We start from the raw sequence: 55,474 nt of genomic DNA, 5'->3' as shown, positions 1-55,474 counted from the left end.
GCCGCACGCCCGCGCTGGCCGCCGCCGTCTCCGGATCGAGTCGGTACTGGGCGGCGGCGTAGCGGCCCGGGTGTTCGCGGGCGTAGTCGCGGTAGACGTTGCCGAGGGCGGTGAGCGCGTCCTTGCCGGACCGCCCCGCGAGGGCGTCGGCGGCCCGGTCGGCGAGCTCTTGCAGGCCGATCAGGGCGATCCGCGTCTTGAGGTCGTGCGAGCTCTTGACGTGCGAGTACAGGCTCGCGACCTTGACGTCGAACCGGCGGGCGAGGGCCGAGACGGTGACCTGCTCGAAGCCGACCTCGTCCGCGAGCTCGGCACCGGCCCGGGCCAGCCGCTCCGTGGTCAGTCCGGCACGTGCCATGACCGTACGTCCTCTCCCTCGGCCCCCGTCTCTCTTACCGAAAATGATTCTGCACCTACCTAATACCTTTAGGCAAATGTACGTCGCCCTTCGGTTACCGGGCCACGGCCCCGCCGCCCGCGCCCGCCCCGGCCGTGAGCATCCGCAGCGAGATCGAGTCGGCGATCGCCTGCTGCCCGGCGATGTTCGCGTGGATGCCGTCCCCGTTGTCGTACGAGGGCAGGATGCTGTTGGGGTGCAGCGGGTCCTTCAGGACCTCGTCGAAGTCCATGACGCCGTCACAGGTTCCGTCGCACGAACTCGCCTTCTTCGTAAAGAGGTTGACCGTGTGGCGGTCGAGGTTGTTGCGGTCGCTGTAGCCGGGGCGCGGCGTGATCGGCGTGACGTAGATCTTGATGCCGGCGTCGCGGAGTTCCTTGAAGACCTTCTGGTAGCCGGCCAGGATCCGCTTGCCGTCGCAGCCGAAGGCGAGGTCGTTGGTGCCGTAGTAGTACAGGACCGAGGTGACGCCGTGCAGGGCGAGGACGTCCCTCTTGAGGCGGGTTGCGGCATCGAGGCCCTGGACGTTCGACGGGGTGCCGGGGCAGTCGGCCGCGCTCGTCGTGCCGCTGATCCCCGCGTTGGCGACCGCGACCTGCTCCGTGCGCGGCAGTTCGGTGTGCACGCGGCGTGCCAGCTCGTCCGTCCAGCGGCGGTTGGTGCCTGTCTCGGTGCAGCCGGGGCCGCAGTTGGTGCTGCCGACGCCGTCCACGACCGAGCTGCCGTAGGCGACCGAGGTGCCCTTGAGGCGCGGGTTGCGCACGTCGACCGCGCTGACCAGGTAGGTGGCGTCGACGGTCTTGCTGTACGCGGCGTCGCTCGTGTCCGCCGTGTGGTCGCCGGTGCCCTCGGGCGTGAGGTAGTTGGTGCGCAGCGCGGTGCGGTGCTGACCGGGGGTGGCCGTACCCTTGAGCGCGAGCGAGACGGCCACGTCGTCCTGGGCCGCCGTGGCGAGCTTGGCGGGATCGCTCCACACCTCGCCGCCCGCGGGGACGGTGACGTGGGTCTTCCCGTCAAAGCGGACGGGGTGGGTGTCTCCCTCGATGGCTGCCCCGTCGCCGCTCAGGCCCACGGAGGCGCCGCCGATCTCCAGGGGCGTTTTGCCGAAGGTGTTCTGGATGCGGACGCGGACGCCGTCCCCGCCCTGGCTGAGGTGGGTGACGGTGCGCACGGACTGGTCGCGCAGGGGCTGTGTCGCCGCGTCCTGCTGCGAGGCGACCCAGGAGGTGAACCAGGCCTGGCCGCCGCCCTGTTGGGCTCTCGCCTCGGCGGGATGCGGGGCCCCGGCGAGGCCGCCTCCGGCAAGGGCGAGGACGGCTGCCGCCGCTGTCGTGATCGTACGGATTCGAGGCATGTGCACGACCTTTGCTTCCGGTGAACGGGAGTGCGGATGGTGCGGTGCTACGAACGCGGAAGGGGCCCGGTGCGGGCCCCTTCCCTGTGTCTGTCAGCCGCCGACGAGCGCCCGCAGCGACACGTAGAACACTGAGGGGCCGAGGAGGCAGCCGACCCCCGTGTAGAAGGTCGCCGTCATCGCCCCGTACGGGACCAGACGCTTGTCGGTGGCCGCGAGGCCGCCCGCGACGCCGGAGGTGGTGCCGAGCAGACCGCCGAAGGCCATCGCCGACTTGGCGTTGTTCAGGCCGATCAGGCGCGCGGCGAACGGCGTACCCACCATCACCACCACGGACTTGACCAGACCCGCGGCGACCGACAGCGCGATCACGTCCGAACTCGCGCCCACCGCCGTGCCCGTGACGGGACCCACGATGTACGTGGCGGCGCCCGCGCCGATGGTCGCGAGCGAGGCCGCGTCCCGGTAGCCGAACAGCGCGGCTATGAGCGCGCCCGCGACGAAGGAGACGACGACGCCCAGCAGGATCGACAGGGCCCCGGCGGGGCCCGCCCCCTTGATCTCCTTCAGGTCCACGCCGTACGCGGTGGAGACGATCGCGAAGTCACGGAGCATCGCCCCGCCCATCAGGCTCATCCCGGACAGTGCGGCGACGTCGGCGATCCCCGCCTCTCCCCCGGTCGCCGAGCCGCCCCAGTAGGCGAGCGCGAGACCGAGCACGATGGCGATGGCGGAGCCCTGCAGCCGCCCCCGGGTCAGCTTCTTGGACACCCAGGCCGAGACCAGCATCAGCGTGCCGACGAGGGCGAAGGCGACTATGAGGCCGTTGTCCTTGCAGACGGAGAGGAAGGTATCCACGTCAGACCCCCTGCTCGGCGGTGGCCGACTCGGCTTCGGACGTCCCCTCGGTCAACGGAGGCAGCGGCTCCCCGCGCCCTCCGATCCGCCCGATCACCGGCACCAGGGCGAGGCCCGCGACGAGCGCGAGCAGACCGGCGAGCAGGGCCATCGGCCCGCCCGTGACGGCCTTGTACACGTTCTGCGTCGATGCCATCGCGATGACGATGGGGATGTACATCGCGCTCCAGAAGAGCACGCCCTGTTCGCTCGCCTGGGGGAACTTCCCCTTCTGGCGCAGCCAGTGGGTCGCGAACACAAGCATGATCATGGCGAAGCCGACGCCGCCGACATTGGCGTCGACGCCGAGCGCCTCGCCCAGGTATTCACCGACGAGCGTGCCCGTGAGCATGCACACCGCCAGCGCTGCCACTCCATAGAGGACCATCGTCTTCTCCACATTGAGAGACCGGTTGATTGGTAAGCAAGAACGTGGGGGGTGGAACGAAAGAGCAGGGACGGACAGCGGGTACGGGTAAGGGGTCAGGCCGTCGCGAACAAGTCCGCGTAGGTCTTGCGCAGTTCGGCCTTCTGGACCTTTCCCATGACGTTGCGGGGCAGCGAGTCCACGACGCGCACGGCGCGCGGGTGCTTGAAGCGTGCGAGGTCGGCGAAGATGGAGTCGATGAGCTCGCGCTCCTTGGGCTCCTGGCCCGGTGCGGCGACCACCACGGCGACGACCGTCTCGCCGAAGTCCGGGTGCGGGACGCCGATCACGGCGGACTCGAGGACCGTGGGGTGGGCGTCGAGGAGCGTCTCGATCTCCTTCGGGTAGACGTTGTAGCCGCCCGAGATGATCAGGTCCTTGCCGCGCCCGGAGATGCAGAGGTAGCCGTCCCCGTCGATGAGGCCGAGGTCACCGGTGATGAAGAAGCCGTCCTCGCGGAACTCGGCGGCGGTCTTCTCGGGCATCCGCCAGTAGCCGGCGAAGACGTTGGGGCCGCGGACCTCGACGCTGCCGACCTCGCCGTCGGGCAGCGGCTTGCCGGTCTCGGCGTCCACCACGCGGATCTCCGTGCCGGGCAGCGCCTTGCCGACGGTGCCGGGCTTGCGGGGGCCGCCCTCGTACGGGTTGGTGGTGTTCATCCCCGTCTCGGTCATGCCGTAGCGCTCGAGGATGGCGTGTCCGGTGCGGGCCTCGAACGCCTCGTGGTCGCTGGCGAGCAGCGGCGCGGAGCCGGAGACGAACAGGCGCATCGAGCCGCAGGTCTCCGGGGTGACCTTCTCGTGCTTGAGCAGGCGTGTGTAGAAGGTGGGCACGCCCATGAGCACGGTGGCCCGCGGCAGCAGCTCCGCGATGGCGTCGGCGTCGAACTTCGGCAGGTAGAACATGGAGGCACCCGAGGCGAGCACCATGTTCGCGGCGACGAAGAGGCCGTGCACGTGGAAGATCGGCAGGGCGTGGATCAGCCGGTCGTCGGACGTGAACCGCCAACTGTCGATGAGCGCCGCACAGTTGGACGCGAGGTTCTCGTGCGTGAGGATCGCGCCCTTGGAGCGGCCGGTGGTGCCGGAGGTGTAGAGGATGGCGGCCGGGTCGCCCGCCGCGGCCTCGTACACGTCGTCGTGGTGGGCGTCGCCTTCGAGGAGGCTGCCGTCGCCCGCGGTGCCGAGAGTCTCGACGACGAGGTCCGGGCCCTCGCGGTGGGCGTGGTCGGCGCGGCGCTCGGGCGGGCAGACCAGGACGCGGGGCTCGGCGTCGCCGACGAAGTAGTCGATCTCGGCGCCGGTGTAGGCGGTGTTGAGCGGCAGGAACACGCCGCCGATCCGCAGCGTCGCCAGGTACAGGGCGATGGCCTCCACGGACTTGTCGACCTGCATGGCGACGCGGTCGCCCGGGGTCACACCGTCGGCGACGAGGCGCGCGGCGATGCGCCGCACGAGGTCCTCGGTCTCGCGGTAGGTCACGGACCGCCCGTCGGGCAGCCCGAAGAGCACCTTGTCCGGGCGGAGTTCGGCCTGCTCGACGAAGGACCGGTGAATGGTCCTGAAGGGCTCCGCCGGGGTGGTTCCCATGGGGGTGGTTCCTTTCTTGTTCTTGAGCGGCCCGCCGATCGCGACGGTCCTGCGGCGCACGAACTCCTCGTGGCGGCGCTCCAACTGCTCTGGTTCGTAGCGGTAGTTGATCATCGCCCCGTAGGACTGCTCCCAGGCTTCGCGCGACTGGTTGGCGGGCCAGTCGAGTTGCCATGCCGCGGCCCCGTTGCCCAGATGGAATCGGGCGACCGGGTCGAGGGGGCGGCCGTCGGGGCGCCGTTCGACGGTGACGTAGCGGGTGAGGGCGTCCAGGAGACGAGGCTGGATGCGCTCGATGTCCGCCGTCCCGGGGTGTGCACCCAACTCCCCCAACTCCGCTACCAGGGCGCCCAGTTGGGGTTCGCTCGCGGCCCGCCCGTCCAGCCACGCCCGGAAGCCGGGGATCGGCGACAGCGTCGCGAACTGCGTCAGGTGCGGGAGCTGTTCGCCGACCTGCTCGATGACCTGCTTGATGAGGAAGCTGCCGAAGGAGACTCCGGCGAGTCCGTCGAGCGCGTTGTTGATGGAGTAGAGCGCCGCCGTGTCCGCGTGCGCGGGGCTCAGCGCGGGACCCGGGTCGAGCAGCGGGGCGATGCTGTCGGGCAGCCCGCGGACGAGGGCGACCTCGACGAAGATCAGGGGTACGTCGCCGGTGGCCGGGTGGAAGAAGGCGTAGACGCGGCGGTCCTCGGGCTCGATGCGGCGCCGCAGTTCGGCCTCGGACGCCATCGGGTGCACCCGCTCGCCGCGCAGCAGATGGTGGTGCAGCTCGGGCGGCGAGTCCACGGTGACCTCCTGCATGCGCAGGAAGCCGCGGTTGAACCAGGACGTGAGCAGGTGGTGGAAGTCGTGGTCCAGGGGCCGCAGTTCGGGGTGGGCGGGCAGCAGGCGGCGCAGGTCGGCGCGCATGTGGACCAGGGCGAGGGTGGCGTCCGGCGCGTGGTTCATGCGGCGCAGGAGCTGCTGGCGGGCCGGTTCGACGACGTCGAAGAGGCCGACGAGTTCCGCCTCTCCCTGGGAGCCGGTGGCGCGGGCCTCCTCCCAGCGGCGGTATGCGGCGCGGACCTGGTCGGCGTCGGCGTCGTAGGTCTTGGTGATGTGGGCGAAGAACGCGGTCCGGCCCGCGTCGTCGAGCGCGTCGTACGCGGTGAGGGCACGGGCGGCGACGGCGCGCATGGAGGCCTCGCCGACGTCGCTCATCAGGACTTCGCAGGCCGCGAGCAGCTGGTCGAGCGGGGTCTCGGGCTCCGGGCGGCCGGTGCGCCGCGCCCCGAGGGCCCGGTACAGGTCGGAAAGCAGCCAGCCGTCGTGCCGTTCCATCTCCGCTCCTCTCCACGTTCCACCCCGACGCTTGATATGCATCGTGGGTCGTGATGTATATAACAAGCGCACCGTAGATGAACGGAAGCACCCGCGCCACCCCCTGGAGCGGGCCGATAATCTGGGCAATCGGAGGTGGAGATGGCTCGAGTCCCTGAGGCCAGGCGCGTGCGTGATGCCCTGGAGAACGCGGTCGTGGACGGCCGGTACCGGCCGGGCGAGCGCCTCGACCCGGCGGAGCTGGAGCGCGAGTTCGGCTGCTCGCGCACGCCGGTGCGCGAGGCGCTGCAGGCTCTCGAGCGGTCCGGTCTCGTGCAGATCCGGCCGAAGCAGGGCACGTACGTCACCGAGCTGAGCGTGTCCGAGCTGGCTGAGCGCTTCGAGGTCATGGCCGAGCTGGAGGGGATGGCGGCACGGCTGTCCGCGCGCCGCATCGAGCGCGAGGCACTCGGGGAGCTGGAGGGCGCGCTGCGGGAGTGCGAGCAGCACGCGCACGCGGGCGACGCGGACCCCTACTACTACGCCAACGCCCGCTTCCACGCGATCGTCTACGACTCGTGCGGCAACGAATACCTGCGCCAGCAGGCCCACGCCCTCAAGCGGGCCCTCCAGCCGTACCGGCGGCTGCAGTTGCGGGTGCCGGACCGGATGCGGCGCTCCCTGGCCGAACACCGGGCGATCGCCGACGCGATAGCCGCGGGGGCGGCCGACCGGGCGGAGGACGCCGCGCGCGAGCATGTCCTCGTCCAGGTCAAGGAGTTCAGTCAGCTGGTGCGGACGTGGCGGCATCTGACGGAGCCGGCGGCGGGCTGACCCGCCGGGGGCCTCAGCCCCCGGATCCCGCCGCTCAACCGTCACAAGGGCTCGATGTACCGGAGGATTGGGCACGTGACGGAGACGACGGACACGGCGGGCATGAAGGCGTTCCACGAGGCGGTCACCGAGTGGGCCGCGGGTGGCCCCGGCGAGCCGGTGCGCGAGCTGGCCGGGCGGCTGCGCGTGCGCGGCGCGGTGCTCCTCGAAGGGCTGAGCGATGCCGCCGCGGTGGACACGCTCGCCGAGCGGCGCGGACGCGACCTCGCGGCCGAGGGCGTGTGCGTGGTGTCCATGGGCGGCGCGATGAACGTCGGCCGGTACGCCCGCCTGCTCGGGCCGACCGGCCTCGGGCTGCGGCTGACCGGGCTGTGCGACGAGCGCGAGCGGCGGTACTACGACCGGGCGCTGGACCCGGGCGACGGCGGCACCGTCTCCGTGTGTGTCGCGGACCTGGAGGACGAGTTCATCCGCGCGCTCGGCGTCGCCCGGGTCGAGGAGCTGATCCGGGAGGCCGGCGAGTGGCACCCCTGGCAGACCTTCGCCCGCCAGCCCGCCCAACAGGACAGAACCACGCACCGCCGCCTACGGCGCTTCCTCGGCACCAAGGCGGGCCGCAAGATCCGATATGGGCGCCTGCTGACCGGGGCGGCGTGCGACGCCGGGTGCGTGCCCGCGCCGCTTGAGGAGCTGTTCGGGCGGCTGTAGGCGACGGCGCATCACGGCGTCCCCGATGGCCGGAAGTTAAGCTTTGGCGCATGCAGTCCTACACAATCGGCCAGGCCGCACGGCTGCTCGGCGTCAGTCCCGACACCGCGCGGCGGTGGGCGGACGCCGGGCGCATCGTCACGCAGCGGGACGCGAGCGGGCGCCGGGTCGTCCAGGGCAAGGACCTCGCCGCGTTCTCCGTGGAACTGGCGGCGGGCGACGACGCCGACGACCACCCCTCGTACACCTCCGTGCGCAACGCGTTTCCCGGCATCGTCACCGCCGTGAAGCTCGGCGACGTCGCCGCCCAGGTGGAGATCCAGGCCGGTCCGCACCGGCTGGTCTCGCTGCTCACGCGGGAGGCGGTGGAGGAGCTGGGGCTCGAGGTCGGCATGGAGGCCACGGCCCGCGTGAAGTCGACGAATGTCCATATCGACCGTGCGTGACCGTTCCCTCGCCGGGTCCGTGCGAACGCACATGCGTACCCCCACTGTCCGCCTGCCGGGATCATGCGAACCCACAGGGGACTTCTGCCTGGCAGATGCGGCAGTATGGTCGCCGTAAGCGTTCCAGGACACAGCAGGGGAGCTGAACCGTGACAACCCGTTCCGCGCGCAGGACCACGACTCGCCGCATGCTTCAGGTGACCGGCATCGGGGCCGCGGCCGTGCTGGCACTGAGCGCCTGCGGATCGTCCGACTCGGACTCCTCCGGCTCGTCGTCCAGCTCCTCGTCCAAGGCGTCCAGCTCCTCGTCCAAGGCGTCCAGCGGCAAGAAGGTGTCGGGGACGGTGAACGTGTTCGCCGCCGCCTCCCTCAAGGAGAGCTTCACGACGCTGGGCAAGCAGTTCGAGAAGGAGCACCCCGGCACCAAGGTCACCTTCAACTTCGGCGGCAGCGACAGCCTCGCCGCGGGCATCACCGGCGGCGCCCCCGCCGATGTGTTCGCGGCGGCGAGCCCCAAGACGATGAAGACGGTGACCGACGCAGGTGGCGCCGAGGGCAAGCCGAGCACGTTCGTGCGCAACCAGCTGGAGATCGCCACCCTCCCCGGCAACCCGCACAAGGTGTCGTCCCTGAAGGACCTCACGAAGCCCGGCCAGAAGGTCGTGCTGTGTGCGAAGGAGGTGCCGTGCGGCGCCGCCGCGCAGACGGCGCTGACCGTGAGCAAGCTGAAGCTCACCCCGGTCTCCTACGAGCAGGACGTCAAGAGCGCCCTGACGAAGGTGGAGCTGAAGGAGGCCGACGCGGCGGTCGTCTACAAGACCGATGTGCACGCGGCGGGTGACAAGGTCGAGGGCGTGGAGTTCCCCGAGTCGGAGGACGCCATCAACGACTACCCGATCGCCCCGCTGAAGAAGGCACCGAACGCCGCGGGGGCCAAGGCGTTCATCGAGCTGGTCAAGTCCGCCGACGGGCAGAAGGCGCTGACCGATGCCGGGTTCCTGAAGCCGTGACCGTGGCGGCGCGGGACACCGTGGAGGGAGGGGCGCGGCGGCGCCGTGGCCGCGTCCCTCCGCTGCCCCTGCTCGTACCCGCGCTCGTGGGGCTCGCGTTCCTGGTGGTGCCGCTGGTGGCACTGCTCGTACGGGCCCCGTGGGCGCAGCTGCCCGAGCAGCTGACCAGCCCCGAGGTGTGGCAGGCGCTCCAACTGTCGCTGGTGTGCGCCACGTTGGCGACGCTGGTGAGCCTGGTGCTCGGGGTGCCGCTGGCGTGGCTGCTCGCGCGCACGGAGTTTCCGGGGCGCGGCCTCGTACGAGCCCTGGTCACGCTGCCGCTGGTGCTGCCGCCCGTGGTCGGCGGCGTCGCGCTGCTCACCGCGCTCGGCAGGAACGGGGTCGTCGGGCAGTACCTGGACCAGTGGTTCGGGATCACGCTGCCGTTCACCACGACGGGGGTCGTGATCGCGGAGGCGTTCGTGGCGATGCCGTTCCTCGTGATCAGCGTCGAGGGCACGCTGCGCGCGGCCGATCCGCGCTACGAGGAGGCGGCGACGACGCTCGGCGCCTCCCGGTTCACCGCGTTCCGGCGGGTGACGCTGCCGCTGATCGCGCCCGGGATCGCGGCCGGGGCGGTCCTCGCGTGGGCGCGCGCGCTCGGCGAGTTCGGCGCGACGATCACCTTCGCCGGCAACTTCCCCGGCCGCACCCAGACCATGCCGCTCGCCGTCTACCTCGCCATGCAGAGCGATCCGGCGGCGGCGATCTCCCTCAGCCTGGTGCTGCTGGCCGTGTCCATCACGGTCCTCGCGGGGCTGCGCGACCGCTGGATGACCGCCTCATGACCGACCTGCAGAAAACGGTGGCGCCCGAGGACGTGGCGGGGGGCGGTCTCGACGCGCGACTCGTCGTGGACCGGGGCGACTTCCGGCTCGATGTCGCGCTGGCCGCGAACCCGGGCGACGTCGTCGCGCTGCTCGGCCCGAACGGGGCCGGGAAGACGACGGCGCTGCGCGCGCTCGCCGGGCTGACGCCGCTGGACGCCGGACACCTCCGGCTCGACGGCGCGACGCTCGACGGCACGCCGCCCGAGTCCCGCCCGGTGGGCGTGGTCTTCCAGGACTACCTCCTCTTTCCGCACCTGACCGCGCTCGACAACGTGGCGTTCGGGCCGCGCTGCCAGGGCGCCACGAAGGCCGAGTCCCGTACGCGGGCGCTGGCCTGGCTCGACCGGATGGGGCTCGCCGAGCACGCCGGGGCGAAGCCGCGGCGGCTGTCCGGCGGACAGGCCCAGCGCGTCGCGCTCGCCCGCGCGCTCGCCACCCGGCCCCGGCTGCTGCTCCTCGACGAGCCGCTCGCCGCGCTCGACGCTCGTACGCGCCTGGACGTACGGGCCCAACTCCGACGCCACCTCGCCGAGTTCGAGGCGGTGGCGGTGCTGGTGACCCACGACCCGCTGGACGCGATGGTGCTCGCCGACCGGCTCGTCGTCATCGAACACGGCCGCGTCGTCCAGGAGGGCGCACCGTCGGAGGTCGCACGCCGTCCGCGCACGGACTACATGTCCCAGCTCGTCGGCCTGAATCTGTACCGGGGCGACGCCGATGGACACACCGTCCACATCGCGGACGACGGTCCCACGATCACGACCACGGAGGACCTGACCGGCCCGGTCTTCGTGGCATTCCCACCGAGCGCGGTGACACTCCACCGCGAACGCCCCACGGGATCCAGCGCCCGCAACCTGTGGCGCTGCGAGGTCGGCGGCATGGAGACACACGGTGACCAGATCCGCGCGGCCCTCTCCGGCGAGCTCCCCCTCGCCGCGGACCTCACGACCGTGGCGGCGGCGGAGCTTGGGCTGCACCTGGGGGCGGAGGTCTGGGCGACGGTGAAGGCGACGCAAACGCATGCGTATCCGGCGTAGCCGGGGAGCGGGCGGCGTGTGTGCTGCTCCGCCGGGGCCGAGCTCTCGGGGCTCTGCCCCGGACCCCGCTGCTCAATCGCCGCAGGGGCTTGATGTGCCGAAGCCGCAAGGGGCCTGATTCGCCTGGAACATGGGCGATCGGGACGCTTTCAAGCCCCTCTGGCGATTGAGGCGTGGGGTCCGGGGCAACGTCCCGCAACCTCGGTCACGGGCCACCACCCGAGATCGCCCGACCAAAATATGAGACATCCTCCACCGACACCCCCGGCGGAGCCTAAAGTGGCGCACATGTTCGGACCCGCTCGTCACCTGGCTCTCGCGCTCTTCGCGGCCACGACGTGGAGTGTCGACGACGCGCTCTGTCGTCGCTGACCTTCCTCCACCGCGCCCGAACGTTCCCACTCCAGCTGCCGGAGATCTGCCGTGACCACCGCTCCCCCCGCCGGGGCGCCGCCGCGCGCCGCCCTGCTCGCCCCGTCCCCGACCTCCTCGCCCGCCCCGGTCGCCGAGGCCGCGCCGCCCACCCGCTGGGGGCCGCTCGCCGGCGCCGGGGTGATCGGCGCGGCGCTCGCCGTCTACGTGTTCGCGCAGCACGGCGCCAAGCCGGGCGTCCTGTTGCTACTCGGCCTCGGGCTCGGATTCGCCCTGTTCCACTCGCGGTTCGGGTTCACCTCCGCCTGGCGGCAGCTCGTGGCCGTCGGCAACGGCACCGGGCTGCGGGCGCACGCTCTGCTGCTCGGCTCCACCGCGACGCTCTTCGCCCTGATCATCGGCACCGGCACCGGGCTTTTCGGTTCCGTGCCGGCGCCGAGCGCCGGACCGATCGGCATCGGGCTGATCGTCGGCTCGTTCCTGTTCGCGATCGGCATGCAGCTCGGTGGCGCCTGCGCCTCCGGAACCCTGTTCGCCGTCGGCTCGGGGCAGACCTCGATCGTGCTGACGCTCTTCGGGTTCATCGTCGGTTCCACCCTCGCCGCCTGGCAGTTCGGGCTCTGGGGCGATCTGCCCGCGCTCGACCCGTACCTGCTGTCCGACCACGTCGGCTGGTTCGGCTCCTGGGCGATCACCATCGTCGTGCTCGCCGTCATCTGGTTCGTCGCGCGCACCGTGCAGGCCCGCCGCAATCCCCCGCCGGTCGGCGCCCCGCCGTCGGCGAAGGGCGCGCTGCTGCGTACGGTCCGCGGCTCCTGGCCGCTGGCGGTCGGCGCCGTCGTGCTCGCGGTGCTCGGCGCGGGCGTGCTGCTCGTGTCCGGTGGCGCGTGGGGCGTGACGAGCGCGTTCTCGCTGTGGGGCTCGAAGGTGGTGGGCGCGCTCGGCGGGTCCCCCGAGACGTGGGCGTTCTGGCAGCAGCCCGGCAGCGCCGAGCAGTTGGCGGGCCCGGTGCTCGCCGACAAGACGAGCCTGACCGACATCGGCATCATGGTCGGCGCGGCGGTCGCCGCCGCGGCGGGCGGCGTGTGGAAGCTGCACCGCGGCATCCCCGCGCGTACGGCCGTCGCCGCGGTCCTCGGCGGCATCCTGATGGGCATCGGCGCGCGCCTCGCGGGCGGCTGCAACATCGGCGCGTACCTCGCGGGCATCGTCTCCGGTTCGCTGCACGGCTGGATCTGGGGCGCGGTCGCCATCCTCGGCACGTGGGCCGGTCTGCGGCTGCGCCCGCTGTTCGGCCTCGGCAACCCGAAGCCGTCGGACAGCGTCTGCTGATCCCGTAGGACATCAAGGACATCACAGAGATGAGCGAGCGGGCCCGGGGAACACGTTCCCCGGGCCCGCTCGCGTCACGCAGGGGCGTCAGCGCGCCATCAGCGCGAAGACTCCCCAGCCGAGATATTCGCGCTGGTAGCGCGCGTAGCGGGCGGGCTCGGTGGTGAGCTCGGCCCGTACCTCGGCGGCCAGCTCGTCATCCGGGTTCTCGTCGAGCCAGCGGCGCATGGTGAGCCACTGCGCCGCTTGGTAGCGGTCCCAGCTGTCCTGGTCGGCCAGCACCATTTCCACGACGTCGTACCCGAGGTCGCCGAAGCTCTCGATCAGCTCAGGCAGCAGCAGGAAGTCGCTCTTTCCGGTGGCGTGGCAGGCCTTCGCCGTCTCCTCGTCCGGCACCTCACGGCGCCAGTACGGCTCCCCGATGAGCATCAGGCCGCCGGGGCGCAGGCTCCTGGCGAGAAGGTCGACGGTGCCGGGCACGCCGCTGCCGATCCAGGTCGCGCCGACGCACGCGGCGACATCGACCGGCTCGTCCGCGACGTACCCGCAGGCGTCGCCGTGGACGAACGAGACCCGCTCGGCGACACCGAGTTCGGCGGCGCGGGCGCGGGCCTGCTTGGTGAAGACCGTGCTGATGTCCACTCCCGTCCCGGTGACCCGATGGTCGCGGGCCCAGGTGCACAGCATCTCGCCCGAACCACTGGCGAGGTCGAGCACACGGGCGCCGGGCGTCAGGCGCAGCGCCCCTCCCAGGGCGGCGAGCTTGCCCGGGGTGAACGGGTTGTGGATGCGGTGGCTACTTTCCCGGACGGTGAAGATGCGTGGCAGATCCACGAGGGGTGTTCCTTACGTTCGATGAGGTCATGTCCTTGACGCGGGACAGCCGACCGGAGTCGGCCGTCGTGGTACGGACCGTCATCGAGCACACCTCATTGGATCGTCTGGAACACCTGGAACGCATCGCGAACCCGGCCACCGTAGGCGCTCCGGGTTCACGCCTCCACCGAATTACGCGCCCGGCCCCTCGCCGAGCAGCCCCTCCAGCGCGGCCACCGCATGCTCCCGGTGCCCGTCGAGCAGCCGCACCGCGTCCTCGGTGCGCCCCTCGCGCAGCGCGTCGAGCACCGCCCGGTGTTCGACGAGGACGTGCTCGCGGCTCATCGAGTCCGCGTAGTAGAGGGAGCGGTAGGCGTCCGTGGCGTCCCACAGGGTCGCGATGAGGCGCACCAGGCGCTGCATGCCGGAGGCCTCGAAGAGGACGAAGTGAAATCTGCGGTTGGCCGCCGCCATCGCCGCGACATCGGCCGCCGCGGCCTGCGCCTCCACGTCCTCCTGGGCCTCCTCCAGGGCGTCGAGGACGGCGCTACCGGCGCGCATCGCCTCGCGTACGGCCTCGGCCTCCAGGATCTCCCGGATGCGGTACACCTCGCGCAGTTCGGCCAGGGACAGCTCGGCCACGAAGTAGCCCCGGTGCGCGTGGTGCACGACGAGGGACTGGCCCTCCAGCGTCTTGAGGGCCTCGCGCAGCGGCACCCGGCTCACCCCGAGCTGCTCGGCGAGCGCGTCCTGCCGGATCGGCATGCCCGGCCTGATCTCCCCGCTGGTGATGGCGCGGCGCAGCTCCTCGAGGACGAACTGCTGCGCCGTGGGGGGCCGCCGCCTGCTCGCGGGCGTGGTCATGGCGGCTCCTTGTCCTCTCTGCCGGGCGTCGGCAGCTCGTGATGAACGCCGCCCATCCTACGGAGCGTCACTGACATCACCCGCCCCACCTGCGGCGGAAATCCCCGAGAGCCCCAGCTCGGCGAGGATCTGCTCGGTGTGCTCGCCGAGCCGCGGCGGCGCCGTGACGTACGCGGCGGGGGCGGCGCTCAGCCGGATCGGGTTGGCGACCTGCGCGGCGGGGGCCTCGCGGTTCGGGTCGTCGATGTGCACGCGCGGGTCGAGGCCGAGCCGCGCGGCGAAGGCGAAGGCTTCTCCGAGGTCGTTGATCGGTCCGCAGGGCACGCCGACGGCGGTCAGCGTCTCGAACCACTCGTCGGCGCCACGCTCGCGAAGGCGTTCGGTGAGTTCGGCGAGGAGGTCCTCGCGGTGGGCCACGCGCGCGGTGTTGCTCGCGAAGCGCGGGTCGTCGGCGAGGCCGGGCACCCCCAATTCGGCGCACAGTGCGCCGAATTGCCGGTCGTTGCCGACGGCGAGCGCCAGCGGCCGGTCCTTGGCGTCCAGCACCTCGTACGGGGCGATGCTGGGGTGCTTGTTGCCCATCGCGCGGGGTACCACTCCCCCGGCCACATGGGCGGAGGCCTGATTGGTGAGCGCGGAGAGCAGCGAGGTGAGCAGGGAGACCTCGACCTTCTGCCCCTCCCCGGTGTGCTCGCGGTGGCGCAGCGCCGCCATGACACCGAGCCCTGCGTGCATCCCGGTGATGACGTCGACGAGCGCGACACCGGCCTTGGTGCCCTGGCCGCCGGGTTCCCCGGTAACGCTCATGAGTCCGCCCATGGCCTGCACCAGCAGGTCGTAGCCGGGCAGCGCGGCGCCCTCGGCGGTGCCGAACCCGGTGACCGAGCAGTACACGAGGCCCGGGTTGAGCGCGCTCAACTCCTCGTAGCCGAGGCCGAGCCGGTCCATGGTGCCGGGCCGGAAGTTCTCGACGAGGACGTCGGCGCGCGCGGCGATGGCACGGGCGGCCTCGCGCCCGGAATCCGCGGTCAGGTCGAGGGCGACGGAGCGCTTGTTGCGGTTGACGCCGAGGAAGTAGGTGGCCTCGCCGTCGGCGAACGGCGGCCCCCAGGAACGGGTCTCGTCACCGGCCCCCGGGCGCTCGACCTTGATGACATCGGCGCCGAGGTCGGCGAGGAGCATCGTCAGGTACGGGGCCGCGAGGACCCGGCCGAAGTCGGCGACGACGAGCCCCGAAAGGGCTCCCTGGGCGACGGGCCTTGTGGCCGGCATACGGCTCTCCTTGTGGAACCTTGGCAAGCGGTGGGCGTGCGGCTACGATCCGAGGGACCCGAAGAAGTTGGATCCAAAATCCGATATCCGCACCCTAGCGTCACCCGGTGCATCTGTCAGCAGTCAGTGGCCCGCCACCATTAGTCCGCCGTCAGTAGCCCGCCGTCAGCAATCCGCAATCCGCAATCCGCAATCCGCCGCAGTCAAGGAGCCCGCGATGCCGTCGTCCTCAACTCCCCTCCACCCCTTCGACCTTGTCGACATCGACGGCATGCTGAGCGACGAGGAGCGCGCCATCCGCGACACCGTGCGCACCATGGGCGAGCGCGAACTACGCCCCAAGGTGGCCGAGTGGTTCGAGAACGGCGCCATCCCGGCCCGCGAGCTCGCCCGTGAACTGGGCGGCCTGGGCGTCCTCGGCATGCACCTGGAGGGCTACGGCTGCGCGGGCACCAGCGCCGTCGCGTACGGGCTCGCCTGCATGGAGCTGGAGGCGGTCGATTCCGGGCTGCGCAGCCTCGTCTCCGTGCAGGGCTCGCTCGCGATGTACGCGATCTGGAAGTACGGGTCCGAGGAACAGAAGCAGCAGTGGCTGCCGGGCATGGCGGCGGGCGAGAAGATCGGCTGCTTCGGCCTCACCGAGCCGGACGCGGGCTCCGACCCCGGCTCGATGCGCACGAACGCCAAGCGCGACGGCTCGGACTGGGTCCTCAACGGCACCAAGATGTGGATCACGAACGGTTCGGTGGCGGACGTCGCCGTCGTCTGGGCCCGCACCGAGGACGCCGTGCGCGGCTTCGTCGTGCCGACCGACACCCCCGGCTTCTCCGCGCCGGAGATCAAGCGCAAGCTGTCCCTGCGCGCCAGCGTCACCAGCGAGCTGGTCCTGGAGGACGTACGCCTGCCCGCCGACGCCATGCTGCCGGACGCGCGCGGCCTGTCGGGACCGCTCGGCTGCCTCAACGAGGCCCGCTTCGGCATCGTGTTCGGCGCGCTCGGCGCCGCCCGCGACTGCCTGGAAGCGGCCATCTCGTACGCCGGTGACCGTACGGTCTTCGAGCGCCCCCTGGCCTCGTACCAGCTCACGCAGCAGAAGCTCGCCGACATGACCCTGGAGCTGGACAAGGGCATGCTGCTCGCGCTGCGCCTCGGCCGGCTCAAGGACGAGGGCCGCGGCACACCGGAGCAGGTCAGCGTCGGCAAGCTCAACAACGTGCGCGAGGCCATCAAGATCGCCCGCGAGTGCCGCACGATCCTCGGCGCGAACGGCATCACCCTCGAATACCCGGTGCTGCGGCACGCCAACAACCTGGAGTCGGTGCTGACCTACGAGGGCACGAGCGAGGTCCACTCGCTGGTCATCGGCAAGGCCCTGACGGGGCTTCCGGCCTTCCGCTGAGTTCCCACTTCACCTCGCCGTCGTGCCACTCGTCCGTGGGCGCAAGACCGCAGGCGGTGGCGACGGCGACGGAGGCGTGGTGCTCGGGGTGGATGTGCGCGACGAACACCTCGACGCCCTGCTCCCCGAGCCACGCGACGAGCGCCCGCGCGGCCTCGGTGGCGATCCCCCGCCCCTGCCACGGCGTACCCACGACCCACGCGACCTCCGCGACGCGATCCCCGCCGACGGTCGCCTGCACGGTGCCCACCAGTCGCTCCTCGCCCCGGAGTCGGACCACCCAGTTGAGCCACACGACGGTCGGGTCGGGCGAGCCCGCGAGCATCCGCCGATAGCGCGCCCGCAGCTCCTCGACCGTGTCCGGGGCGCCACCGATGAAGGTGTGCAGCGCCGGGTCGCCCAGCACCCGGGCCATCTCCTCGGCGTGCTCCACCCGTAGCGGCAGCACGTCAAGGCGGGCGGTGGTGAAGGTGCTGGGCGAAGGCGGCGGCGTCGTCGTCACGCGCGAGACGGTACCGCCCCCGGGCCGGGCCTAGACCAGCTGTTCCGCCAACAGAAAACCGCCGATCGCGATCATCATCACCCCGGAGACCCGTGTCACGGCACGGGCCGCCGTGGGCCGCGTCTTCAGGACGGTGCGCGCCAGCACACCGACGCCGAGGTAGACGACGGCGCAGGCGGTCATGTGGAGGGTGCCGAGCACGCCGGTCTGCACGGCCACCGGCCAGCCCGTCGCCGGGTGAATGAACTGGGGGAAGAGGGACAGGTACAGCAGCAGCGCCTTGGGGTTGAGGCCGCTGATCCCGATCCCCTTCAGCATGACCTGCCGCCGCGAGGCGCCGACGGGCTCCTCGTCGGCGGTCAGCACGGCGGGTTGGCGCAGCACGGTGCAGCCGAGCCACACCAGGTAGCCGGCCCCGGCGACGGTCAGCGCCGTGAGCAGGGTCGTCGAACTCGCCACGAGCACCGCCAGGCCCGCGACGGCGAGCAGTGTGTATCCCACGTAGCCGGTTATCAGCCCGGCCACCGCCGGGACGACCGAGCGATCCCGCAGCCCGGCCGAGATCGCGTAGGCCCAGTCCGCGCCCGGTGTGAACACCAGCAGAAGGTCCACGGCCAGAAAAGCCGCCAGCGTGGTCGTGTCCATGTGTCGTCGATCCCTCTCACGTGCAGTTGTACGCGAGGAAGGCTAGGCGGGATCCGCCCGCAAGTGTTCCCTTCTTTTCTCCGCTACAGGCCGATCCGAGGGAGAATCTTTCCCATGGATGCCATGGACCGGAAAATTCTTACCGAGCTGCAGCTGGACGGCCGCCTCACCATCACCGAGCTGGCCGCGCGCGTGAAGCTGAGCGTCTCCCCCTGCCACCGCCGCCTGCGTGACCTCGAACGTTCCGGGGCGATCCGCGGCTACCGCGCCGTCGTCGACCCGTCCGCCCTCGGCCTGGACTTCGAGGCGCTGGTCTTCGTCACCCTGGGCTGGGAGGACCGGGACACCGTCGCCTCGTTCGAGGAAGCGGTGACTGCCGTGCCCCATGTGCTGCAGGCCCAGCGCCTGTTCGGCGATCCGGACTATCTGCTGCGGGTGGCCGCCGCCGACCTGACCGCCTTTCAGCAGCTCTACGACCAGCAGCTCGCGCGCCTTCCGGGGGTGCAGCGCCTGAACTCGACGCTGGTGATGAAGAACGTCGTGACGAACCGCCCGCTGCCGGACTGACGCACGTACTCATCAGCTCACCCGCTTCCGATGTTGTGCACTTTATTGACCGCAGTAACCAACACGCATATTTTCACGGGCACCCTTCCCCTGCCCCAGGGAGCCCGCAATGTCCCAACGCACCAAGCGACTAAGGCGAGTTGCCCTTTCCGGGCTGCTCGGGACCGCCGTTGAGTTCTACGACTTCCTCGTCTACGGCACCGTCGCCGCCGTCGCCTTCGGTGAGCTGTTCTTCCCCGGAGCCGACCCGGCCGTCGGCACCATCGCCGCGTTCGGCACCTTCGCCGCCGGATACGTCGCCCGACCGCTCGGCGGCATCGTCTTCGGGCACTTCGGCGACCGGCTGGGCCGCAAATCGATGCTGCTGCTCACGATGGGCCTGATGGGCGGCGCCAGCTTCCTCATCGGGCTGCTGCCCACCTACGACACCGTGGGCGTCTGGGCGCCGCTGCTGCTGATCGCCCTGCGCGTCGTGCAGGGCGTCGCGATCGGCGGCGAGTGGGGCGGCGCCACGCTGATGGTGGTCGAGCACGCGGGGGCCCGGCGGCGCGGACTGTGGTCCAGTTTCACGCAGTTGGGGGCGCCGCTCGGCTCCCTGCTGTCCGCCGCCGTGGTCGCCCTCGTCGTCACGCTTCCGAAGGACGCGTTTATGTCGTGGGGCTGGCGGGTGCCGTTCCTGCTGAGCGTGGTGCTGCTGGGCGTCGGTCTGTTCGTACGGCTGAAGGTCGTCGAGAGCCCGCTGTTCGCCGAGGTGAAGCAGGAGCGCGGCACGGCGCGGCTGCCGATCCTCGATGTGCTGCGCCGCCCGCGCCCCGTCCTGCTGGCGTGCTGCGTCGGCATCGGGGCGTTCACCACGCAGTCCCTGCTGACCAGTTACCTGATCTCGTACGCCACCGACATCGGCTACGCGCGCCCGCAGGCGCTCACCGCGCTCACGGTGTCCTCGTCGGTCGCACTGGTCGTGCTGCCCTGCGCCACGGTGCTCTCCGACCGGATCGGCCGCCGCCCGGTCGTCCTCGCCGGAGCACTGCTCTCGGCAGCGCTCGCCTTCCCCGTCCTCGCGCTCGTCGACTCCCGCTCGCCCGGCCTGCTGATCCTGGCCGTGGTGCTGGGGCACGGGTTCGCGCAGTCCATGATGTACGGCCCCCTGGGCGCCCTGTTCAGCGAAATGTTCGGCACGCGCGTGCGCTACACCGGCGCCTCGCTCGGCTACCAGGGCGCCACCCTGATCGGCGCCGGTTTCTCCCCGATGATCGCCGGGGCCCTCGTGGCGGGCAGCGGCGACGGCACGCCCATCGCCGTACTGCTGTGCGGCGGTTCGCTGATCACCGCGTTCTCGTTGTGGTTCGTCCGCGAGACCGGCAAGGACACGCTCGCGCACACCACCGGCCGACCCGTCACCCCCGCCAAGGAGACCTCCGCATGAGGACACCCGGTTCCCGGACACGTATCGCCTGCGCCGCCGCGCTCACGCTGGCCGCCACCGCCCTGCCCGCCCCGGCCCTCGCCGCCGCGCCGGACAGCGGGCACGTGGAGGGCGCCCTGCCCAACGGCGCCGCGTACGTGATGGACGTACCCGCCGCGTGGAACGGCACGGTGCTGCTGTTCAGCCACGGATACAACGACGTCGGCACGCCCAACCCGGCCGAGAACGCGCCGGACGACGCGACCAAGTCCCTCCTCCTGAAGCAGGGTTACGCCCTCATCGGCTCGTCCTACGCCACCACGGGGTGGGCGATGCCGGACGCGGTCGACGACCAGCTCGCCACCTTGTCGACGTTCACGGAGCGGTTCGGCGCGGCCCAGCGCACCGTCGCCTGGGGCCGCAGTTACGGCGGGATGGTCACCACCGCGATCGCCGAGCGGCACCCCGGGCGCATCGACGGCTCGCTGTCCCTGTGCGGTCTCGTCCACGGAGGCGTCGCCAACTGGAACAACACACTCGACCCCGTCTTCGCCCTCAAGACCCTCCTCGCACCGGGCTCCGACGTCCCCCTGGTCGACCTGCCGGACCAGAAGACGGCCACGCGCGCGGCGGACACCATGGTCGCCGCCGTCGACAAGGCGCAGGCCTCCCCCGCCGGGCGGGCCCGTATCGCGCTCGCCGCCGCCCTGCACAACATCCCCGGCTGGAACCAGGAGTCGCAGGCACGCCCCGCGCCGGACGACTGGAACGCCCAACAGGCCAACCAGTACGCGGCCGTCAAGGGCCTGTTGAAGGTGGCCGCCTTCAACAGACGCCAGGACTCCGAGGCACGCTCCGGCGGCAACGCCTCCTGGAACACCGGCGTCGACTACGCCCGGCTGCTCGCCCGGTCCTCCGTGCGCAAGGAGATCGGCGAGCTGTACCGCGAGGCGGGCCTCTCCCTGCGCGGCGACCTTGCCACACTGGGTCGCGCGCCGCGCATCAGCGCCGACCCGGAGGCGGTGGGCCGGCTGCGCCGCACCAGCACGTTCACCGGCAAACTCGCCAAGCCCCAGTTCGACGTGCACACCACGGGCGACCCGCTCGTCCCCGTACAGACCGAGAGCGCACTGCGCCGCGCCGTCACCGCCGCCGGCTCCTCCTCCCGGCTGCGGCAGGCCTACACCGACAACGCCGGGCACTGCACGTTCAGCGCGGCGGAACAGCTCGCGGCGCTGCACACCTTGGAGGACCGCATCGCGACGGGGACGTGGCACGGCACGGACCCGGACGCCCTCAACTCGCGCGCCGCGCAGGCAGACCCGTCCGGACCCGCACGCTATGTCGCCTACCGCCCCACCGAGTACCTCCGGCCGTACGACCGTGCGCATCCCGCCGATGGCCGGTGAGCCGGGACGGGCGCCCGCCGCATTGTCGGTGGGCGCCCGTAGTCTTGGCCCCGTGGAGCACATCGGCATCGACGGCGACCCGACCAGCGACGCGGCGGACATCTCACAGCCCCGTCCGCAGTCGCTCCTGCTCGCCTTCTTCGGCAACCACGTGCTGGAGGAAGGGGACTTGTATGTGTACTCGGGCAGCATCATCGACGTGCTCGGCCGGGTCGGCGTGGGCGAACAGGCCGTGCGGTCCACGCTGACGCGGATGGTCAACCGGGGGCTGCTGCACCGCCGGCGCGAGGGCCGCCGCATGCACTTCGGGCTCACCGAGCAGGCCGAGCACGTACTGGACGACGGCCGGGCCCGCATCTGGAAACAGGGCTCGGTCAACGACGAGTGGGACGGCAGTTGGACGCTGCTCGCCTTCTCGCTGCCGGACGCCTGGAAACGCCGCCGGCACGAGTTGCGCTCCCGGCTCGTGTGGTCCGGATTCGGCACGCTCTACAGCGGTTTGTGGATCGCGCCCGGGCACGTCGACGTGTCACAGGTGATCGCTGAGCTCGGGCTCACCGCGTACGTGAAGGTGTTCCACGGGGCGGCCGGGGTGGCCACGGACATCGAGGAGATGATCCGCGACACCTGGGACCTGGAGAGCATCGCGGCCCGCTACCGGGCCTTCGACGAGCGGTGGAGCGAGGGCCCGGGCGGGCGTGCCGGGGCCGACGACCCGCTCGGCGCCCGCCTCCGACTCGTCAGCGAGTGGCTGGACACCATCCGCGCCGACCCCCGGCTGCCGTCCTGCCACCTCCCGCACGACTGGCCGGCCCGCCGCGCCCAGGAGACGTTCCACCGCATCGCCGAACAAACCGAGGCGCCCGCGCGGGAAATGGCCCGCGAACTGCTCCAGACGACGACGGTGCGATGACAGGATCCCCCTGAGGAGGTGCGGTGCCGGTGTTCGGACGGGGCAGACGGTGGACGGCAGTTGCCGTGGCGGCGATCTGCGTGGCACTCATCGGCCCGAGCACGCCCAGCGGCGCACTCGTCTCGGAACCCCTCCCCCTCCCTGTCGGCGCCGCGAAGGAGATCGTTCCGAACCGCGTCATGACGTGGAACATCTGCAACCCCTGCGGCAGCACCCAGAACCTCGGCAGGGCGGCGGACATCGCGACGTACGCGCCACAGGTCATCGGCCTGCAAGAAGCCTGCGTCCGCGACGTCGAGGAAATCCGCGCCTACCTGAAGACCTTCTACGGCCTGACCTACCACGTCGAGTACGGCTCGGTGCTGCGCAACTGGAGCCGCTGCGGAGGCCTCCCGTGGCGACCGGGCGGCTACGGCCAGGCCATCCTCTCGGCGACGCCGATGGCCCACGCCGACACGGTGGAGTACCCGAACGGCGGCTCCGAGGACCGCGGCTACTTGGCGGTGACGACCACGGTGGGCGGCCGACCGGTCCGCGTCTTCAACACCCACCTCGCGCAACGCCAACAAGCACCGTTCCGCGAGAAACAGATCGCCTACTTCGCCAAGGCGCTGGCCCGCCACGAACGCACCATCGCCCTGGGCGACTTCAACGCGACCCCGGACGCCCCCGAGCTCGCCCCTATGTGGTTCCTGTCGAAGGACGCATCCCCAGAGTGCCACCCAAACGCCGGCGCGGCCTGCGAGACAACCACGGACTGGCACAGCAAGTTCGACTACATCTTCCTGCGCGGCTTCGAGTCGCGACGCCATGCGGTCCACCCGAGCGAGTACTCGGACCACCATTCGTTCCGGGCGGATCTGGAACCGGTACGGGGCGATCGCATTGCGAGTTCGAAGCCCCCTACGATGTGAAGAAGTCGGCAAGCGCGCGGCCGATCCGGTCGGGGGCGTTCTCCGTGGGGATGTGATCCGCGTTCGGGATGCGCAGGAGCGTGGTGCGCGGCATCTCGGCGGCGAACCTTTCGGCGTACTCCACCTTCTCGTGGAGGTCGTCCTCGCCCCAGATCAACAGTTTGGGCGTCGCGGACCGCCGTAGCGCGGGAACGAGGTCAAGGGTGTAGCGATTGTCGGCCGCGCCCGCCAGGGCGATCCAGGAGCGGCGCACCCGCTCATCGGTCCACGGATCCGCGTATTCCGCAACCAATGACTCAGTGGCGACACCGGACAGCACCCTCATGATCGCCTGCCGACGGGCGGCGAGCACGCCCTCGCCCGTGTCCGAGTCCCGGAATTGGGCCACGTGGGGCGCGGGCCAGGAGTCGTAGAGGACCGAGTTGACCAAGGCGAATCGGGACACGTCGAGCCGGTTGCGGGCAAGGAGGTGCTGGGCGACGGCGCCGCCGATGTCGTGGCCTGCCAAGGCGAGAGGGCCGGGGAGGTTCAACGAGGAGACGAATCGAGTCACCCAGTCGGCGAGGGCCGGCACCGTGGCCGTTTCCGGGGTGAGTCGGCCTCCTGAGCGTCCCAGTCCGGGCAGGTCGACCGCGACGGGCCGCAACCCCGCGTCAGCGAGGGGCGCGAGCACGGGGAGCCAGACCCTGCTCCAGTACGTACCGTGCAGCATCAGCACGGGTGGGGCGTCCTGCCGCCCTGCGGTCACGTAGCTGGTCGGCTCGCCGTCAACCTGGACCACGGTCCTCAGCACTGTCGTTTCGGTGGTTCCACTCATGTGCCCACTATGTCCTGTGCGGACCGTCCGGCCGAGAGTCCAGAAAGACATCTGGGGGTACAATCCTGCCATGCACCCTCATCGGGTGGTGGCCCTGCTCAACCCGCCGCAGTCGCCCTTCGAGCTTTCCTGCGCCACCGAGGTCTTCGGCACCGTCCTGCAGGACGAGCCGCCCCGGTACAGCTTCCGGATCTGCGCCGAGCACCCCGGCCCCGTGCAGACCACCGCCGGTTACCAGATGCTCGTCGACGCCGGCCTTGCGGCCCTGAGGCAAGCGGACACCGTGATCGTCCCCGGCTGGCAGCCGCCCGGCGCACCCGCGTCATCAGCCGTCACCGGGGCGCTGCGGGCCGCCCACCGGCGCGGGGCGCGGATCGTCGCTGTCTGTACAGGGGCCTTCGTCCTCGCCCAGGCCGGACTGCTGGACGGCCGCCGTGCCACCACCCACTGGCGCGACACCGCCCATCTCGCCGCCGCCTTCCCCCAGGTGCAGTTGGACCAGGACGTGCTCTTCGTGGACCACGGCGACGTGGCGACCAGCGCCGGAACCGGCGCGGGCATCGACCTGTGTCTGCACCTCGTGCGTTCCGACCACGGCGCGGCCTACGCCAGCCAGATCGCCCGGAACATGGTCCTGCCGCCGTACCGGGAGGGCAGCCAACTCCAGTACGCAGCACAGCCCCCAGCAGCCAAGGCGGACGAGTCACTGGCGCCGCTGCTGGAGTGGGCCATCTCCCGGCTCGACACCCGACTCACCCTGGACCGCCTGGCCGAACACGCCGGGCTCTCCAGCCGGACCCTCGCCCGGCGCTTCACCGAACAACTCGGCGCCAGCCCCGGACACTGGCTGCTCGGCCAACGCGTCGACGCAGCACGGGTGCTGCTGGAGCAGACCGACCTGCCGGTCGAAGCCATCGCCACCCGCGTCGGACTCACCTCGGCAGTGAACCTGCGCCGCCGCTTCCGGACATACATGGGCACCACGCCCGGGGCCTACCGACGCGCCTTCAGTCAAACCTGACGACGCATCCGATCCGGGCGCCGTCACCCCTTCTTCCGCAGTACCTCCCCCACGCTCTCCTCCCGCCACCGCCGCAGCAGTTCATGGAAGGCGACCGCGCCATGCGGGTACGCGTTGGGGCCGTTGGGGCGGCCGCGGCCCTCGCGGTTGTAGTAGCCGGGGGTGCAGTCCGCGTGGAACCACTCGTGGTCGGGGGCGCCGTCCGCGCAGGTTGCGCGCCAGGCGGCGACCGCTTCCGGGGTCGGTTCCAGGAGCGCGTCGTCGTGCTCCGCCGCGGCGACGAGGGCCGCGGCGTGGGTGGCCTGTTCGTCGAGGATGTGGCTGAAGTTGACGCTGGAGGAGTTCTGCATCGGGCCCAGCTGGATCAGGTTGGGGAAGCCGGTGGATGTGAAGCCGTGCAGGGTGCGGGGGCCGAACTCGGCCAGAGTGTCGAGGAGTTGGATGCCGTCGCGGCCCGTCACCGGGAGTTTGCCCGACGTGACGCCGGAGACGCCGACCGAGAACCCGGTCGCGAAGATCAGGCAGTCGATCTCGTATTCCACCCCGCCGACGACCACGCCGCGTTCCGTCATGCGCTCGATGCCGTGGGTGTCCGCGGTGTCCACGAGTGTCACGTTCTCGCGGTTGAAGGCGGGAAGGTACAGGTCGGAGAACGTCGGGCGCTTGCAGGCGTAGCGGTACCAGGGCTTGAGGGCCTCGGCGGTCGCGGGGTCGGTGACCTCGGTGGCGACGCGGTCGCGGATCCGGTTCATCGTGGCGTGGTCGGCGGCCTCGTACGCGGCCTCGAAGTCCGGTTCGCCGTCGCGGCGGAAGCTCGGGAGGAGCTTTTCGAGGAGGGCCGCCGACTCCGTCCAGCCGTCGTCGACGAGGTCGCGTTCGGCGTCCTCGCCCGAGACGATCCGCAGGAAGTTCTCGCGGCGCTCGCTCGCCCAGCCGGCGCGGTCCGCGTCGACGTCCTGCGACGTCATGCGCCGCTGCCCACGCACGTCCACGGCGGACGGCGTGCGCTGGAACACGTACAACTGCCGGGCATCCTCAGCCAGTTCGGGGATCGCCTGGACGCCGGTGGCGCCCGTGCCCACGACGCCGACCCGCTTGTCGGCGAGGCCCGTCATGCCGCCCTCGGGACCGCCGCCGGTGTAACCGTAGTCCCAGCGCGAGGTGTGGAAGGTGTGACCCTTGAAGTCCTCGATGCCGGGGATGCCGGGCAGCTTGGGCTCGGAGAGGGTGCCGGTCGCGGTGACGACGTACGTGGCGCGGAATGCGTCGCCCCTGTCCGTCGCGACGAGCCAGTTCTGGGCGGCCTCGTCCCACGTCAGGGCGGTGACGGCGGTCGAGAAGAGCGCGTGCTCGTACAGGTCGAAGTGCTCGGCGATGCGCACCGCGTGGCGCCGGATCTCCTCGCCCGGCGCGTACTTCCACTCGGGTACGTAGCCGGTCTCGTCCAGCATCGGCAGGTAGACGTGCGCCTCGATGTCGCAGTGGATGCCGGGGTAGCGGTTCCAGTACCAGGTGCCGCCGAAGTCGCCGCCCTGCTCGACCACCCGGACCTTCGCCACTCCCTGCTGCCGCATCCGCGCGCCCGCCAGGATGCCGCCGAACCCGCCGCCGACGACCGCGACGTCCACCTCGTCGCTCAGCGGCGCGCGCTCCGGCATGTCTCCGGCGTACGGGTCCGCGGCGAAGTAGCCGAACTCTGCGGTAGTGGAACGGTATTGGGCCGTCGCATCGGGGCGGACGCGGCGCTCGCGTTCGGCGCGGTAGCGCTCGCGCAGCTCCGCCGTCTCCTGCGGGGTCGGTGGCGTGGCGCACTTCGGCAGGGTCATGCGACGGCTTCCTCTCGTGGGGGGGGACATGCGGCGGAGGGAGGTCCTCGCTGGGACTTCCGCACCGTCACGGGTACCGTAACCCAACAACCGGACAACATTGTCCGGTAGGGGTCCGGTGCGGTCCGACCGCGACGTGAAGCCCGACATGAACCCGACGTGAACCCGACGTGCCACGACTCGAAAGGCCCTCGATGTCGAATCCCACCCCCGCCTCCCCGCTGCGCGACTGGCTCGCCGACCCGGCCGCCGGCCAGATCCTGCGCGGCATGCTCGCCTCGCAGGGGCAGAGCGAGGAGGCCCTGGCGCCTGCCCTCGGCCTGCCGCTGGAGCAGCTCGTGCAGATGTCCGGCGGCAAGTTCCCCGCGGAGCTGGTGGGCGTGCTGGTCACGGCCGCCGAGACCGGCGAGATCCCCGAGGGCCTGCCCACCGCTCCCCCGGCCGCCCCCGCGGCCACGCCCGCCGACCCCGGTATCGAGATCGGCGCCCCCGAACCGTGGACCGAGCAGATCACCTCCGGCCGCTTCTCCGGCCAGACCGTCGTGGTCACCGGCGCCGCCTCCGGCATTGGCAGAGCCGTCGCCTCGCGTGTTGTGCGCGAGGGCGGCCGCGTGGTCGGCGTCGACGTGTCGGGCAACAAACTGGCCGACCTGGCCGCCGAGTTGGGCGAGGCGCTCGTGCCGGTCACCGCGGACATCACCGAGCCCACGGCCGCCGACACCGTGCTCGCCGCGGCGGGCGGACGCGTGCACGCACTCGCGAACGTCGCGGGCGTCATGGACGACGACGCCGCCGTCCACGAGGTCGACGACAAGATCTGGCAGCGCGTCATGCGCATCAACGTCGACGGCCCCATGTACCTGATGCGCGCCGTCGTGCCGGGCATGCTCGCGGCGGGCGGCGGCCGGATCGTGAACATCGTGTCCGAGGCGGCGCTGCGCGGCTCGGCGGCCGGCGCCGCGTACACGACGTCGAAGCACGCGCTCGTCGGCCTGACGAAGTCCTCGGCGTACCAGTACGCGGGGACGGGAGTTCAGGTCAACGCGGTCGCGCCGGGCGCCGTCGCCACGGGGATCGAGGTCCCGGCGGGCGCGCCGTTCGGCTCGGCGCGCACCGCGAAGATGCGGGTGGCGATCCCCGGTCTCGCGATGGCGGAGGAGCTGGCGGCGTCCGTCACGTTTCTGCTCAGCCGGGATGCGGTGAACCTCAACGGGGTCGTGCTGCCGTCGGACGGGGGTTGGTCGGTGGCGTGATCGCTCGGCCCGACCGTGGCCGAGGTCGCGGGGCGCTGCCCCGGACCCCGCTGCTCAATCGCCGCAGGGGCTTGAAAAGCCGCTCATTCGCCGCTGAGGCCCCAAGCAACCGGACCTGCCCCCCCCATCCCAGCAAGGAAGGCTCACCCCCACATGCCCACCAGAACGCACACGCTCGCCGCTCTCGCCGCTTTCGGCCTCCTCTCCCTCACCGCCTGTGGCACGCAGACCGCCGACACCTCGGACGCGCGCCCCGCCGCCCCCGCCTCCGGCGAGGGACACACCATCCGCGCCACCCAGGTCTCCCACGTCACCGATCCCCACAAGGCCACCGGCATGACGCTGCTCGAAGGCCCGGTCCTCGCCAAGGACGGTGACCTGCGACTCGTGGACGTCACGGCCCCGCCCGGCGAGCCCAAGGTGATCTCCGTCGACGTGAAGACCGGTGCCCACAAGGGCGTCTACACCGACAAGACCGGCGCCTACACCTCCGCGCAGATCAGCCCGCACGACGGCCGCGTGTATCTGACGGAGTACCAGTCGGGCGACGTCGTCAGCATCGCGCAGGACGGCTCGGCTCCGCACACGTTCTTCTCCGGCAAGGTCGACGGGTCCCCGATGAACCCCGACGACATCGCGTTCGACGACGACGGCAACCTCTACGTCAGCGATCTGCACGGCATGAAGACGGGCGAGGCCGAGGGCCGCATCGTGCGCATCGACCGCGACGGCGGCAAGGCCACGGTCCTCGCCGACAGGCTCGCGCACCCCAACGGCGTGATGCTCGACCCGGAGCAGAAGGGCCTGTGGATCAGCGAACTGGCCAAGGACACCGTCTCGTACCTGCTGCTCGACGCCGACCGGACCAAGGTGACGACGCAGCACGAGGCCATTCACGTCGACGGCGGCGTCGCGCAGACCGACTCCATCGCCGTGGACGCCAAGGGCAATCTCTACCAGGCGCTGCACGGCCGCCCCGCAATGGCGGTCTTCAGCAAGTACGGCGAGCGGCTCGGCACGGTGGAGGTTCCCGCGAAGGAGGCCGTGGGCCTCCAGTCGGCGACCAATGTCGCGATCACGCCGGGCGGCCGGTCCGCGTACATGACGGTCAGCGGGCCGAAGGGCGGATACGTCTACGAGTTCGACGCGCTGGCCAAGGGCATCCGCCTGTCCAACGGCGGCTGACGCTCAGTCCTCTTCGAGGTCGACGGAGCGCAGCGGACCCACCTCGACGCCGAGCAGCCCCCAGGCCGCGAGTGCCAGGCGCTCGCGCTCGGCGAGGGTGGGGCCCGCGACGGCGCCGGAGACCATCGCGATGGCGAGCATCAGCTCGTCGGCGGACAGTCCGCGCCCGGCGGGTGCGCACCCGTCGAGCACGCCGCGCACCCGCGCCGACAGCTCGCGGCCCTGCTCGTCGCCCCCGCGTACGCGCAGCAGGTCGACGAAGGCTGTGGAGCGGGTGATGTGCCAGGTGACGACGCCGAGCACGGAGGTGAGGGTGGCGTCCGGCTCGGCGGCGGCCGTCTCGATCTGCCGCACGTTCTCGTCGAGCACCGCGGAGGCGAGAGCCACCCGGTCGGCGAAGTGCCGGTACAGACTGCCCTGCCCGACCCCGGCCCGGCGCGCAACCGTCGACAGCGGCGCGTTCAGCCCCTGCTCGGCGAAGACCTCACGGGCGGCGGCGATGAGGGCGGCGCGATTGCGGGCGGCGACCCGCCGGCCTTGGTTGGCCGGGCGGGCCCGGTCGGGCTCGGAGGGCTTCGTCACGTTGGCAGCGTAATGCAGCGCAATACCGGCCTGATCAACATCAACGAGGAGGAAGAGAATGTCAAAGCCCGTGGTCGTCGTCATCGGTGTCGGTGGCATGGGAATGCAGATCGCCCGACGTCAGGGCTCCGGGGCCCGGCTCGTCGCAGCCGACTTCGACGCGGACGCGCTCGACGCGGCGGCCGACGAGCTGACGGCCGACGGGTACGAGGTCACCCCCGTACGGGTCGATGTCTCGGACCGGGCGTCGGTCGCGGCGCTCGCCGATCAGTGCGCGGCGCTCGGCCCCGTCACGCAGGTCGCGCACACCGCGGGCCTGTCCCCGGTGCAGGCACCCACGGCCGCGGTGCTCGCGGTGGACCTGCTGGGCGTGGCCCTCGTTCTGGAGGAGTTCGGCAAGGTCGTCGCGGAGGGCGGCGCGGGCGTGGTGATCGCGTCCATGGCTGGACACATGGCGCCGTTGCCGTCCGAGGTCGAGGCCGCGCTCCGCTCCACGCCCACGGACGAGCTGCTCGGCCTGCCGTTCCTGCGGCCCGATGCCCTGGCGGACCCCGGCGCCGCGTATGCGCTCGCCAAGCGCGCCAACCACCTGCGGGTGCAGGCGGCTTCGCTCGCGTGGGGCGCGCGCGGCGCCCGGGTCAACTCGGTCAGCCCCGGCGTCATCTCGACCCGGATGGGGCGCGCCGAACTCGCCGGTGAGTCCGGCTCCCACATGCGCGCGATGATCGAGAATTCGGGCACGGGTCGCGCGGGCACCCCGAACGACATCGCGGAGGCGATGGCGTTCCTCCTCTCCCCGGCGGCCTCGTTCGTCACCGGCACGGACCTCTTGGTGGACGGCGGGGTGGTGGCGGCATTTCGCCCGACCGCCGCGACGCCTTGAAAGACCGGGGCAGCGCCCCGAGGCGTGGGAACGGCTCCCGCCACCGGCATCCGCATGGCCGAGAACACCCCCTGGGCGCACCCGCACCCCGGCGGGAGGCTCAGGGGCGAACCCTCCCCACGAAGGAGCAGCCATGGCCGACACGTTCGACGCCACCCGCCCCTCCATGGAACACCTCGCGTTCGGCCACGGCGTGCACTTCTGCCTGGGCGCCCCGCTCGCCCGCCTGGAGGTCGAGACCGCGCTGCGCATGCTGTTCGACCGCTTCCCCGGCATCGAGCTCGCCGTCCCCGTGGCAGAGCTTGCGCCGTACCCGACGCTGATCAGCAACGGGCACACCGCCCTCCCCGTACGCATGAAGCCGGAGGCTCCGCAGTAGCCCGCTCCGCGCTGACGGCACACGGCGCCCCGCCCCGTCGCGGACCGGGTGCGGCTCCCCCGGCGCGCCCCACCCGGCGTACGCCTTTTCACCCGATATGTATCGTGTATGACCGCACTGGTCCTCGCACACTTCGTCGTCGCGCTCTGCGCCGCCCCGCTGATCCGCCGGGTGGGGTCCCGCGCGTTCGTCCTGCTCGCGCTGCCGCCGGCCGCCGCCCTCGGGTGGGCGCTGTCCCGCTGGGGCGAGGTGAGCGGCGGCGGGGCGAGCGAAGAGGCCTGGTGGTGGATCAGGGACTACGACGTCGAGATCGCGTTCCGGCTCGACGCACTGTCCCTCGTGATGGTGCTGCTCGCGGTCGGCATCGGGGCGCTCGTGCTGCTGTACTGCGTGCGCTACTTCGACGGCGGCGCCCGGCAGTTGGGCTCGTTCGGCGGCAACCTCCTCGCGTTCGCGGGCGCGATGCTCGGGCTCGTCCTGGCCGACGACCTCATGACCCTCTATTTGTTCTGGGAGCTCACCACCGTCCTGTCCTTCCTGCTCATCGGCTACGACAGCGAGAAGCGCGCCAGCCGCCGCTGCGCGCTGCAGGCCCTGACGGTGACCTCGGTCGGCGGGCTCGCGATGTTCGTCGGCTTCCTGATGCTCGGTCACCTGGCGGGCACCTACCGGATCTCGCACATCCTTCAGTCGCCGCCCGCCGCGAGCGGCACGCTGTCGGCCGCGCTCGTCCTGATCCTGTGCGGGGCGCTCGCCAAGTCGGCGATCTGGCCGCTGAGCATGTGGCTGCCGAACGCGATGGCGGCGCCCACCCCGGTCAGCGCCTATCTGCACGCCGCCGCGATGGTGAAGGCGGGCGTCTACCTGGTGGCGCGGTTCGCTCCCGCCTTCGCCCATGTCGCGCCGTGGCGTCCCGTGCTCCTTACCCTGGGCGCGCTGACGATGCTGCTCGGCGGCTGGCGCGCGCTGCGGCTCAACGACCTCAAGCTGGTGCTCGCCTACGGAACCGTCAGCCAGCTCGGCTTCCTGATGGTGCTCGCGGGCGACGGCACGTACAACGCCGCGCTCGCCGCCATCGCGGTGATCCTCGGGCACGCCCTGTTCAAGGCGCCGCTGTTCCTGGTGACGGGGATCGTCGACCACGCGAGCGGCACCCGTGACCTCAGACGGCTCTCGGGTGTGGGGCGGCTGCTCCCCTGGGTGGCCGGCACCGCCGTTCTCGCGGGCGCGTCGATGGCGGCGCTTCCGCCGCTGCTCGGGTTCGCCGCGAAGGAGGCCGCGTTCGACGCGCTGCTGCACGGCAGCGTCGGCGAGCGGTGGGTGCTCGCCGTCATCGTCGTCGGATCCGCGCTCACCACCGCGTACACACTGCGCTTCCTGTGGGGCGCGTTCGCGCGCAAGCCCGGTGTCGCGGACACACCCGTGCACCGCGTCGGGGCCGCCTTCCTGGCGCCGCCCGCACTGCTCGCCCTCGCGGGTCTGCTGTTCGGACCGGGCATCGGCTGGACGGCACACCTCTTCGAGCAGTACGCGCAGCAGTACCCGGTCCCCGCGCACCCCTACCACCTGGCGCTGTGGCACGGGTTCGGCACGGCGCTCGGTCTGTCGGTGCTCGCGTGGGCGGGCGGCGCGGTGCTGTTCCTGGCGCGGGAGCCGGTGGTTCGGTTCGGGCGGCGGCTCGCCTGGCCGAAGGCGGACGAGGCGTTCGGCCGCACCGTCCTCGGCCTCGAACGCTCCGCGCTCCAGATCACGGGCGCGGTGCAGAAGGGCTCGCTGCCCTCGTACGTGGCGACGGTCCTGGGTGTCATGTTCGTCGGGCTCCTCGCGGTCCTCGCCACCGACCGGCCCTGGGGTGCCGCCCCCGCGCCGCGCCTGTGGGACCACCCGATGCAGGCGGGCGTCGGCGCGCTGACATGTGCCTGCGCGCTGATGTGCCTGGTGGTGCAGCGGCGCATGAAGGCGGCGGTGCTCGCGGGCCTGACCGGGTACGGCACGGCGCTCCTGTACGTGGTGCAGGGCGCGCCCGACCTGGCGCTCACCCAGTTCGGCGTGGAGACGGTGTCGACCGTGGTGCTCGTCCTCGTCCTGCGGCGTCTGCCGGTGTTCTTCGGTGACACGCAGCGGACCTGGCGCTGGGGTGTGAGCATGCTGCTCGCGCTCGGCAGCAGCGTCGCGGTGGCGCTCTCGGTGTGGCTGGCGACAGGCGCGCGCACGGCGGAGCCCGCGGGCGCCGCGCACATCGAGGAGACCGCGCACCACGGCCTCAAGGACGTCGTCGCGACGATCCTCGTGGACTTCCGGGCCTGGGACACCATGGGCGAGTCGGCCGTGCTCGCCGTCGCCGTGCTCGGTGTCACGAGCCTGCTCTACGTGCACCGGCGCCAGGGCCGGGCGACCGCGCCACCGCCCCGGCTGCCCGGCGGGGTGACCGCATGGTCGCTGGCCACCTCGAAGCTGAAGGTGCCCGCCAAGTACCAGCAGGGCGCCCCCGAGCGCAGTTGGCTGGTGGCCGGTGACACGCTCGCCCCTGAGCACCGCTCGGTCGTCTTCGAGGTGGTGGCGCGGCTCGTCTTCCACCCGATCCTGATGCTGTCGGTGTATCTGCTGCTGTGCGCGGAGAACCTGCCGGGCGGCGGCTTCGTCGGCGGGCTCGTCGCCGGTGTTGCCCTGACGATCCGTTATCTGGCGGGCGGGCGGCACGAGTTGGCGGTGGCGGCGCCGGTCCACCCCGGTTTCTTCACCGGGCTCGGCCTGACGCTCTCGACGTCGGTCGCGCTCGTCGGGCTCGCCGACGGCACGGTGCTGCACGCCTGGACCTGGCACGGCCACCTGCCGCTGATCGGCGACTGGCACGCGGGCACCGCCGTCGTCTTCGACCTCGGCGTGTATCTGCTGGTCCTCGGCGTGGTCCTGGACGTCGTACGGGCGCTCGGCTCGAAGATCGACCAGCAGACCGAGTACAGGGCGAGTCTCGCGCTCGCCGGGGAGGCACAGAACTCGTGACCGTCAGTCTCACCCTGCTGGTCTGCGCGGTCGTGCTGACCAGCGCAGGCGGGATCCTCATCCACACGCGCAGCCTCACCCGGGTCCTCGTCGGCATCATCGTGTGCGGCAACGGCGTCAACCTCTTCGTCCTCGCCTCGACGGGGGCGGCCGGATTCCCGCCGCTGCTGTACCCGGGCGTCGACGCGGCCAAGGTGACCGATCCGCTGCCGCAGGCCATCATCCTCACCGCCGTCGTCATCACGCTCGCCACCACGGCGTTCGTGCTCGCGATGGCGTACCGCAGCAGTCAGTTGACCGGCTCGGACTTCGTGCCGGACGACATCGCGGACCGGCGGGTGGTGCTGCGCGCGGAGATCTCCGCCGAGCGGGCCGAGCTGCGCGAACGCCATCGCGGCGAGGGCCCGAGCGCCTGGCGCGACGAGCGGCGAGAGCAGCGCCGCAGGCTGCGTGCCGACCGCGCCTACCAGGCCCGCGCCCGGGACGCGGACGGCGACCTGTGGGACGACGTCCTGGGCGCGGACCCGCCCGAGGCGTCCGCCGCCGACCCGGCCGAGCCCACCGAGACCCGCCCGGAGGAGACCCGGTGAACGCCCTCGTCCCGCTGCCCGTCGTGCTGCCCCTCGTGGTGTGCGGGCTGACCCTGTTCATCGGGCCACGCCTTCGCTGGCTGCACCGGCTGATCACCGTCGGGGTGCTCGCGGCGGTCGTCGCCGTCGACGTCGTCCTGCTCGTCGAGGCCGACCGCACGGGACCGCTCGTGGTGCATCTCGGAGACTTCGGGCCGCCGCTCGGTGTCACTCTCGTCGCCGATCGCCTGGCAGCGCTGATGCTCCTGGTGTCCGGCGCCGTCACCTTCATCGTCCTGATCTACGCGATGAGCCAGGGCATGGCCGACCGCGAGGAACGGGCGCCAATCGCCGTCTTCCACCCCGCGTATCTGGTCCTGGTCGCCGGGGTGTCACTGACGTTCCTCGCCGGCGACCTCGTGAACCTCTACGTCGGCTTCGAGATCATGCTGATGGCCAGCTTCGTACTGCTCACGGTGGGTGCCACGGAGCCACGGGTGCGGGCCGGATCGACGTACGTCGTCGTCTCCCTCGTCTCGTCCCTGGTGTTCCTGTGCGGGATCGCCGTGACCTACGCGGCGGTGGGCACCGTGAACTTCGCGCAGCTCGCCCAGCGCATGCCCGAACTCCCGCTGGGAGTCAGCACGCTGGCGGAGGTGCTGCTGCTCACGGTGTTCGGGGTGAAGGCGGCGGCGTTCCCCGTCGCGGCCTGGCTGCCCGACTCATACCCGACGGCGCCCGCACCGGTGACGGCGGTGTTCGCCGGACTGCTCACCAAGGTCGGCGTGTACTCGATGATCCGCGCGGACACCCTGTTCTTCCCCGGCAACCGGCTCTCCGGCGCGCTGATGGCGGTGGCCTTCGCCTCGATGATCATCGGCATCCTCGGCGCGGTGGCCCAGACCGACCTCAAGCGCCTGCTGTCCTTCACGCTCGTCAGCCACATCGGCTTCATGCTGTACGGGCTCGCGCTGGGCACCAAGGGCGGCATCGGCGGCGCCATCGTCTACACGGCGCACCACATCACCGTGCAGACGACGCTGTTCCTGGCGGCGGGACTGCTCGAAAAACGGTACGGGACAACGGAGTTGACACGACTGGGCGGCACGATGCGCTCGGCGCCGCTGCTCGCCGCGCTCTGGTTCGTGCCCGCCATGAACCTCGCCGGGATCCCGCCGCTGTCCGGGTTCCTCGGCAAGCTGGGCCTGATGCGGGCGGGCGCGGCGGCCGGCGGTGTGTGGTCGTACACGCTGCTCGCCGCGGCCGCCGTGACCAGCCTGCTGACCCTGTACGTGATGGCGAAGGTGTGGAACCTGGTGTTCTGGCGGGCGGCCCCCGCCCAACCCCCGTCCGAGGACGACGTGCTGGAGGAGAGCGACGATCCGGACTCGGCGCCGGAGGACAGCGGCGGCGGCGCCGCGGTGGCGACCGCCGTGTGCGTACGCACCACGATGCGTGTGCCGCGCGTCATGACCGCGGCGACGGCCGCCGCGGTCGTCCTCGGCCTCTCCTACACCCTACTGGCCACCCCGCTGACCGGCCTCGCCGACCGCTCGGCCGCCGAACTCCTCTCCCGCACGCCCTACGTCGAGGCGGTGCTCGACCAGTGAACTCCTCCGGACACAAGACCCGTTGGCGCCGCATCGACCTGCCACTGATCGCCTGGCTCACGGTCATCTGGACGCTGTTGTGGACGGGCCTGAGCTGGGGCAACGTCATCAGCGGCGTGGTGGTCGCGATCGTGCTGTGCCTGGTCTTCCCGCTGCCCGCCGTCGAACTCGACCTGCGGCTGCGCCCGGTCGGCATCGTCCGGCTCGCCGGCTACCTCCTGTACGACATGACCTCGTCCACGGTCACCGTGACCTGGCAGACGCTGCACGGAAAGCCGGGGCCCGCGGCCGTGATCGCGGTGCCGCTGCGCTGCCGCACCGACCTGATGATCGCGGCGACCGCCGTCGCCGTGTCCAGCGTCCCCGGTGGCGCGCTCGTGGAGGTCAACGGCTCCACCGCCACCCTTTTCCTGCACGTCGTGCATGCCGACGACCCGCGGGCGGTGGACCGGGCCCGCGCCGACGTGCGACGCCTGGAGACCCTCGTCGTACGGGCCTTCGGGACGCGGGACGAAATCGCCCGACTCACCGCTCCCGAGGAAAGGGCGCCCAACGCATGAAGCTGGCCAACGACATCCTGCTCAACGGCGCGCTGGTGCTGATCGTCCTGGCCGGCGCGCTCCTCCTGGTGCGGATCTGGCGCGGCCCGTCGATGCTGGACCGGGCCGTGTCCGTCGACATCGCGGCCGTGCTCATCATCGCCGGGATCGGGGTCAACGCCGCGATCACACGCACCAGTTACTACCTGTCGATCATGCTGGTGATCGCCTTCCTCGGCTTCACGAGTTCGGTGGCGATCGCGCGCTTCATCGCGGCGCGCGACCGGCCCGGGATCCGGCCGAGGTCCGGCATCATCTCCCTCGAGAAGGAGCGCCCGTGAACTGGCACGACGTCACCGATCTCGCCGGCTCCGCGCTGCTGTTCCTCGGCGCGGCGGTCTGCCTGACCGGCGTCATCGGCATGCTCCGACTGCCCGACGTACTGACCCGCAGCCACGCCGCGACCAATCCGCAGACCCTCGGCATGCTGCTGCTCGTGGCGGGTGTCGCGCTGCGGCTGCGCTCGGGCGTCGACCTGGGCACGCTCGCTCTGGTCGCCTTCTTCCAGCTGCTGACCAGCGCGGTCGCGGCCCATCTGGTGGCGCGGGCCGCGTATCGCACGGGTCAGGTCGGCGAGGTGGCACTGCTGCGCGACGAGCTGGCCTCGGCACCGCGGCAGTGAGGCCGCAGGACCGTCAGGCGGCGGTCCTGACGCGCACGGGCAGCGACTCCCAGGCGCGCAGCGTGTTGTTGGCGTGCCGCCGGGGCTCGGCCATGAACTCGAACGACTCGACACGGCGGGCGAGCGCCGTGAGCAGCACCTCCGCCTCCAGGCGGGCGACGCGCTGGCCCACGCACTGGTGCAGGCCCATGCCGAAGCCGACGTGGCCGGAGGAGTCCCGGGTGAGGTCGAGGCGCTCCGGGTCGGTCCAGCGGTCCGGGTCGTGGTTCGCGGCGCCCAGGAACATGAGGATCTTCGAGCCTTCGGGGATCACGGTACCCGGTCGCCGACCTTCAGCCGGTCGTGCACGTAGGCGGAGCCTCCCCGGCCGTCCGGACCTGGACGGGCTCGCGGAGGACTGCGCGCGACGGGGTGTACGAGTTCTGGCTGAGCGCCGCGCCGTTGCCCATCACCGGGGCCGTCGGCTCCCGGTCAATCCGATCGCCGTCAAGTAGGCGCAGAAGCATAGGAGTTCACTTCATGACGTCCTCTCGTCGGGTCCTCGTGATCGGCGGCGGGGCCGCCGGGGCAGCGGCCACGATCCTATTGCGCCGCGCCGGGGTGTCCGTCGACCTCGTCGAGGCGAAGGCCGGCTGGAACGCCGGCGCCGGATCCGGCATCACCCTCCAGGGCAACGCGCTGCGGGTGCTGCGCGACCTGGGCGTGTGGGAGCGGATCGACGCCGCCGGCTACGGCTTCGGCTCGGTGGGCATCACCGCCCCCGACGGCACGGTGCTGCACGTCCAGGACGATCTGCGCACGGGCGACGACCTGCCCGCGACGGTCGGCATGCAGCGGCCGCGCTTGCAGGAGATCCTCAGCGACGCGGTGCGTGCGAGCGGCGCCACCGTGCGGCTCGGCACGACGGCCGAGAGCCTCCAGAACGACGGCACCGGCGTGTCCGTGCGGCTCGGCGACGGCGGCGAGCACCGCTACGACCTCGTGATCGCCGCCGACGGCCTCGGCTCCGCGACCCGCGCCGCGATCGGCATCCCCGACCGGCCGCGGCCCACCGGCATGGCCATCTGGCGCACCGCCGCACCCCGCCCGGCCGGGGTGCCCCGCACCGACCTGGCGTACGGCGGCCCCGCCCATATCGCGGGCTACTGTCCGACCAGCGAGTCGACGCTCTACGCGTACGTGGTGGAGGCCAACCGCGACCGGGCGACGGTACCCGGTGGCGTACACGGCCGGCAAGTGGGGGCTGCGTGGCCTGTCGCAGAGCGCCGCCCTCGAACTCGGGCCCCGGGGGATCCGGGTCAACACCGTCCACCCCGGCTACATCGAGACGGAGATGACGGCGTCTGCCGCGCCCGCGTTCCGTGCGTCCTCCGCGAGACACCGCTCGGCCGTACCGGTGGTGTCGACGAGGTCGCCCCGGTCGTGGTGTTCCTGCTGTCGGACGCCGCCTCGTTCATCACCGGCGCCGAGATCCCGGTCGACGGCGGGCTCACCGCCCACGGAGGCGTCAAGTCGATCTCGGACGCGCTGCGGCCCTGACCTGTCCGAACGCGGCATTGCGCAACACGCTTTAGTGCGCACCCGGCGTGTGTCCGAACGCGCGGCGGAACACGTCGATGAACGCGCTCGTCGACGACCAGCCGCACAGGTTCGCCACCGTCGTCACCGGTGTGCGGTCCGCGAGCAGGATCAGCGCGTGGTGCAGGCGCAGTTGGGTGCGCCACTGCGGGAACGTCATGCCGAGGTCGGCCCGGAAGAGCCGGGACAGGGTGCGATCGCTCGCCCCGACCTCCCGGCCGAGTTCGGCCAGGGTGCGGCGGTCGGCCGGATCCGCGTGCAGGAGGTCGCACACGGCGCGGAGCAGGGGGGCGGTCGGCGTCGGCAGGTGCAGCGGCTGCTGCGGTGACAGCTTGAGCTGGTCGAGCAGCACCGCGCGCAGCCGGGCCCGTTCGGGGTCTTCGCCCTCGGGCGTGCGCGTGTACTCGACGATCAGCTCGCGCAGCAGCGGGCCGACGGCGAGCACGGCCGGGGTGTCGAGGCCGAGCGGGTTCTCGGTCGCGGGCAGCCCCACGAAGTGCAACTCCACGTCGCCGTGGGCCTGGTGGGCGTGCACGGTGTCGGCGGGCACCCACAGTGCGCGGGTGCCGGGCGCGACCCACGACCCGGCGTCGGTGGTGACGGCGACGACGCCCCGGCCGGCGTAGACGATTTGGTGGTCGTCGTGCCGGTGCGCGTCGATCTCGGCCCCGTGCGGCATGTGCCTCGTGTACGTGGGGGCCACGGGGGTGTGTCGGACGGCGTGGCGGTTCTTCGGCATTGTCTGGCAGGTTATCGGAAGCGCGACAGCGAGCCCGCTCGCGACGATGGCCCGGTGCGAAAGAACTCCTCCATTCCGTTGCTTTCCGTCGGGCACGCCTGCGTGGACGTCTATCAGGGCGCCGTCGCCTCGCTCGTGCCGTACTTCGTCGCCGAACGCGCCTACAGTTACGCCGCCGTGTCCGGCATCGTGCTCGCGGCTTCGCTGCTGTCGTCGGTGGCGCAGCCGGTCTTCGGCCTGCTCACCGACCGCCGGGCGATGCCGTGGCTGCTGCCGCTGAGCACCCTGCTCGCGGGTGTGGGCATCGCGCTGAGCGGGGTGAGCGATTCGTACGCGGTGACGCTCGCCGTCGTCGCGGTGTCCGGAATCGGTGTGGCCGCCTATCACCCGGAGTCGGCGCGGTTGGCCCGGCTCGCGAGCCGGGGCAGTCACAGCGCGATGGCCTGGTTCTCGCTCGGCGGCAATGTCGGTTTCGCGCTGGCCCCGCTGCTCGTCGCCGCCGCGGTCGCCGCGGGCGGGCTGCGGTTCACTCCGCTGCTGGTGCTGCCCGCGGCGGCCGGCGCCGCGATCTGCCTGCCGGTGCTGCGCGCGCTGGGGCGGCGCGAGACCACCTCGTCCGCCACCACGCAGGCCCCCGCCAGGGACGACGTGCCGGCGTTCGTCCGCCTGTCGTTCGCGGTGGTGTGCCGCTCCATCGTGTTCACGGGCCTGAGCACCTTCGTGTCCCTGTACGCGACGCAGCGCATGGGCGGCAGCAAGGCGGCGGGCACCGCGGCCCTGTTCGTGCTCTACGTGGGCGGCGCGGTCGGCAGCGTCCTGGGCGGCGCGCTGGCGGGCCGCTGGGACCGGGTCACCGTCTCGCGCTGGTCGTACCTGATGACGGCCGGGTCGGTGGCGGGCGTGGTGTGGGTGCCGGGACCGGTGCTGTACGTCTTCCTGGCGCTCACCTCGGCCGGTCTGTACGTCCCGTTCTCGCTGCAAGTCACCCTCGGGCAGGACTACTTGCCCTCGCGCGTCGGCACCGCGAGCGGCATCACCCTCGGTCTCACGGTGAGCATCGGCGGCCTGGCCAGCCCGCTCATCGGCACCGTCGCCGACCACACGTCGCTGCGCACCGCCCTGACGCCGCTCGTCCTCATGCCGCTGCTGAGCTGGCTGCTGTTCCGGACGCTGCCGGAACCGTCGGGTGCGAGTACGGTAGCGAATGATCGATCATTGCTCAAACAGCCCGAGCCGAAGACCTGACCCGAGGAGCGCCACCTTGTCCACTCCCCCGTCCACCGCTCCCCTCGCCCGTGTCCCGCTGCACGAGCAGGTCCGCCGCTTCGTCCTCGAAGGTCTGGTGGCGGGGCGCTGGGAACCCGGCGACCGGATCGTCGAGCGGCGGATCGCGCTGGAGTTGGACGTCAGCCAGGCACCGGTGCGCGAGGCGCTGCGCGAACTGGAGAACATGGGCCTGGTGACGTACGCACTCAACAGAGGAGCCAGAGTGTGCGAGCTGACCGTGGATCAGCTCCATGACGTCTACCAGGTGCGCGCCTCGCTGGAGCGGCGCGCCGTCGCGCTCGCGGCGCCGCGCCTGGCCGGCGACGTCACCGCCCTGGAGGGCCATCTGCTGGCCATGCGGCGCGCGGCCGCCGAGGGCAGTGCGGATGAACAGGCCCTGCACGGCGTGGCGTTCCACCGTGCCATCGTGCACGCCTGCGGGAACCCCGTACTGATCCGACACTGGGACTGGCTCGGCGTGGAGGCCTGGACCCGGCTGTCGCTCGGCCTGCTGCGCACGGAACTGCACGACAACGCCGAGGACCACGAGGAGCTCGTCGAGGGCCTGCGCCGGGGCGATCCGCACCTGGGGCGATTGATGGAGCTGCACGTCATGGACTACGCCGATCACGCCCGAAAATGATCGATCATTGAAAACTACCCACTGGTAATCGTTGACCAGGCCCTTCCGTGCGACCTAGCTTCTGCATCGAGGAAACGATCTTTCGCTCAGTGGAAGAGAAGGGCAGGCAACACCCATGTCCCCGATGCCTTCGACATCTCCGAGGTCCCGCAACCATCAGCTGGACCAGCTCCCCGAGCCCGACCCCCAGGAGGTCGCCGAGTGGCTGGCCTCCGTGGACGGCGCGGTCGGCGCCGTCGGCCCGCGCCGGATGGGCCGGCTGCTGCGCCGCGTCGTCGACCACGCGCTGGCGGCGGGCGTGCCGCTGCCGCCGCCGTCGACCACCCCGTACGTCAACTCAATTCCGACCGACGCCGAACCCGCGTACCCCGGCGATGAGTCGATGGAGTCGCGGATCACCGCGTGGAACCGGTGGAACGCCGCGGTCATGGTCACCCGCGGCAACGATCGCGGCGGTCTCGGCGGCCACATGGCCACCTACGCCTCCGCCGCCTGGCTCTACGAGGTCGGCTTCCAGCACTTCTTCAAGGGCAAGGACGCCGACGGCAGCGGCGACCAGCTCTACGTCCAGGGGCACGCCTCCCCCGGTGTCTACGCCCGCGCGTTCCTCGAAGGGCGGCTCACCGAGGGCGAGTTGGACCGGTTCCGGATGGAGGCGGGCGGCGGCGGACTGCCCTCGTACCCGCATCCGCGGCGGCTGCCGTGGCTGTGGGAGTTCCCGACCGTGTCGATGGGGCTCGGTCCGCTCTCGGCGATCTACCAGGCCCGCTTCAACCGCTACCTCCAGCACCGAGGCATCAAGGACACCAGCCGCAGCCATGTGTGGGCGTTCCTCGGCGACGGCGAGATGGACGAGCCGGAGTCGACGGCCGCGCTGAACCTCGCCGCCCGCGAGGAGCTCGACAACCTCACCTTCGTCGTCAACTGCAACCTCCAGCGCCTGGACGGCCCCGTACGCGGCAACTTCAAGATCATGCAGGAGCTGGAGGCGCAGTTCCGCGCGGCCGGCTGGAACGTGGTCAAGGTGCCGTGGGGCGTGGAGTGGGACGGGCTGCTCGCCACGGACACCGACGGGCTGCTGCTCGACGCCCTCGACACCTTGCCCGACGGGCAGTTGCAGACGTTCGCCGCGCGCGACGGCGCGTACATCCGCGAGCGGCTGTTCGCCGGGCCGCTCGCGGACCTCGCCCGCCCGTACTCCGACGAGGGCCTCGCCCGGATCGTGGGCACCTCGCGCGGCGGCCACGAACCCCGCAAGATCCACGCCGCGTACCGGGCGGCCGTCGACCACCGGGGCGCGCCGAGCGTCGTGCTCGTCCAGACGGTGAAGGGCTGGACGCTGGGCCCGGGCTTCGAGTCGCGCAATGCCAACCACCAGATGAAGAAGCTGTCCGGCAAGGAATTCCGCGCCATGCGCGACCTGTTGGAGCTGCCCATCCCGGACGCGAAGCTCGGCGAGGACCTCGTGCCGTACGCGCATCCGGGCGCCGACTCGGACGAGATCGCCTACCTCCACGAGCGGCGCCGCGCGCTCGGCGGCCCGGCGCCCGCGCGCCGCGTCGCGCGTCGCCCGCTGCCGGCCCCGCCGCCCAAGCCGTTCGAGGCCCTGGCCAAGGGCTCGGGCGGCCAGGAGATCGCCACGACGATGGCGTTCGTCCGGCTGGTCAAAGACCTGATGCGGGAGAAGGAATCCGGCCCGCGCTGGGTGCCCGTGGTGCCCGACGAGGCCCGCACCTTCGGCATGGAGTCCCTGTTCCCCTCGGCCGGGATCTACTCCCCCAAGGGCCAGACCTACGAGCCCGTCGACCGCGACCAGCTCCTTTACTACAAGGAGTCGACCAGCGGTCAGATCCTCAACGAGGGCATCACGGAAGCCGGTTCACTGGCCTCCTTCACCGCCGCCGCCACCTCGTACGCGACCCATGGCGAGCCGATGATCCCGTTCTACATCTTCTACTCGATGTTCGGCTGGCAGCGGACGGCCGATCAGTTCTGGGCGCTCGCCGACCAGTTGGGCCGCGGCTTCGTCATCGGTGCCACCGCCGGACGCACCACCATGACCGGCGAGGGGCTCCAGCACGCGGACGGCCACTCGCACCTCATCGCCTCCACCAACCCGGCCTGCCTGCCCTACGATCCGGCCTTCGCCTACGAGGTCGGTGTCATCGTCCGGGACGGTCTGCGCCGCATGTACGGGGAGGATACCGAGGACGTCTTCTACTACCTCACCGTCTACAACGAGACGAAGCTCCAGCCGCCGATGCCCGAGGGCGCGGGTGTCGAGGAGGGCATCCTGCGCGGCCTGTACCGCTACCGCGCCGCCACGAAGCCGGCCGCCGACTCCCCGTGCGTCCAGCTCCTCGCCTCCGGCACGGCGATCCACTGGATCCTCCGGGCGCAGGAACTGCTCGCGGAGGACTGGGGTGTCGCCGCCGACGTGTGGTCGGCGCCGTCCTGGACCCTGCTGCGGCGCGAGGCGATGGAGGCCGAGGAAGCGGACCGGGTCCCGTACGTCACCGAGGCCCTGGCCGACGCGCCGGGCCCCGTCGTCGCGGTGTCGGACTGGATGCGCGCGGTGCCCGACCAGATCGCCCCGTGGGTGCCCCAGCAGTGGACCTCCGTCGGTACCGACGGCTTCGGCCTCTCCGACAACCGGGCCAACGTCCGCCGCCACTTCGGCGTCGACGCCGAGTCCGTGGTCGTGCACGTACTGCGCACCCTGGCCGCCCGCGGCGAGGTCGATCCGGACGCCGCGCAGCGGGCCGCCGAGCGCTACGGCCTGGCGGGCAACGGGACGAGCGGGACGGAGGAGAGCGGCACGCCCGCCCCCGTCTCCCCCGCCCTGGCGACCCCGCTGGTGCGCCGCCTCGCGGCCCGCTCCGGTGTCGACCTGTCCACCGTCACCGGCACGGGCGTCGGCGGCCGCATCCGCAAGCAGGACGTCGCCTCCGCCCGTGCGGGCGTGGGGCTGGCCCGCTAGGGCCTGTCTTCAATCTTCCGTCTGCGCCGCGGCGCCTGGCACGCACCAGGCGCCGCGGCGCCGCCCTCCGGGCGACGACGGGAGATTGAAGACAGGCCCTAGGACACCCCGGCCAGGCAGCTCCCCGCGCCCTGTGCGTTCACCGCCGCGCCGGGCCGGTCGGCCGTCGCGGGAGTGGTCTCGCGGACCGTCACCGCCAGGGCGTTGCCCGCGGTGAAGTAGGGGCCGATCCGCACCTGTTGTCCCCCGACCGCCTCGTGCAGGGCCGGGGGACAACAGGTCGGTCGCCTTGCGCCGGGCCATGTCACCGCCGATACGGCCGACGGGGACCCGCGCGCCGCCGTCGAGCACGTGCAGGTCCCAGATCTCGCGGTCCCCGCCGACGGCCCCGCACCGTTCGGCGAAGCCGGCGTGCGGTACGGAGAACCACACGTGGTCGCCGGAGACCACGACCTCCGCCGACTCGAACATGGTGTCCTCGCCGCGCCGCGATGCCACCACCACGGCGCTGTCGCACAGCTGCCGTCCGATGGTGCGGCCCTCCACGATGAGGGCGGGCCCGCCCGTGTCCACGGTGCCGATCTCGAGGTGTGCGGGGCGGGCCCACGCGCGTACGGCGAGCCGTCCCCGGTCCGTGGCGAAGGGGATGCGGGATACCACCTGACCGCTGGTCAACTCCGGCGCCCTGCCCACCAGTTCCGCGCTCTCGACGATCACGGCGTCGGCCCGGCGACGTGCGCCGTCGTCCGTGCGCTCCACATGCACGCCCCACTCCCCCTCGGCCAGCACCTGAGCGCGGCCGAGGCGGGCACGCAGGGCGTCCCCCTCGGGGCGCAGCGGCAGGCTCAGCTCCTCTTCGCCCTGTTTCAGGACGAGCGCGGCACCGGTGGTGTGCAGCCCGGCGACGTCCACCACGATGTCACCCTCGGCGGTGACATGTGTGCGGGCGGTCGGGTGGAAGGCGGGGAGGCGGGTGAGCCGCTTGGCGCGCCCGGGCATCAGCGTGCGGACGGCGGGGGCGAGGACGGGACTGCGCAGGGACGCGCGCAGGACGGGGCGTGCGACGGTGCCCGCGCGTTCGCGCACCACGCTGCGCACGGGTCGGCGTGCGCGCGCCGGGGCCGTCGGCAGGGCGAGGACCGCGGGGCCGCCGAGACACTCGCGGCGCTGATGCCGCTGTCCGGGTGGCTGGGCGACCGGTTCGGGCACCGGCGCGTGCTGTGCGCGTCGATGGCCTCGATGATCCTCGGCGCTGCGGGCGCGGCGCTGGCCCCGAACCTGCCGCTGCTCGTGGCGTTCCGCATGCTGCAGGGCCTGTCCGCGGCGCCCGTGCTGCCGGTGGTGATGGTCCTCGTGGTGCAGGTGCTCGGCGAGGAACGGCGCGGCAGGGCGCTGTCGTTGTGGGCGGCCGCGAACGGGGCGGGGCAGGCGCTCGGACCGACCACCGGCGGCCTCCTGTCCGAACTCCTGGGCTGGCGCGCGGTGTTCTGGCAAATCGTGCCGCTGTCCGTGCTCGTCGTGGTGGGCGGATGGCTGCTGCTCCCCCGCGACGACCTCGCGCGGGCACGGCCGCGTCTGGACGGGGTCGGGGCGGGGACGCTGACGTGCGGGGCGGGGCTGCTGCTGGTCGCGGCCTCCGCGCTGCCGTCGCAGGGGCCGGGGGCGCCCGTGGTGTGGGGCGCGGCGGCCTGCGGAGGGCTGGCGCTCGGCGCCTTCCTGCTGGTCGAGCGCGGTCGTCCGGCTCCTTTCCTGGTCCCGCGCCAACTGGTGGAACTCCGCTATGTGCGCTCGTCGTTCGCGGCGGCGGCGCAGATGTTCGTGCTCGGCGCGGTGCTCCTGGCCACCCCGGCGTACCTCGTCGGCACGCAGGGCCTGTCGCAGTCCCGTACGGGGCTTGCCGTCCTGGCACTGCCGTTGGCGATGGCCTCGCTGGCTCCGGTGGCCGGGCGGTGCACGGAGCGGTTCGGCGGCCGGGGTGTCATGCGGTGGGGACTCGCCGCCCTGTTCGGCGGGGCGGTGCTGCTCGCGGTCGGGGCCGGGTTGGGCGTGGGTGTCCGGCCGGTGGTGGGCGCGCTCGTGGTGACCGGGGCCGGCATCGCGTTCGTGCAGACCCCGGCGGCCACGGGCGCCTCGCGTTCGCGGGCCGGGCGGACGGGCGCGGGTCTCGGCCTGTTCAGCCTGGTCCGCTTCGGGGCGACGTCGCTGGGGGCGGCGTCCGTGGCGCTGCTCGGCACCCAACCAGCCGGACTTGTGCGGATGTTCGGGGTGTGCGCGGGGCTCGCGGCGGTGGCGGTCGTGGTGGCTTCGGTCGGGCGGGACACCGGCACCCGCGCGAAGGCGGCTACGCCGGTGGCGCCAGCTCCGCCTGCAGCACCCGCAGCGAGTCGTTCAGTGTCTCGATCCGATGGGCGAGCCACACCGTGAACTGCGTCTCCGCGACCCGTACGTCCATGCCGAGGGCCCTCGATGCGCGTTCGAGCTTGTACAGCATGGTGTTGCGGTGCAGTTGGAGGCGGCGGGCCGCCGCGTTGAGGTTGCCCGACTCGGCTATGTAGGCGAGCACCACCTCCTCCAGGTTCCCGGTCTGGCCGTCCGCGCGGCGCAGCGGTTCGAGCACCTCGTGGGCGAACTCGCGGCCCTGCGCCGAGTTCGCCGCCGCCTCGACCGCCGCGAACACCTGAAGCTCGTCGTAGCCGCACACCTCCGCCACCCGCACCCGTCCCGACAGTTCCAGGGCGATGCGCGCCTCCCGGTAGCTCGCCGCGACACCGGCCGCCCCGAGCGCGGCCCGCCCGTACGCCACCTGCACCCCGCTGGACATCCGTTCGCAGACGAGCCGTTGGAGCTGCCGCCCGAACCGCGCCCGCGCTCCCTTGCCCGCATCGGGACCGAACTCGGCCACCACCACGAGCAGTTGCCCCATCAGCGCCGCCATCGTGAACCCGGCCCCGCCCCGCAGCGCACCCACTGCGCGCGGCAGCGACTGCGCCCTGACCGGGCCCGCGTACGGCACCGAGGCGACGAACACCGCGTGCTCCGCGTCCGTGTCGAAGCGGTAGTGCCGTGACCTGGCCCCGAGTTCGTGCACGTCGGTGAAGCGGCCGTGCACGAGGGTGTCGAGGAAGTCGTCGCGCGCCCGTTCCTCCGCCTCGACGACCGAGCGCTGCCGCAGGATCTCGGAGGCGACGAGGGGCGCGCCCTGTTCGACGATCACCCGGTGCTGGGCGAGGTCGTGCGCGGCGGTCGCCGCATCGGGTTCGACGACGGCCACCGTTCCGTACGGCTCGCCCGCGACCCGCACCTGGGCGGTGACCACGTGCACCCGCTCGTCACCCCAGGACACGTCGAGGTCGGTGGCGGTGGCATGGCCGTGCCCCGGGGCCGCCGCCACGAACGGCCCCTGCTCGGTGTGCACGGCGTCCGCGAGTTCCTGCCACCGCGCGTCGGCGGCGGTGCGCTCCCGCTCGGCACGGGACAGCAGCCCGCCCGCCTCGTCCATGATGAGCACGCAGGCGCCCGCGAGGGTGGCCATCGACCGGGCGAGCGCGGGAAGCCCCGAACCGGACGCGAACACCTCGCCCAGCGTGCGGTGCACACGCACGCCGTACTCGAGGACATGGGCACTGTCGGCGATCGTCTTGGTCGCCACGAGCCGCCCGATGTGGTGGTACGTGGCCTCGGGCGCGAGCCGCACCAGCGGCAGGTCCGCGGCGTCCGCCGCCCGCATCAGCGGCCCGAAGTCCGGTTCGGCGCGCGGCTGCGGGCGGGCGAGCACGGCGGCGACACCGCGTGCGGCGAGCCCCGCGAGCAGGCGCCGACAGTCGGGCGCGCAGGTCAGCTCGGCCACCGGCGCGAACACCACGATCCCGGCCAGGTCCGCGCCCGCCGCCGGACGTTCCGGTCCTGGCCCCGGCGGCAGTTCGGCGAGCGGCAGACACCAGGTCACCGCCTGTCGGAGCCCCGCCTTCCCGCCGAGGAGCCGCCCTCCGACGGCGGGCTCGGCGAGCAGCCTTTCGACCGTCAACTCCCTTTTGTGCGCTACGTCGTGTGCCATCTGCCTACATCCTCCTGCGGCGAACGTGCGGAATGTACGAAGCCGCCCGGCACCTTCGCGACGAATGCTGGGGGCACGGGAAAACGCCGATGACGCGGTCGGGGCCGACGAGAACGTGGAGGTCATCTTGACTCAGAAGCCACTTGCGCACCAGACCATCTCCCGGAGTCGGCCACCGGCGGTGGTGTCGTCCTTCGACCCGGCCGCACCGCGCCGGCAGGTCACCGAGGTACCCGCCGCGAGCGCGGCCGAAGCTGCCGAAGCGGTGCGCACGGCCGCGGCCGCCTTCCCCGGCTGGGCTGACGCGACGGCGGGCCGCCGCGCGGAGGCGCTGCACGGCGCGGCGGCCGCGCTCGCCGAGGACGCCACCGGGATCGCCGCCCTGATCTGCGCCGAAGAGGGCAAGACGCTCGGCGCCGCGCGCGGCGAAGTGGCCAAGACGGTCGAGCAGTTCAGGCTCGCGGCGCAGTTGGCCTTCATGGTCGAGGGCACCACGTACCCGGCCGAGGCCGCGGGCGTCGCCGCCTGGACGCAGCGCGTTCCGCTCGGTGTCGTCGTCGCCGTCACGCCGTGGAACTTCCCGCTGTCGCTCGCGGCCCGCAAGCTCGCGCCCGCGCTCGCGGCGGGCAACACGGTGGTCTTCAAGCCGTCGCCGGTGACACCCGGGGTCGGCGCCCGCCTCGCCGCGGCCTGCCATCGCGGCGGGGTGCCCGAGGAGGCGCTGCGGGTCGTGCAGGGCGACGATCCGGAGGCGATGGCGGCGCTGGTCGGTGCGCCGGAGGTGCGTGCCGTCAGCTTCACGGGCTCGGACCGGACGGGGGCGCTGCTGCACCGCACCGTACGGGCCGGAGTCCGCACGCAGTTCGAACTCGGCGGGCACAACGCGGCGTTGGTGTGCGCGGACGCCGATCTGGAGCACGCGGCGACCGAGGTGGCGGCCGGTGCCTTCGGCCTCACCGGGCAGGTGTGCACGGCGACGGACCGGGTCCTGGTGGACCGCTCCGTGGCCGCCGAGTTCACCGAACTGCTCGCGGAGCGCACGGCCAAGCTGACCGTCGGTCCCGGCGACGACCCGGCCGCGGCGATGGGTCCGGCGGCCACCGCGGCCCGGCGGGACCGGGTCGCCGGACTCCTGGACTCGGCGCTCGCGGCGGGCGCGCGGGCCGTCGCGCAGGGCGCCCTGGTCCCCGGCGCGGACCCGTCAGGGCACTGGCTGCTGCCGACGCTGCTCGCCGACGTCCCCGCCGACCACCCCGTGATCACCGCGGAGGTCTTCGGACCGCTGCTCTCCGTCGTGCCGGTGGCCGGCCCCGACGAGGCACTGGCCGCGCTCAACGACGACGCCCACCGCCTCGTCACCGCCGTGCACACGCGCGACCTGGGCACGACGGGCCGCTTCGTGCGCGCCGCGCGGCACGGCATCGTCAAGGTCAACCAGCGCACCACCGGCAACGGCGTCGCGCCCCCGTTCGGCGGCTGGGGCGCCTCCAGCTCCGGCGCGTTCCCGGAGGGCGGACGCGGCGCGCTCGACTTCGTGACGGACACCAAGACGGTCTACTGCGACGCGCTCGCCGACCGCTGACACCTACGTACCCGCACGTACGCGTACGCCCCCTGGGAGGGACCGCATGCACACCATCCACCGCCTCACCCTCGAAGACGCCGTGATCATGCTGGAGGCCGCCGAGGCCGAGGCCGCACGGGTCGGCGTGAAGCAGACGATCTGCATCGCCGACGACGGCGCCCACCCCATCGCCCTGCACCGTATGACCGGCGCCCGCCTCACCGGCGTGGAGATCGCCATCGCCAAGGCGTTCACCGCGGCGGGCCACCAGCGTGCAACCCACCTCTTCAACGAGACACCGAAGGGCCCCGCCCTCCCCGGCAACGAGGCCTTCGGCATCCAGCACATGCACCCCGGCCGCTTCGCCGCGTTCGTCGGCGGCTTCCCCATCGTGTACGAGGGCCAGGTCATCGGCGCCGTCGGCGTCAGCGGGGGCAACGGGGACCAGGACAAGGCGGTCGGCGCGGCGGCGCTCGCCGCGTTCGAGGAGAAGGTCGCGGGGCGCACCCAGTAGCCCGTCCGAACCCTTCCGGTTGATAGGCAAGTGAACACTTGCCTATGCTGGGGTCGTGGCCGATGACCTTTTCAAAGCCTTGGCCGACCCCACCCGCCGCACGATCCTCGACGAGCTGACGCAGAAGTCGGGGCAGACACTGTTCGAGATCTGCTCCCGGCTGACCATGAGGCATCAGCTGAACCTGTCCCGACAGGCCATCTCCCAGCACCTCGCGGTGCTGGAGGCGGCCGGGCTCGTCGAGACCAGGCGGGAGGGCCGCTACAAGTTTCACGACCTGAACACCGCCCCGCTGCGCGAGATATCGCAGCGGTGGCTCGAGCCAGGCAGCACGGGGCCCCAACCGGAAGAGAGCACCCCATGAAGATCCACATGACCAGCGTCTTCGTCGACGACCAGGCCAAGGCGGCGCACTTCTACACCGAGATCCTCGGCTTCAAGAAGAAGCACGACGTGGACCTGGGCGAGGCCCGCTGGCTGACCGTCGTGTCCTCCGAGGAGCCCGACGCCGCCGAGCTGCTCCTGGAGCCCTCGGGCCACCCGGCCGTCAAGCCCTACCGGGACGCGCTGATCGCGGACGGCATCCCGCTCGCCCAGTTCGCCGTGGACGACGTGCAGGCCGAGTACGAGCGGCTGACCGCGCTCGGCGTGCACTTCACCCAGGAGCCGATCGAGATGGGCCCGATCACGACCGCCGTCCTCGACGACACCTGCGGCAACCTCATCCAGATCGCGACCGAGCCCAAGTAGCCCCGTTCCGGGTCACGCGCGCCGGCGGCCCACCATCGCGATGACCGCCGCCACCGCGGCGACGATCAGGCCGATTCCGCCGAAGATCAGCGGCAGCAGCCACAGCGAGAGGAAGCCGTTGATCCGCGCGTCCTCGGGATCGTCGGCCCGGTACAGCACCTCGTCGCGCTCCCCCTGCTCGTACGCGGGCGGGTTGGAGCCCGTCGAGCTGCGGAAGGTGTGCGGGGTGCCGTCCGCAGCAGCGAGACCGAGGACCACTCGAGGATCACCCCGACGACCAGGAAGATCCCGCCGAACGCCGACACCCCCAGCAGGACCCACCGGCGTACGCGTCGCTCTCCCACCCGAACCCGCACCGTGTGCCTCTCGCTCGTCCAAAGAGCAGGGAGGCTGTCGCAGCGGGGTCAGCCGCTGCCGGTGAGTTCGCCGCTCAGCTTCCCGTGCAGGGCGGCGCTGTCCGGGTTGAAGCCGACGATCTCGACGCTCTTGCCGCGCTCCGCGTACTTCGTCTCGATGGCGTCGAGCGCCGCGACCGACGAGGCGTCCCAGACATGGGTCGCGGAGAGGTCGACGACGACCTTGTCGGGGTCGCCCGCGTAGTCGAACTGCGTCACCAGCTCGTTGGACGAGGCGAAGAAGAGCTCACCGGTGACCGAGTAGACGACCTGGCCGCCGTCGGGGTCGGTGACCGAGGTGACGTTGGCGACGTGGGCGACGCGGCGGGCGAAGATGACCATCGCGGTGATCGAGCCGATGACGACACCGGTCGCGAGATTGCTCGTGGCGACCACGACCACGACGGTCAGCACCATGACGACGATCTCGCCGGCCGGCATCCGCTTCAGCGTCTTCGGCGCGATGGAGTGCCAGTCGAACGTCGCGAAGCACACCATCACCATGACGGCGACCAGCGCGGCCATCGGAATGTCGGAGACGACGGGCCCGAATACCACGCACAGCACCATCAGGAACACACCCGCGAGGAACGTGGACAGGCGGGTCCGGGCGCCGGACACCTTCACGTTGATCATCGTCTGGCCGATCATGGCGCAGCCGCCCATGCCGCCGAAGAAGCCGGTGACGATGTTGGCGATGCCCTGGCCGATCGATTCGCGGGTCTTGGACGAGCGGCTGTCGGTGATCTCGTCGACCAGCTTGGCCGTCATCAGGGATTCCATCAGGCCGACGAGCGCCATGGCGAGCGCGTACGGCGCGACGATCTTCAGCGTCTCGAAGGTGAAGGGCACGTCGGGCAGCCCCGGCACCGGCAGGGAGGACGGCAGCTCGCCCTTGTCCCCCACGGTCGGCACCGCGATCCCCGCGGCGACGGTGATGACGGTCAGCACGACGATCGAGACCAGCGGGGCCGGCACCACCTTGGTGACCTTCGGGAAGAACACCATCAGCGCGAGCCCGCCCACGATCAGCGGGTAGACGGCCCAGGGCACGTCCGTCATCTCGGGCACCTGCGCCATGAAGATCATGATCGCGAGCGCGTTGACGAAGCCGACCATCACGCTGCGCGGCACGAACCGCATCAGCTTCGCCACCCCGAGCGCGCCCAGGACTATCTGGAAGACACCGGCCAGGATCACCGCGGCGACCAGATAGCCGAACCCGTGCTCCCGGTTGAGCGGGGCGATCACCAGCGCGACGGCGCCGGTGGCGGCCGAGATCATGGCGCGCCGCCCGCCGACGATCGAGATGGTCACGGCCATGGTGAACGCGGCGAAGAGACCGATCTCCGGATCGACACCCGCGATGACGGAGAACGAGATCGCCTCGGGGATCAGCGCGAGCCCCACCACGAGCCCGGCCAGGATCTCGGTGCGCCACACCTTCGGGTCGGACCACCAGTCGGGGCGGCGCAGGCGTCGCAGCCGGGCAGCCGGGAACGGGACGGAAGGGGCGGAGGAGGGGGACAAGAGAAAGTAACCTGTCGTGGTCGGGCACACCGGCATCGCGCGGCCTGTGCGTACGGAAAGAGCGGGCGGCGCACGGCCATCCCTGACGATCAGCAACTCTACCCTGACGTTAGGGTAGAGATCGGCGTCGCCGACTGTGGCCTCGGTGACACCAAGGAGACACGGAGAAAGGCGCCGCGTGAGCAGCGAGCACATGCAGATCGGCGAGGTCGCCACACGGACCGAGCTGTCGTTGCGCACCATCCGGCACTACGAGGAGACGGGCCTCGTCATCCCGTCCGCCCGCTCCCAGGGCGGCTTCCGGCTCTACACCGAGACCGACGTGGCCCGCCTGATGGTGATCCGCCGCATGAAGCCGCTCGGCTTCACCCTCGACCAGATGCGCGACCTCCTGGACGCCACCGACCGCCTCGACGCGACCCCGCCGCCCGCGGGCGCCGAGCGCGAGCAACTCCTGGACCGTGTACGCCACTTCGAACAGGCGGCGGCCGACCGCGTCGCGGACCTTCGCAAACAGCTGGGCCGCGCGGAGGAGTTCGCGGGAACGCTGCGGGAGCGCCTCGACGGGGCCGGGGCCGCATGACCGGCCGGCGGCGGCGATAACCGCTACCGCACCCTGCCGGTGGATGTCAGGATCACGTCATGATCCGCTCCGACATGCCGCCGTCCTGGGACGAGCGCACGATGCTCACGACCTTCCTCGACTACGCGCGCGCGACCGCCGTGGCCAAGTGCGCCGACCTCGCGCCCGAGCACGGGGGCGCGGCACCGCTGCCCGGTTCGCCGCTCATGACACTGGGCGGCCTGATCAACCACCTCCGGTGGGTCGAGTACCACTGGATCCAGGTGATCTTCCTCGGCGAGGAGGACGCGGGCCCCTGGACGGACGAGGACCCGGACCGCGAGATGCGCCTCGGCGCGCAGACCCCCGTCCCCCAACTCGTCGCCGAGTACGAGGAGCAGAGCGCGCGCTATCGCGAACTCGTCGCGGACACCGACCTGTTGGCGACGGCGAAGCGGCAGGTCAGGGACGGCACCCATGTCACCCTCGGCTGGATCCTCATGCACCTGATCGAGGAGACCTCGCGCCACAACGGACACATCGACGTCCTGCGGGAGCTGGCCGACGGCACGGTGGGTGACTGACGGGTGGCCGGCTCGGACATGGCCCGTGACCTGCACGTCAAGGAGAGCCCGTCGGGTCCGGCACTGTGGACGGCGGACTTCCGGCTGTTCTTCGCCGCCCGCACCACCTCTCTGCTGGGCGACGCGATGCTTCCCGTCGCCACCACGGCCGCCGTGATCCGGGCCGGTTACGGGGCGAGTGGCGTGGGCTATGCGCTCGCCGCGCTCATAGCACCGTTCGCGGCACTGATCATCTTCGGCGGGGTACTGTCCGACCGCTACGGCGCCCGACGGCTGATGGTCGTCTCGGACACCGCCCGGCTGTGCTTCCAGTCGGTGCTGGCACTGCTGTTCCTGCTGGGTACGCCGCGGCTGTGGCAGATCCTGGTGCTGCTGGCCCTGGTCGGGGCGGGCAGCGCGATCTTCCAGCCCGGAGTCGCCAGCATCACCCCGCGCATCGCCCAGGACGTGCAGAAGGCGAATGCCACCCTGCGCATCTCGGAGTCCATCACCGCCGTGATCGGCCCGTCGCTGGCCGGCCTGCTGCTGGCGGTCGCCTCCCCTGGTGCGGTGATCGCCCTAGGGCTTGTCGTTTGGATCAGGCCGGATCAGGGAGCGGGGCCTGGTGCGTGCGATCGCAAGACGGAGGAGGGAGGCGACGCGGAGCGTCGTCGACCCACGACAACGCCGCGAGCGTGCGTGCCAGG

At 71.8% G+C, this 55,474-nt stretch carries 53 protein-coding genes and 3 pseudogenes (1 of these 56 cut by a window edge); 37 read left to right on the top strand and 19 right to left on the bottom strand.

Going from position 1 to position 55,474, the window contains the following annotated elements; all coding sequences use genetic code 11:
- The 5 genes from ACIA8D_RS19430 to ACIA8D_RS19410 form a co-directional block, all read right to left on the bottom strand.
- Positions 1-358: the 5' portion of a TetR/AcrR family transcriptional regulator gene (locus tag ACIA8D_RS19430; RefSeq protein ID WP_399233676.1), read on the bottom strand. Its footprint begins 215 nt before the window's first position; 358 of the gene's 573 nt are visible here — the first part of the coding sequence; its start codon is at positions 356-358; the stop codon falls past the left edge of the window.
- A 94-nt stretch (positions 359-452) separates the two neighbouring features.
- Positions 453-1,751 carry a GDSL-type esterase/lipase family protein gene (locus ACIA8D_RS19425; protein WP_399233675.1) on the bottom strand — a complete coding sequence of 433 codons (1,299 nt, stop codon included), beginning with the start codon at positions 1,749-1,751 and terminating at the stop codon, positions 453-455.
- Positions 1,752-1,844: 93 nt separating this feature from the next.
- Positions 1,845-2,609, bottom strand: coding sequence for a malonate transporter subunit MadM (gene madM / locus ACIA8D_RS19420; protein ID WP_399233673.1), 765 nt, complete (start codon positions 2,607-2,609; stop codon positions 1,845-1,847).
- Position 2,610: 1 nt separating this feature from the next.
- Positions 2,611-3,036 carry a malonate transporter subunit MadL gene (gene madL, locus ACIA8D_RS19415; RefSeq protein ID WP_399233671.1) on the bottom strand — a complete coding sequence of 142 codons (426 nt, stop codon included), beginning with the start codon at positions 3,034-3,036 and terminating at the stop codon, positions 2,611-2,613.
- Between the two features lie 95 nt (positions 3,037-3,131).
- Entirely contained in the window at positions 3,132-5,984 is a 2,853-nt protein-coding gene (locus ACIA8D_RS19410; protein WP_399233669.1) for an AMP-binding protein, read from the bottom strand.
- A gap of 141 nt (positions 5,985-6,125) precedes the next feature.
- Between ACIA8D_RS19410 and ACIA8D_RS19405 the strand changes: the two genes are divergently transcribed.
- From ACIA8D_RS19405 to ACIA8D_RS19375, 7 genes are all read left to right on the top strand, one after another.
- Positions 6,126-6,797 carry a GntR family transcriptional regulator gene (locus tag ACIA8D_RS19405; RefSeq protein WP_399233667.1) on the top strand — a complete coding sequence of 224 codons (672 nt, stop codon included), beginning with the start codon at positions 6,126-6,128 and terminating at the stop codon, positions 6,795-6,797.
- 102 nt (positions 6,798-6,899) lie between these two features.
- Positions 6,900-7,505: a TOPRIM nucleotidyl transferase/hydrolase domain-containing protein gene (locus ACIA8D_RS19400; protein WP_399233918.1), complete on the top strand. Its 606-nt coding sequence runs from the start codon at positions 6,900-6,902 to the stop codon at positions 7,503-7,505.
- Positions 7,506-7,555: 50 nt separating this feature from the next.
- The gene (locus tag ACIA8D_RS19395) at positions 7,556-7,951 is read left to right on the top strand and encodes a molybdopterin-binding protein (RefSeq protein WP_399233665.1); all 396 of its coding nucleotides are present in this window, start codon (positions 7,556-7,558) and stop codon (positions 7,949-7,951) included.
- Between the two features lie 188 nt (positions 7,952-8,139).
- Complete coding sequence (gene modA, locus ACIA8D_RS19390; protein WP_399233916.1) at positions 8,140-8,961, top strand: molybdate ABC transporter substrate-binding protein; 822 nt, start codon at positions 8,140-8,142, stop codon at positions 8,959-8,961.
- Complete coding sequence (gene modB / locus ACIA8D_RS19385) at positions 8,958-9,788, top strand: molybdate ABC transporter permease subunit (RefSeq protein WP_399233663.1); 831 nt, start codon at positions 8,958-8,960, stop codon at positions 9,786-9,788. The genes modA and modB overlap by 4 nt, the downstream gene beginning before the upstream one ends.
- Positions 9,785-10,870 carry an ABC transporter ATP-binding protein gene (locus ACIA8D_RS19380; RefSeq protein WP_399233661.1) on the top strand — a complete coding sequence of 362 codons (1,086 nt, stop codon included), beginning with the start codon at positions 9,785-9,787 and terminating at the stop codon, positions 10,868-10,870. Before modB ends, ACIA8D_RS19380 begins: the two co-directional genes overlap by 4 nt.
- A 423-nt stretch (positions 10,871-11,293) precedes the next feature.
- Positions 11,294-12,574 carry a YeeE/YedE family protein gene (locus tag ACIA8D_RS19375; RefSeq protein ID WP_399233659.1) on the top strand — a complete coding sequence of 427 codons (1,281 nt, stop codon included), beginning with the start codon at positions 11,294-11,296 and terminating at the stop codon, positions 12,572-12,574.
- A gap of 87 nt (positions 12,575-12,661) precedes the next feature.
- Here ACIA8D_RS19375 and ACIA8D_RS19370 read toward each other — a convergent pair whose 3' ends face one another.
- The 3 genes from ACIA8D_RS19370 to ACIA8D_RS19360 all read right to left on the bottom strand — a co-directional run bounded on the left by ACIA8D_RS19370 (position 12,662) and on the right by ACIA8D_RS19360 (position 15,526).
- Positions 12,662-13,408, bottom strand: coding sequence for an SAM-dependent methyltransferase (locus ACIA8D_RS19370; protein WP_399233657.1), 747 nt, complete (start codon positions 13,406-13,408; stop codon positions 12,662-12,664).
- Between the two features lie 174 nt (positions 13,409-13,582).
- On the bottom strand, positions 13,583-14,254 hold the full coding sequence (locus ACIA8D_RS19365) for a GntR family transcriptional regulator (protein ID WP_399233656.1): 672 nt from the start codon (positions 14,252-14,254) through the stop codon (positions 13,583-13,585).
- A gap of 57 nt (positions 14,255-14,311) precedes the next feature.
- Positions 14,312-15,526 carry a CaiB/BaiF CoA transferase family protein gene (locus tag ACIA8D_RS19360; protein ID WP_399233654.1) on the bottom strand — a complete coding sequence of 405 codons (1,215 nt, stop codon included), beginning with the start codon at positions 15,524-15,526 and terminating at the stop codon, positions 14,312-14,314.
- 217 nt (positions 15,527-15,743) lie between these two features.
- On the opposite strand from ACIA8D_RS19360, the gene ACIA8D_RS19355 reads away from it, so the two are divergent.
- Positions 15,744-16,925, top strand: a complete 1,182-nt coding sequence (locus tag ACIA8D_RS19355) for an acyl-CoA dehydrogenase family protein (RefSeq protein WP_399233652.1) — start codon at positions 15,744-15,746, stop codon at positions 16,923-16,925.
- On the opposite strand, the gene ACIA8D_RS19350 is transcribed toward ACIA8D_RS19355, so the two are convergent.
- Both ACIA8D_RS19350 and ACIA8D_RS19345 read right to left on the bottom strand, forming a co-directional pair.
- Positions 16,885-17,427 (bottom strand): GNAT family N-acetyltransferase, encoded by a 543-nt coding sequence (locus tag ACIA8D_RS19350; protein ID WP_399233650.1) that lies wholly within the window; start codon positions 17,425-17,427, stop codon positions 16,885-16,887. The two genes, ACIA8D_RS19355 and ACIA8D_RS19350, sit on opposite strands and share 41 nt — an antisense overlap.
- Positions 17,428-17,457: 30 nt before the next feature.
- Complete coding sequence (locus ACIA8D_RS19345; RefSeq protein WP_399233649.1) at positions 17,458-18,072, bottom strand: LysE family translocator; 615 nt, start codon at positions 18,070-18,072, stop codon at positions 17,458-17,460.
- A gap of 114 nt (positions 18,073-18,186) precedes the next feature.
- Here ACIA8D_RS19345 and ACIA8D_RS19340 point away from each other — a divergent pair, with 114 nt between their 5' ends.
- The 5 genes from ACIA8D_RS19340 to ACIA8D_RS19320 all read left to right on the top strand — a co-directional run bounded on the left by ACIA8D_RS19340 (position 18,187) and on the right by ACIA8D_RS19320 (position 23,280).
- On the top strand, positions 18,187-18,639 hold the full coding sequence (locus ACIA8D_RS19340; protein WP_399233647.1) for an Lrp/AsnC family transcriptional regulator: 453 nt from the start codon (positions 18,187-18,189) through the stop codon (positions 18,637-18,639).
- 109 nt (positions 18,640-18,748) lie between these two features.
- The gene (locus tag ACIA8D_RS19335) at positions 18,749-20,065 is read left to right on the top strand and encodes an MFS transporter (protein ID WP_399233646.1); all 1,317 of its coding nucleotides are present in this window, start codon (positions 18,749-18,751) and stop codon (positions 20,063-20,065) included.
- The gene (locus tag ACIA8D_RS19330) at positions 20,062-21,453 is read left to right on the top strand and encodes an alpha/beta hydrolase family protein (RefSeq protein ID WP_399233644.1); all 1,392 of its coding nucleotides are present in this window, start codon (positions 20,062-20,064) and stop codon (positions 21,451-21,453) included. The genes ACIA8D_RS19335 and ACIA8D_RS19330 overlap by 4 nt, the downstream gene beginning before the upstream one ends.
- 52 nt (positions 21,454-21,505) lie before the next feature.
- Positions 21,506-22,366, top strand: a complete 861-nt coding sequence (locus ACIA8D_RS19325) for a PaaX family transcriptional regulator C-terminal domain-containing protein (RefSeq protein WP_399233642.1) — start codon at positions 21,506-21,508, stop codon at positions 22,364-22,366.
- 29 nt (positions 22,367-22,395) lie between these two features.
- Positions 22,396-23,280, top strand: a complete 885-nt coding sequence (locus ACIA8D_RS19320) for an endonuclease/exonuclease/phosphatase family protein (RefSeq protein ID WP_399233914.1) — start codon at positions 22,396-22,398, stop codon at positions 23,278-23,280.
- On the opposite strand, the gene ACIA8D_RS19315 is transcribed toward ACIA8D_RS19320, so the two are convergent.
- On the bottom strand, positions 23,270-24,097 hold the full coding sequence (locus ACIA8D_RS19315; protein WP_399233640.1) for an alpha/beta fold hydrolase: 828 nt from the start codon (positions 24,095-24,097) through the stop codon (positions 23,270-23,272). The two genes, ACIA8D_RS19320 and ACIA8D_RS19315, sit on opposite strands and share 11 nt — an antisense overlap.
- A gap of 70 nt (positions 24,098-24,167) precedes the next feature.
- On the opposite strand from ACIA8D_RS19315, the gene ACIA8D_RS19310 reads away from it, so the two are divergent.
- Entirely contained in the window at positions 24,168-25,118 is a 951-nt protein-coding gene (locus ACIA8D_RS19310; RefSeq protein ID WP_399233637.1) for a GlxA family transcriptional regulator, read from the top strand.
- A gap of 23 nt (positions 25,119-25,141) precedes the next feature.
- Here ACIA8D_RS19310 and ACIA8D_RS19305 read toward each other — a convergent pair whose 3' ends face one another.
- Entirely contained in the window at positions 25,142-26,944 is a 1,803-nt protein-coding gene (locus ACIA8D_RS19305) for a flavin-containing monooxygenase (RefSeq protein WP_399233635.1), read from the bottom strand.
- A gap of 194 nt (positions 26,945-27,138) precedes the next feature.
- Here ACIA8D_RS19305 and ACIA8D_RS19300 point away from each other — a divergent pair, with 194 nt between their 5' ends.
- Both ACIA8D_RS19300 and ACIA8D_RS19295 read left to right on the top strand, forming a co-directional pair.
- On the top strand, positions 27,139-28,197 hold the full coding sequence (locus ACIA8D_RS19300; RefSeq protein ID WP_399233632.1) for an SDR family NAD(P)-dependent oxidoreductase: 1,059 nt from the start codon (positions 27,139-27,141) through the stop codon (positions 28,195-28,197).
- A 153-nt stretch (positions 28,198-28,350) separates the two neighbouring features.
- A complete protein-coding gene (locus ACIA8D_RS19295) occupies positions 28,351-29,382 on the top strand; it encodes an SMP-30/gluconolactonase/LRE family protein (protein WP_399233631.1) in 1,032 nt (343 codons plus the stop codon).
- A 3-nt stretch (positions 29,383-29,385) separates the two neighbouring features.
- Here ACIA8D_RS19295 and ACIA8D_RS19290 read toward each other — a convergent pair whose 3' ends face one another.
- Positions 29,386-29,964: a TetR family transcriptional regulator gene (locus ACIA8D_RS19290; protein WP_399233630.1), complete on the bottom strand. Its 579-nt coding sequence runs from the start codon at positions 29,962-29,964 to the stop codon at positions 29,386-29,388.
- Between the two features lie 58 nt (positions 29,965-30,022).
- On the opposite strand from ACIA8D_RS19290, the gene ACIA8D_RS19285 reads away from it, so the two are divergent.
- The 8 genes and pseudogenes from ACIA8D_RS19285 (at position 30,023) to mnhG (ending at position 37,629) form a co-directional block, all read left to right on the top strand.
- A complete protein-coding gene (locus ACIA8D_RS19285) occupies positions 30,023-30,847 on the top strand; it encodes an SDR family oxidoreductase (protein WP_399233627.1) in 825 nt (274 codons plus the stop codon).
- Positions 30,848-30,983: 136 nt separating this feature from the next.
- A pseudogene (locus ACIA8D_RS19280) lies at positions 30,984-31,226 on the top strand (cytochrome P450); the annotation flags it as partial.
- 108 nt (positions 31,227-31,334) lie between these two features.
- Entirely contained in the window at positions 31,335-34,229 is a 2,895-nt protein-coding gene (locus ACIA8D_RS19275; RefSeq protein WP_399233625.1) for a Na+/H+ antiporter subunit A, read from the top strand.
- On the top strand, positions 34,226-34,819 hold the full coding sequence (locus ACIA8D_RS19270; RefSeq protein WP_399233623.1) for a Na(+)/H(+) antiporter subunit C: 594 nt from the start codon (positions 34,226-34,228) through the stop codon (positions 34,817-34,819). Before ACIA8D_RS19275 ends, ACIA8D_RS19270 begins: the two co-directional genes overlap by 4 nt.
- A complete protein-coding gene (locus ACIA8D_RS19265) occupies positions 34,816-36,408 on the top strand; it encodes a Na+/H+ antiporter subunit D (protein WP_399233621.1) in 1,593 nt (530 codons plus the stop codon). Before ACIA8D_RS19270 ends, ACIA8D_RS19265 begins: the two co-directional genes overlap by 4 nt.
- On the top strand, positions 36,405-36,968 hold the full coding sequence (locus ACIA8D_RS19260) for a Na+/H+ antiporter subunit E (RefSeq protein ID WP_399233618.1): 564 nt from the start codon (positions 36,405-36,407) through the stop codon (positions 36,966-36,968). Before ACIA8D_RS19265 ends, ACIA8D_RS19260 begins: the two co-directional genes overlap by 4 nt.
- Positions 36,965-37,288, top strand: coding sequence for a monovalent cation/H+ antiporter complex subunit F (locus ACIA8D_RS19255; protein ID WP_399233616.1), 324 nt, complete (start codon positions 36,965-36,967; stop codon positions 37,286-37,288). Before ACIA8D_RS19260 ends, ACIA8D_RS19255 begins: the two co-directional genes overlap by 4 nt.
- Positions 37,285-37,629, top strand: a complete 345-nt coding sequence (gene mnhG, locus ACIA8D_RS19250; protein ID WP_399233614.1) for a monovalent cation/H(+) antiporter subunit G — start codon at positions 37,285-37,287, stop codon at positions 37,627-37,629. Before ACIA8D_RS19255 ends, mnhG begins: the two co-directional genes overlap by 4 nt.
- Positions 37,630-37,642: 13 nt before the next feature.
- On the opposite strand, the gene ACIA8D_RS19245 is transcribed toward mnhG, so the two are convergent.
- Positions 37,643-37,942 (bottom strand): cytochrome P450, encoded by a 300-nt coding sequence (locus ACIA8D_RS19245; RefSeq protein ID WP_399233612.1) that lies wholly within the window; start codon positions 37,940-37,942, stop codon positions 37,643-37,645.
- A 206-nt stretch (positions 37,943-38,148) separates the two neighbouring features.
- Here ACIA8D_RS19245 and ACIA8D_RS19240 point away from each other — a divergent pair.
- Both ACIA8D_RS19240 and ACIA8D_RS19235 read left to right on the top strand, forming a co-directional pair.
- A pseudogene (locus ACIA8D_RS19240) lies at positions 38,149-38,883 on the top strand (FAD-dependent monooxygenase); the annotation flags it as partial.
- Positions 38,846-39,168, top strand: a pseudogene (locus ACIA8D_RS19235) (SDR family NAD(P)-dependent oxidoreductase). The pseudogenes ACIA8D_RS19240 and ACIA8D_RS19235, both read left to right, overlap by 38 nt.
- A gap of 31 nt (positions 39,169-39,199) precedes the next feature.
- Here the strand turns inward: ACIA8D_RS19235 and ACIA8D_RS19230 are convergent.
- Positions 39,200-39,946, bottom strand: a complete 747-nt coding sequence (locus ACIA8D_RS19230) for an AraC family transcriptional regulator (protein WP_399233610.1) — start codon at positions 39,944-39,946, stop codon at positions 39,200-39,202.
- Positions 39,947-40,000: 54 nt separating this feature from the next.
- On the opposite strand from ACIA8D_RS19230, the gene ACIA8D_RS19225 reads away from it, so the two are divergent.
- From ACIA8D_RS19225 to aceE, 3 genes are all read left to right on the top strand, one after another.
- The gene (locus tag ACIA8D_RS19225; protein WP_399233608.1) at positions 40,001-41,191 is read left to right on the top strand and encodes an MFS transporter; all 1,191 of its coding nucleotides are present in this window, start codon (positions 40,001-40,003) and stop codon (positions 41,189-41,191) included.
- A gap of 16 nt (positions 41,192-41,207) precedes the next feature.
- Positions 41,208-41,855, top strand: coding sequence for a GntR family transcriptional regulator (locus ACIA8D_RS19220; RefSeq protein WP_399233606.1), 648 nt, complete (start codon positions 41,208-41,210; stop codon positions 41,853-41,855).
- Between the two features lie 115 nt (positions 41,856-41,970).
- Positions 41,971-44,835 (top strand): pyruvate dehydrogenase (acetyl-transferring), homodimeric type, encoded by a 2,865-nt coding sequence (gene aceE, locus ACIA8D_RS19215; protein ID WP_399233604.1) that lies wholly within the window; start codon positions 41,971-41,973, stop codon positions 44,833-44,835.
- Between the two features lie 9 nt (positions 44,836-44,844).
- Here the strand turns inward: aceE and ACIA8D_RS19210 are convergent, their stop codons facing one another.
- On the bottom strand, positions 44,845-46,044 hold the full coding sequence (locus ACIA8D_RS19210; protein WP_399233603.1) for a hypothetical protein: 1,200 nt from the start codon (positions 46,042-46,044) through the stop codon (positions 44,845-44,847).
- Between ACIA8D_RS19210 and ACIA8D_RS19205 the strand changes: the two genes are divergently transcribed.
- Positions 46,006-47,259 (top strand): MFS transporter, encoded by a 1,254-nt coding sequence (locus ACIA8D_RS19205; protein ID WP_399233601.1) that lies wholly within the window; start codon positions 46,006-46,008, stop codon positions 47,257-47,259. The two genes, ACIA8D_RS19210 and ACIA8D_RS19205, sit on opposite strands and share 39 nt — an antisense overlap.
- Here the strand turns inward: ACIA8D_RS19205 and ACIA8D_RS19200 are convergent.
- On the bottom strand, positions 47,177-48,889 hold the full coding sequence (locus tag ACIA8D_RS19200; RefSeq protein ID WP_399233600.1) for a PucR family transcriptional regulator: 1,713 nt from the start codon (positions 48,887-48,889) through the stop codon (positions 47,177-47,179). The two genes, ACIA8D_RS19205 and ACIA8D_RS19200, sit on opposite strands and share 83 nt — an antisense overlap.
- Positions 48,890-49,016: 127 nt before the next feature.
- Here ACIA8D_RS19200 and ACIA8D_RS19195 point away from each other — a divergent pair, with 127 nt between their 5' ends.
- The 4 genes from ACIA8D_RS19195 to ACIA8D_RS19180 are packed head-to-tail and all read left to right on the top strand — an operon-like array spanning position 49,017 to position 51,717.
- The gene (locus ACIA8D_RS19195) at positions 49,017-50,471 is read left to right on the top strand and encodes an aldehyde dehydrogenase family protein (RefSeq protein WP_399233598.1); all 1,455 of its coding nucleotides are present in this window, start codon (positions 49,017-49,019) and stop codon (positions 50,469-50,471) included.
- 46 nt (positions 50,472-50,517) lie between these two features.
- Positions 50,518-50,967 carry a heme-binding protein gene (locus ACIA8D_RS19190; protein WP_399233596.1) on the top strand — a complete coding sequence of 150 codons (450 nt, stop codon included), beginning with the start codon at positions 50,518-50,520 and terminating at the stop codon, positions 50,965-50,967.
- 55 nt (positions 50,968-51,022) lie between these two features.
- Complete coding sequence (locus tag ACIA8D_RS19185; protein ID WP_399233595.1) at positions 51,023-51,331, top strand: ArsR/SmtB family transcription factor; 309 nt, start codon at positions 51,023-51,025, stop codon at positions 51,329-51,331.
- Complete coding sequence (locus ACIA8D_RS19180; protein WP_399233593.1) at positions 51,328-51,717, top strand: VOC family protein; 390 nt, start codon at positions 51,328-51,330, stop codon at positions 51,715-51,717. Before ACIA8D_RS19185 ends, ACIA8D_RS19180 begins: the two co-directional genes overlap by 4 nt.
- 12 nt (positions 51,718-51,729) lie before the next feature.
- Here ACIA8D_RS19180 and ACIA8D_RS19175 read toward each other — a convergent pair whose 3' ends face one another.
- A complete protein-coding gene (locus ACIA8D_RS19175) occupies positions 51,730-51,975 on the bottom strand; it encodes a DUF3592 domain-containing protein (RefSeq protein WP_399233592.1) in 246 nt (81 codons plus the stop codon).
- Positions 51,976-52,121: 146 nt separating this feature from the next.
- Complete coding sequence (locus ACIA8D_RS19170; RefSeq protein WP_399233590.1) at positions 52,122-53,642, bottom strand: SulP family inorganic anion transporter; 1,521 nt, start codon at positions 53,640-53,642, stop codon at positions 52,122-52,124.
- A gap of 178 nt (positions 53,643-53,820) precedes the next feature.
- Between ACIA8D_RS19170 and ACIA8D_RS19165 the strand changes: the two genes are divergently transcribed.
- The 3 genes from ACIA8D_RS19165 to ACIA8D_RS19155 form a co-directional block, all read left to right on the top strand.
- On the top strand, positions 53,821-54,225 hold the full coding sequence (locus ACIA8D_RS19165) for a MerR family transcriptional regulator (RefSeq protein ID WP_399233588.1): 405 nt from the start codon (positions 53,821-53,823) through the stop codon (positions 54,223-54,225).
- A gap of 59 nt (positions 54,226-54,284) precedes the next feature.
- A complete protein-coding gene (locus tag ACIA8D_RS19160; RefSeq protein ID WP_399233587.1) occupies positions 54,285-54,788 on the top strand; it encodes a DinB family protein in 504 nt (167 codons plus the stop codon).
- Positions 54,789-54,791: 3 nt separating this feature from the next.
- Positions 54,792-55,474 (top strand): MFS transporter (locus tag ACIA8D_RS19155; protein WP_399233584.1); only part of this gene is annotated, 683 nt, incomplete at its 3' end.

This window comes from Streptomyces sp. NPDC051684, assembly GCF_044453445.1.
In the GTDB taxonomy this organism is placed as follows: Bacteria; Actinomycetota; Actinomycetes; order Streptomycetales; family Streptomycetaceae; genus Streptomyces.
This window is presented reverse-complemented; position numbering and strand designations above follow the sequence as displayed.

What these genes read in the sequence shown, in the direction of transcription:
- ACIA8D_RS19425 (WP_399233675.1), bottom strand. Translation starts at nt 1,751, where the DNA reads ATGCCTCGAATCCGTACGATCACGACAGCGGCGGCAGCCGTCCTCGCC.
- madL (WP_399233671.1), bottom strand. Translation starts at nt 3,036, where the DNA reads ATGGTCCTCTATGGAGTGGCAGCGCTGGCGGTGTGCATGCTCACGGGC.
- ACIA8D_RS19410 (WP_399233669.1), bottom strand. Translation starts at nt 5,984, where the DNA reads ATGGAACGGCACGACGGCTGGCTGCTTTCCGACCTGTACCGGGCCCTC.
- ACIA8D_RS19405 (WP_399233667.1), top strand. Translation starts at nt 6,126, where the DNA reads ATGGCTCGAGTCCCTGAGGCCAGGCGCGTGCGTGATGCCCTGGAGAAC.
- ACIA8D_RS19400 (WP_399233918.1), top strand. Translation starts at nt 6,900, where the DNA reads ATGAAGGCGTTCCACGAGGCGGTCACCGAGTGGGCCGCGGGTGGCCCC.
- ACIA8D_RS19395 (WP_399233665.1), top strand. Translation starts at nt 7,556, where the DNA reads ATGCAGTCCTACACAATCGGCCAGGCCGCACGGCTGCTCGGCGTCAGT.
- modA (WP_399233916.1), top strand. Translation starts at nt 8,140, where the DNA reads ATGCTTCAGGTGACCGGCATCGGGGCCGCGGCCGTGCTGGCACTGAGC.
- ACIA8D_RS19380 (WP_399233661.1), top strand. Translation starts at nt 9,785, where the DNA reads ATGACCGACCTGCAGAAAACGGTGGCGCCCGAGGACGTGGCGGGGGGC.
- ACIA8D_RS19365 (WP_399233656.1), bottom strand. Translation starts at nt 14,254, where the DNA reads ATGACCACGCCCGCGAGCAGGCGGCGGCCCCCCACGGCGCAGCAGTTC.
- ACIA8D_RS19360 (WP_399233654.1), bottom strand. Translation starts at nt 15,526, where the DNA reads ATGCCGGCCACAAGGCCCGTCGCCCAGGGAGCCCTTTCGGGGCTCGTC.
- ACIA8D_RS19355 (WP_399233652.1), top strand. Translation starts at nt 15,744, where the DNA reads ATGCCGTCGTCCTCAACTCCCCTCCACCCCTTCGACCTTGTCGACATC.
- ACIA8D_RS19345 (WP_399233649.1), bottom strand. Translation starts at nt 18,072, where the DNA reads ATGGACACGACCACGCTGGCGGCTTTTCTGGCCGTGGACCTTCTGCTG.
- ACIA8D_RS19340 (WP_399233647.1), top strand. Translation starts at nt 18,187, where the DNA reads ATGGATGCCATGGACCGGAAAATTCTTACCGAGCTGCAGCTGGACGGC.
- ACIA8D_RS19335 (WP_399233646.1), top strand. Translation starts at nt 18,749, where the DNA reads ATGTCCCAACGCACCAAGCGACTAAGGCGAGTTGCCCTTTCCGGGCTG.
- ACIA8D_RS19330 (WP_399233644.1), top strand. Translation starts at nt 20,062, where the DNA reads ATGAGGACACCCGGTTCCCGGACACGTATCGCCTGCGCCGCCGCGCTC.
- ACIA8D_RS19315 (WP_399233640.1), bottom strand. Translation starts at nt 24,097, where the DNA reads ATGAGTGGAACCACCGAAACGACAGTGCTGAGGACCGTGGTCCAGGTT.
- ACIA8D_RS19310 (WP_399233637.1), top strand. Translation starts at nt 24,168, where the DNA reads ATGCACCCTCATCGGGTGGTGGCCCTGCTCAACCCGCCGCAGTCGCCC.
- ACIA8D_RS19305 (WP_399233635.1), bottom strand. Translation starts at nt 26,944, where the DNA reads ATGACCCTGCCGAAGTGCGCCACGCCACCGACCCCGCAGGAGACGGCG.
- ACIA8D_RS19300 (WP_399233632.1), top strand. Translation starts at nt 27,139, where the DNA reads ATGTCGAATCCCACCCCCGCCTCCCCGCTGCGCGACTGGCTCGCCGAC.
- ACIA8D_RS19295 (WP_399233631.1), top strand. Translation starts at nt 28,351, where the DNA reads ATGCCCACCAGAACGCACACGCTCGCCGCTCTCGCCGCTTTCGGCCTC.
- ACIA8D_RS19285 (WP_399233627.1), top strand. Translation starts at nt 30,023, where the DNA reads ATGTCAAAGCCCGTGGTCGTCGTCATCGGTGTCGGTGGCATGGGAATG.
- ACIA8D_RS19275 (WP_399233625.1), top strand. Translation starts at nt 31,335, where the DNA reads ATGACCGCACTGGTCCTCGCACACTTCGTCGTCGCGCTCTGCGCCGCC.
- ACIA8D_RS19255 (WP_399233616.1), top strand. Translation starts at nt 36,965, where the DNA reads ATGAAGCTGGCCAACGACATCCTGCTCAACGGCGCGCTGGTGCTGATC.
- ACIA8D_RS19230 (WP_399233610.1), bottom strand. Translation starts at nt 39,946, where the DNA reads ATGCCGAAGAACCGCCACGCCGTCCGACACACCCCCGTGGCCCCCACG.
- aceE (WP_399233604.1), top strand. Translation starts at nt 41,971, where the DNA reads ATGTCCCCGATGCCTTCGACATCTCCGAGGTCCCGCAACCATCAGCTG.
- ACIA8D_RS19205 (WP_399233601.1), top strand. Translation starts at nt 46,006, where the DNA reads ATGCCGCTGTCCGGGTGGCTGGGCGACCGGTTCGGGCACCGGCGCGTG.
- ACIA8D_RS19200 (WP_399233600.1), bottom strand. Translation starts at nt 48,889, where the DNA reads ATGGCACACGACGTAGCGCACAAAAGGGAGTTGACGGTCGAAAGGCTG.
- ACIA8D_RS19190 (WP_399233596.1), top strand. Translation starts at nt 50,518, where the DNA reads ATGCACACCATCCACCGCCTCACCCTCGAAGACGCCGTGATCATGCTG.
- ACIA8D_RS19180 (WP_399233593.1), top strand. Translation starts at nt 51,328, where the DNA reads ATGAAGATCCACATGACCAGCGTCTTCGTCGACGACCAGGCCAAGGCG.
- ACIA8D_RS19160 (WP_399233587.1), top strand. Translation starts at nt 54,285, where the DNA reads ATGATCCGCTCCGACATGCCGCCGTCCTGGGACGAGCGCACGATGCTC.